Origin of the sequence: Microcoleus sp. T3_A4 (assembly GCF_036700465.1) — a bacterium.
Lineage (GTDB): Bacteria > Cyanobacteriota > Cyanobacteriia > Cyanobacteriales > Microcoleaceae > Microcoleus.
Map to the genome: position 1 here is coordinate 1 of NZ_JAUBOY010000049.1, position 51,399 is coordinate 51,399.

The 51,399-nt window shown below is 46.2% G+C and carries 44 protein-coding genes and 2 pseudogenes; 16 read left to right on the forward strand and 30 right to left on the reverse strand.

Features of this window, described 5'->3' with window-relative positions:
* The first annotated feature begins 139 nt into the window (after positions 1 to 139).
* From QUA07_RS23770 to QUA07_RS23785, 4 genes are all read left to right on the forward strand, one after another.
* On the forward strand, positions 140 to 496 hold the full coding sequence (locus QUA07_RS23770) for a hypothetical protein (RefSeq protein WP_333329978.1): 357 nt from the start codon (positions 140 to 142) through the stop codon (positions 494 to 496).
* The gene (locus QUA07_RS23775; RefSeq protein WP_333329981.1) at positions 493 to 996 is read left to right on the forward strand and encodes a helix-turn-helix domain-containing protein; all 504 of its coding nucleotides are present in this window, start codon (positions 493 to 495) and stop codon (positions 994 to 996) included. Before QUA07_RS23770 ends, QUA07_RS23775 begins: the two co-directional genes overlap by 4 nt.
* Complete coding sequence (locus QUA07_RS23780) at positions 993 to 1,553, forward strand: IS630 family transposase (RefSeq protein ID WP_333329983.1); 561 nt, start codon at positions 993 to 995, stop codon at positions 1,551 to 1,553. The genes QUA07_RS23775 and QUA07_RS23780 overlap by 4 nt, the downstream gene beginning before the upstream one ends.
* Before the next feature lie 132 nt (positions 1,554 to 1,685).
* Complete coding sequence (locus tag QUA07_RS23785) at positions 1,686 to 2,666, forward strand: NB-ARC domain-containing protein (RefSeq protein WP_333330061.1); 981 nt, start codon at positions 1,686 to 1,688, stop codon at positions 2,664 to 2,666.
* Positions 2,667 to 2,726: 60 nt separating this feature from the next.
* Here QUA07_RS23785 and QUA07_RS23790 read toward each other — a convergent pair whose 3' ends face one another.
* The 8 genes and pseudogenes from QUA07_RS23790 to QUA07_RS23825 all read right to left on the reverse strand — a co-directional run bounded on the left by QUA07_RS23790 (position 2,727) and on the right by QUA07_RS23825 (position 8,799).
* Positions 2,727 to 3,305 (reverse strand): Uma2 family endonuclease, encoded by a 579-nt coding sequence (locus QUA07_RS23790; RefSeq protein ID WP_333329986.1) that lies wholly within the window; start codon positions 3,303 to 3,305, stop codon positions 2,727 to 2,729.
* 229 nt (positions 3,306 to 3,534) lie between these two features.
* A pseudogene (locus QUA07_RS23795) lies at positions 3,535 to 3,726 on the reverse strand (photosystem II q(b) protein); the annotation flags it as partial.
* 24 nt (positions 3,727 to 3,750) lie between these two features.
* Positions 3,751 to 4,527 (reverse strand): DUF6816 family protein, encoded by a 777-nt coding sequence (locus tag QUA07_RS23800; protein WP_333329989.1) that lies wholly within the window; start codon positions 4,525 to 4,527, stop codon positions 3,751 to 3,753.
* A gap of 245 nt (positions 4,528 to 4,772) precedes the next feature.
* Positions 4,773 to 5,177: a ChuX/HutX family heme-like substrate-binding protein gene (locus tag QUA07_RS23805; protein WP_333057403.1), complete on the reverse strand. Its 405-nt coding sequence runs from the start codon at positions 5,175 to 5,177 to the stop codon at positions 4,773 to 4,775.
* A gap of 115 nt (positions 5,178 to 5,292) precedes the next feature.
* Positions 5,293 to 6,246 (reverse strand): PhoH family protein, encoded by a 954-nt coding sequence (locus tag QUA07_RS23810; RefSeq protein WP_333329992.1) that lies wholly within the window; start codon positions 6,244 to 6,246, stop codon positions 5,293 to 5,295.
* Positions 6,247 to 6,623: 377 nt separating this feature from the next.
* Positions 6,624 to 7,160 carry a KH domain-containing protein gene (locus QUA07_RS23815; protein WP_333069122.1) on the reverse strand — a complete coding sequence of 179 codons (537 nt, stop codon included), beginning with the start codon at positions 7,158 to 7,160 and terminating at the stop codon, positions 6,624 to 6,626.
* On the reverse strand, positions 7,099 to 7,383 hold the full coding sequence (gene rpsP / locus QUA07_RS23820; RefSeq protein ID WP_333085027.1) for a 30S ribosomal protein S16: 285 nt from the start codon (positions 7,381 to 7,383) through the stop codon (positions 7,099 to 7,101). Before rpsP ends, QUA07_RS23815 begins: the two co-directional genes overlap by 62 nt.
* Positions 7,384 to 7,464: 81 nt before the next feature.
* A complete protein-coding gene (locus tag QUA07_RS23825) occupies positions 7,465 to 8,799 on the reverse strand; it encodes a D-alanyl-D-alanine carboxypeptidase (protein WP_333329996.1) in 1,335 nt (444 codons plus the stop codon).
* Positions 8,800 to 9,164: 365 nt separating this feature from the next.
* Here QUA07_RS23825 and plsX point away from each other — a divergent pair, with 365 nt between their 5' ends.
* The 7 genes from plsX to QUA07_RS23860 all read left to right on the forward strand — a co-directional run bounded on the left by plsX (position 9,165) and on the right by QUA07_RS23860 (position 16,159).
* A complete protein-coding gene (plsX, locus tag QUA07_RS23830) occupies positions 9,165 to 10,214 on the forward strand; it encodes a phosphate acyltransferase PlsX (protein WP_333330064.1) in 1,050 nt (349 codons plus the stop codon).
* 164 nt (positions 10,215 to 10,378) lie between these two features.
* Complete coding sequence (locus QUA07_RS23835) at positions 10,379 to 11,380, forward strand: beta-ketoacyl-ACP synthase III (protein WP_333329999.1); 1,002 nt, start codon at positions 10,379 to 10,381, stop codon at positions 11,378 to 11,380.
* Positions 11,381 to 11,782: 402 nt separating this feature from the next.
* On the forward strand, positions 11,783 to 12,664 hold the full coding sequence (fabD, locus tag QUA07_RS23840) for an ACP S-malonyltransferase (protein WP_015175203.1): 882 nt from the start codon (positions 11,783 to 11,785) through the stop codon (positions 12,662 to 12,664).
* 244 nt (positions 12,665 to 12,908) lie between these two features.
* A complete protein-coding gene (locus QUA07_RS23845; RefSeq protein ID WP_333330002.1) occupies positions 12,909 to 13,622 on the forward strand; it encodes a PspA/IM30 family protein in 714 nt (237 codons plus the stop codon).
* Between the two features lie 10 nt (positions 13,623 to 13,632).
* Positions 13,633 to 14,577 carry a phosphate ABC transporter substrate-binding protein gene (locus QUA07_RS23850; RefSeq protein WP_333330005.1) on the forward strand — a complete coding sequence of 315 codons (945 nt, stop codon included), beginning with the start codon at positions 13,633 to 13,635 and terminating at the stop codon, positions 14,575 to 14,577.
* A gap of 255 nt (positions 14,578 to 14,832) precedes the next feature.
* Positions 14,833 to 15,471 (forward strand): lysophospholipid acyltransferase family protein, encoded by a 639-nt coding sequence (locus tag QUA07_RS23855; protein WP_333213637.1) that lies wholly within the window; start codon positions 14,833 to 14,835, stop codon positions 15,469 to 15,471.
* A 154-nt stretch (positions 15,472 to 15,625) separates the two neighbouring features.
* Complete coding sequence (locus tag QUA07_RS23860; protein ID WP_333330007.1) at positions 15,626 to 16,159, forward strand: hypothetical protein; 534 nt, start codon at positions 15,626 to 15,628, stop codon at positions 16,157 to 16,159.
* A gap of 266 nt (positions 16,160 to 16,425) precedes the next feature.
* Here the strand turns inward: QUA07_RS23860 and QUA07_RS23865 are convergent, their stop codons facing one another.
* The 11 genes from QUA07_RS23865 to QUA07_RS23915 all read right to left on the reverse strand — a co-directional run bounded on the left by QUA07_RS23865 (position 16,426) and on the right by QUA07_RS23915 (position 28,533).
* A complete protein-coding gene (locus QUA07_RS23865; protein WP_333330010.1) occupies positions 16,426 to 16,971 on the reverse strand; it encodes a GAF domain-containing protein in 546 nt (181 codons plus the stop codon).
* Between the two features lie 175 nt (positions 16,972 to 17,146).
* Complete coding sequence (locus QUA07_RS23870) at positions 17,147 to 17,737, reverse strand: YdcF family protein (RefSeq protein WP_333330013.1); 591 nt, start codon at positions 17,735 to 17,737, stop codon at positions 17,147 to 17,149.
* A 727-nt stretch (positions 17,738 to 18,464) separates the two neighbouring features.
* Positions 18,465 to 19,295 (reverse strand): GUN4 domain-containing protein, encoded by an 831-nt coding sequence (locus QUA07_RS23875; RefSeq protein WP_333330015.1) that lies wholly within the window; start codon positions 19,293 to 19,295, stop codon positions 18,465 to 18,467.
* Positions 19,296 to 19,445: 150 nt separating this feature from the next.
* Entirely contained in the window at positions 19,446 to 20,588 is a 1,143-nt protein-coding gene (locus QUA07_RS23880; protein ID WP_333080048.1) for a hybrid sensor histidine kinase/response regulator, read from the reverse strand.
* Positions 20,589 to 20,739: 151 nt separating this feature from the next.
* Positions 20,740 to 23,394 carry a GAF domain-containing protein gene (locus QUA07_RS23885; RefSeq protein ID WP_333330019.1) on the reverse strand — a complete coding sequence of 885 codons (2,655 nt, stop codon included), beginning with the start codon at positions 23,392 to 23,394 and terminating at the stop codon, positions 20,740 to 20,742.
* A 582-nt stretch (positions 23,395 to 23,976) separates the two neighbouring features.
* Positions 23,977 to 25,110: a glycosyltransferase family 1 protein gene (locus QUA07_RS23890; RefSeq protein ID WP_333048207.1), complete on the reverse strand. Its 1,134-nt coding sequence runs from the start codon at positions 25,108 to 25,110 to the stop codon at positions 23,977 to 23,979.
* Positions 25,111 to 25,792: 682 nt separating this feature from the next.
* Positions 25,793 to 26,941, reverse strand: a complete 1,149-nt coding sequence (locus tag QUA07_RS23895; protein ID WP_333057384.1) for an NAD-dependent epimerase/dehydratase family protein — start codon at positions 26,939 to 26,941, stop codon at positions 25,793 to 25,795.
* 110 nt (positions 26,942 to 27,051) lie between these two features.
* A complete protein-coding gene (locus QUA07_RS23900) occupies positions 27,052 to 27,642 on the reverse strand; it encodes a chromophore lyase CpcT/CpeT (RefSeq protein WP_333330022.1) in 591 nt (196 codons plus the stop codon).
* Between the two features lie 225 nt (positions 27,643 to 27,867).
* The gene (locus QUA07_RS23905; protein ID WP_332942973.1) at positions 27,868 to 28,080 is read right to left on the reverse strand and encodes a helix-turn-helix domain-containing protein; all 213 of its coding nucleotides are present in this window, start codon (positions 28,078 to 28,080) and stop codon (positions 27,868 to 27,870) included.
* A 17-nt stretch (positions 28,081 to 28,097) separates the two neighbouring features.
* Positions 28,098 to 28,310, reverse strand: a complete 213-nt coding sequence (locus tag QUA07_RS23910; protein ID WP_333330025.1) for a helix-turn-helix transcriptional regulator — start codon at positions 28,308 to 28,310, stop codon at positions 28,098 to 28,100.
* Between the two features lie 10 nt (positions 28,311 to 28,320).
* Positions 28,321 to 28,533, reverse strand: a complete 213-nt coding sequence (locus QUA07_RS23915; RefSeq protein ID WP_333139222.1) for a helix-turn-helix transcriptional regulator — start codon at positions 28,531 to 28,533, stop codon at positions 28,321 to 28,323.
* A 135-nt stretch (positions 28,534 to 28,668) separates the two neighbouring features.
* Between QUA07_RS23915 and QUA07_RS23920 the strand changes: the two genes are divergently transcribed.
* Positions 28,669 to 28,902, forward strand: coding sequence for a hypothetical protein (locus QUA07_RS23920; RefSeq protein WP_333330028.1), 234 nt, complete (start codon positions 28,669 to 28,671; stop codon positions 28,900 to 28,902).
* Between the two features lie 303 nt (positions 28,903 to 29,205).
* On the opposite strand, the gene petL is transcribed toward QUA07_RS23920, so the two are convergent.
* On the reverse strand, positions 29,206 to 29,307 hold the full coding sequence (gene petL / locus QUA07_RS23925) for a cytochrome b6-f complex subunit PetL (RefSeq protein ID WP_006633742.1): 102 nt from the start codon (positions 29,305 to 29,307) through the stop codon (positions 29,206 to 29,208).
* Positions 29,308 to 29,824: 517 nt separating this feature from the next.
* Here petL and aroB point away from each other — a divergent pair.
* Positions 29,825 to 30,919, forward strand: coding sequence for a 3-dehydroquinate synthase (gene aroB / locus QUA07_RS23930; RefSeq protein ID WP_333330031.1), 1,095 nt, complete (start codon positions 29,825 to 29,827; stop codon positions 30,917 to 30,919).
* Between the two features lie 96 nt (positions 30,920 to 31,015).
* Here the strand turns inward: aroB and QUA07_RS23935 are convergent, their stop codons facing one another.
* Complete coding sequence (locus QUA07_RS23935; protein ID WP_333330034.1) at positions 31,016 to 31,786, reverse strand: tetratricopeptide repeat protein; 771 nt, start codon at positions 31,784 to 31,786, stop codon at positions 31,016 to 31,018.
* 191 nt (positions 31,787 to 31,977) lie between these two features.
* Between QUA07_RS23935 and QUA07_RS23940 the strand changes: the two genes are divergently transcribed.
* Positions 31,978 to 32,814, forward strand: coding sequence for a stomatin-like protein (locus QUA07_RS23940; RefSeq protein WP_333080056.1), 837 nt, complete (start codon positions 31,978 to 31,980; stop codon positions 32,812 to 32,814).
* Here QUA07_RS23940 and folP read toward each other — a convergent pair.
* The 6 genes from folP to QUA07_RS23970 form a co-directional block, all read right to left on the reverse strand.
* Positions 32,805 to 33,671, reverse strand: a complete 867-nt coding sequence (folP, locus tag QUA07_RS23945) for a dihydropteroate synthase (protein ID WP_333330038.1) — start codon at positions 33,669 to 33,671, stop codon at positions 32,805 to 32,807. The genes QUA07_RS23940 and folP overlap by 10 nt on opposite strands.
* Positions 33,672 to 33,764: 93 nt before the next feature.
* Complete coding sequence (locus tag QUA07_RS23950; protein ID WP_333330041.1) at positions 33,765 to 34,325, reverse strand: Uma2 family endonuclease; 561 nt, start codon at positions 34,323 to 34,325, stop codon at positions 33,765 to 33,767.
* A gap of 123 nt (positions 34,326 to 34,448) precedes the next feature.
* On the reverse strand, positions 34,449 to 35,174 hold the full coding sequence (gene tpiA / locus QUA07_RS23955; RefSeq protein WP_333075901.1) for a triose-phosphate isomerase: 726 nt from the start codon (positions 35,172 to 35,174) through the stop codon (positions 34,449 to 34,451).
* A 75-nt stretch (positions 35,175 to 35,249) separates the two neighbouring features.
* Positions 35,250 to 35,435: a PCP reductase family protein gene (locus QUA07_RS23960; protein WP_006633749.1), complete on the reverse strand. Its 186-nt coding sequence runs from the start codon at positions 35,433 to 35,435 to the stop codon at positions 35,250 to 35,252.
* A gap of 100 nt (positions 35,436 to 35,535) precedes the next feature.
* Positions 35,536 to 36,501: a hypothetical protein gene (locus tag QUA07_RS23965; protein WP_333330044.1), complete on the reverse strand. Its 966-nt coding sequence runs from the start codon at positions 36,499 to 36,501 to the stop codon at positions 35,536 to 35,538.
* A gap of 330 nt (positions 36,502 to 36,831) precedes the next feature.
* A complete protein-coding gene (locus QUA07_RS23970) occupies positions 36,832 to 37,095 on the reverse strand; it encodes a hypothetical protein (protein WP_333330046.1) in 264 nt (87 codons plus the stop codon).
* Between the two features lie 242 nt (positions 37,096 to 37,337).
* Here QUA07_RS23970 and QUA07_RS23975 point away from each other — a divergent pair, with 242 nt between their 5' ends.
* Complete coding sequence (locus QUA07_RS23975) at positions 37,338 to 38,351, forward strand: PleD family two-component system response regulator (protein ID WP_333330049.1); 1,014 nt, start codon at positions 37,338 to 37,340, stop codon at positions 38,349 to 38,351.
* A 225-nt stretch (positions 38,352 to 38,576) separates the two neighbouring features.
* Positions 38,577 to 44,609 carry a PAS domain S-box protein gene (locus QUA07_RS23980; RefSeq protein WP_445305908.1) on the forward strand — a complete coding sequence of 2,011 codons (6,033 nt, stop codon included), beginning with the start codon at positions 38,577 to 38,579 and terminating at the stop codon, positions 44,607 to 44,609.
* Between the two features lie 316 nt (positions 44,610 to 44,925).
* Here the strand turns inward: QUA07_RS23980 and QUA07_RS23985 are convergent, their stop codons facing one another.
* The 3 genes and pseudogenes from QUA07_RS23985 to QUA07_RS23995 form a co-directional block, all read right to left on the reverse strand.
* Entirely contained in the window at positions 44,926 to 48,786 is a 3,861-nt protein-coding gene (locus QUA07_RS23985) for a GAF domain-containing protein (protein WP_333330057.1), read from the reverse strand.
* Between the two features lie 565 nt (positions 48,787 to 49,351).
* Positions 49,352 to 50,731: a photosystem II reaction center protein CP43 gene (psbC, locus tag QUA07_RS23990; protein WP_333330058.1), complete on the reverse strand. Its 1,380-nt coding sequence runs from the start codon at positions 50,729 to 50,731 to the stop codon at positions 49,352 to 49,354.
* Positions 50,732 to 50,886: 155 nt separating this feature from the next.
* Positions 50,887 to 51,399: pseudogene (locus tag QUA07_RS23995) on the reverse strand (photosystem II D2 protein (photosystem q(a) protein)); the annotation flags it as partial.

Sequence of the window (51,399 nt, forward strand, 5' to 3'; positions counted from 1 at the left end):
GGCTCCGAGTTAACAATTTTTCTTAATTTTACATCATCTTGCATTTGTCTCACATTTATTTGAAATTACTATATTTAGTTTTCCAGGTGTTATAAAGTGTGATATAGTGTGATGACCAAAACTCAACCCCCTTTTAGGTATGGACATCCAAGAGGTTTTACAATGGACTGACGAGCAAGTATTTGTGAAGACGGGAAAACATATTGATTCATTACAAAGCTCTATCTTAAAAGAAGTTTGGGATGGGGGGAAATATCATAAGATAGCTAAAAAGTGCAATCGTAGTGAAGATCATATTAAACAAGTTTCTAGGAAATTATGGAAAATGCTCTCTGACATATTGGGAGAAGATATTAAACAATCTAATGTTCGCTCTATTTTAGAAAGCAAAGCAGTATCTAGTATTTACAATTTTGGTAACTCTTCACAGATTGTTATACCAATTTTATGTGAAGTTGCATATAATAGAGAGATAGCTTTTATGGTGCGTTTATGAGTCGTAGTTTAAAAATTACAATTGAAGAAAATGCAGAGTTTTTAGAAAAACAACTAAAAAATACTCGTACTGCCAGCCAAAGAGAACGAATACAAGTATTATGGTGGTTAAAAACAGGGCAAGTACAGGAGCATCAAGAATTAGCGCATCGTTTGGGTAGAGACAAATCTACGATAACCCGCTGGTTACAAAAGTATCGGCGGGGTGGATTATCGGAATTATTGTTGGTGAAAAAAGCCCCCGGACAAGTACCACACATGACTCTGGAGGCATTAGCCGGGCTCAAAGAACGTTTAGAAAAAGGAGCCGCCTTCAAAAGCTACGGAGAAATTGTGGAATGGCTCAAAAAAGAGTATAGTCTAGAACTGACTTATGCAACAGTTTATGCTTGGGTGCATTATCGCCTCCAAGCAAAACTGAAAGTGCCACGTCCGCAAAGTGCTTTACAGGACATAAAAGCAGTGGAACTTTTTAAAAAAACATCGTCCCAGCAGTCTTGACGTTTCAAAAAATCTTTGGTAAGGGTAAACGACTACGATATTTGTGTGAAGATGAAACCCGGTTGGGATTAAAAACATTGACAGGAAAATTAATTACAGCCAGGGGGGTAAAACCAGTTGCTCCCATACTGTGGAAGCGTGAAAATTTTTGGTTGTATGGGGTAGTCGAACCATTGAGTGGCTGGCATTTTTGCCAAGAATATGCCCATCTTAATGGAGAAGATTTCCAGCAATTTATTGACGCTCTTTCTCTACAATTGGGTGAAGATATTGCCCTGATTCAAATGGATCGAGCGAGTGCTCATATCACTAATGAACTATCATGGCCCGAAAATTTAATTCCAGTCTGTCAGCCCTCACATAGTCCAGAACTTAATCCAATTGAACGGGTCTGGGAATATATCAAACAGCAACTTCTTGGAGAGGTTTTTACAACACTTGGGCAACTACGAGAGCGCTTGCAACAAGTTCTTGAAAAAATCACTCCTGAGGAAATCTGTTCGTTGTCATCTTACAATTTTATTCTTGAAGCCCTATTCTATGCAGCTTCATATTAAATTGGTATTAATAGTAAAATTAATAGAACTAATATCAATATCTGTGGAGAAAAACGGCAAGATGCAGAAGAGGCCAAGCAGCGATCGCCCTTTCCCCCTGAATCTCCCCAAAATCAAGCCCGATCGCCCATAATCGATTTAACAGACGCACCCGAACTCCGTTACTTTTACGATCGCACCTCAGAACTCTCCACCCTCAAACAATGGATATTACAAGCCCACACGCGCTTGATTACCATCTACGGCTTAAGCGGAATTGGCAAAAGCGATCTCGCCCTCAAACTCATCGAACAAACTCAAAGCGAATTTGATTATATTATTTGGTTAAGTCTCGCTGATACACCCACACTTTCAACCGTCCAAACCGAACTCAAGCAATTTTTTGGGCGATCGCCACAACCCCCATTACCCACAATCATCGATTATTTTCGATCTTCTCGCTGTTTAGTAATCCTTGATGACGTAGAAAATATTTTTAAAAGCAGTCAATTAGCAGGTCAATATTTAGCAGGCTATGAAGACTATGGCAAATTTTTCAAACAAATTGCCACATCCTCTCATCAGAGTTGTTTAATTATCCTCAGTTGGGAAAAACCCAGAGAAATTACTGCTTTAGAAGCAGTAAACCTCTCGACGCAAACCTTAAACCTCAAAGGTTTAGGAGAACAAGCTGCAGAAATTCTCAGAGAAAAAGAATTAGCAGATGAGGAAAAATGGTCAGACTTGATCGACCTTTATCAAGGACATCCTTCCTGGCTAAATATCATCGCTGCTACAATTTTGGAATTATTTAACGGTAGCGTTTCCCTATTTTTAGCAGATGGAACAGCAGATTTATTTTTAGGTGACTTAGAACCCCTTTTAGAATCTCATCTAGAGCGTTTATCAGACTCAGAAAAAAAGGCGTTATACTGGTTAGCCAGTCAAAATGAAGCTGTAGATATTTCGCGACAACCTGCTGATAGTGAATTATCCCAATCAGAATTTTGGCAAACCATACAATCTTTAGCCAGACGCAGCTTAGTGGAAAAAATGTTAGTAGGAGCGCGATCGATGTTTTTTCTCAATCCCGTATTCAAAGCATACATTCAGTGCAAGTTAAATATTGTATAAGCTATGGGTAATTTCACCCGATCGCAACGCAATTAAACCAAAGAATTACTCTTTTCTATTCTACAACGATCGCATAAAAGAATTCACCGCATCATATTGGTCGGCCATCCGCGAATAAAACTCGATCGATCGCAAATCCAACTCCGGCAACAATTCGCTCTTACTGACCAACTCATATCCCGTAGAGCGCAAACAATGAACCGAAATTACCCCATCCTCCCAAAACCAAACCTCCTGCACACCCACCCGACGATAGATTTCCAGCGTATCAATTCCACCACTCGTCACTGTTATTTCGATCGCCAAATCTGGAACTGACTTGCGCGTACCCAAACAATAAGACTCATCTGGTTCCTTCCGTGCGCCCAATTCCTTTATCCCGATGGTTGTACTACCACGCGCATAAAAACGAATGTCTTTCGTCCGCATATAACTTTCTAAAAGTTGACCTAAAGTTTTTTTAGGTTCTTCATGTTCTTCAGATAAAGGAGCCATAATTTCTAAACACCCATCCAAATAAGTTAAACGCGCCCCAGTGTCCGCCAAATCAGCATCCAATTTTTCCAGAGTCTCCCATGTCACGTTTGACAGGAAAGCCGCACCTGTACCCAATCCTGCTTTAGAAATTGCGACAACCATCTGACTTACCTTTTACGATCGCTCTTCCATAATATACGACTTCAAAAACTTACAGTCTATCGTCATACTAAATCCGGCTGTAATATTCTATTCTTTAGCCCGCGAAGGCGGACTTCGCTTGTGTAGTAGCGGTTTCAACCGCCGAGTCTGATTGTTACCAAAAATATTTTTCCCCAAAAAAAAGCGCCTTTATTTCTAGGAGCGCTCTTTGTCAATCAAAAGCTAAAACTTAGCCATTGATAGAAGGAGCAACCATTACTACGGGAGTTGTTTCACCAGCAGCCAAATCAAGCGGGAAGTTGTGAGCATTGCGCTCGTGCATCACTTACATACCCAAGTTAGTGCGGTTAATCACATCAGCCCAAGTATTGATCGCACGACCTTGAGAGTCGATAATCGATTGGTTGAAGTTGAAGTTGCTAGGTCGATCGAGATGACAGCTTAATTATGCCCGCACCAACTCCAACCGATATCGATACAAAGCCACAGGATGCCCCCCAGCCGCAAAATAATCCGGGTCTTGCGGCGACAAATAAATCGCTGTCACCTGATCCGCCTCAATTCTTTTACTCGCAGAATCGCCATTTTCTCCACATCCAACCACTTGATAAGCCGTTGTAGTTTCCACCTCGTTTAAATAAATATCAGACTCTCCCCGAAAAATCTGCTGAGAAATCTCTGTAGACACAAACTCGCGAGGATTCGGCGTCTCAGTGTCGCGACTGGTAACAATCGAAATTAATTGGCGTTCCCCTTTCAAAACAGTAATTTGGCGGTTGGGATTGGTCGGATCGACTTTCACCGAAACTACGCCATCATCGCCTAAATAAGCCGTGGCAATATTCAAACCGTTAAAAGTGCGATCGGCTACAATTTTTTGAGCCTTTTTAAATGTATAATTAGAAATTAACCCAATATTTTTTTCCGGTTGAAATCGCACTTTAAATAATACCGGCTGCTGCAAATACTGGCGGTTGCTTTCAAACCCTGGCGTGACAATATTTGGCGCTAAAGGAGCGGCTAAATCTACCAAAGTGCTAGCAACATTCCAATTCCCCGCCATCCAGTCGGGATATACCAAATCTCCCTTAGCTACAGCGATAGGAGGCTTGCTTTCCCAATTGGGAAAACTTGATATGCGATCGCCCAAAACCCCCGCCCTCGCAACGCCACCCCACAGCAGTACCGCCAAAACCAGACAAAAACTCCAAATTACCTTCATACCCAATTACATTCAAACAACTAATTTTCTGTCTCTCTTTCTCTTATTTATCTCTTCTCTGCGCCCTCTGCGGTTCATTAATTCAAAAATCAGACACCAAATCAGTTAAACATCATATTTTATACCATTTTCATAAACAGGCAAGATGCCTGTTGCACAAAAATAAATGTTCTGCTTGTGGGGAGTAGGGGTTGGGCATCCTGCCCGCCCCCAATATGCAATTTAAAGGTGGAAAAACCTATCTTTTAAAGAGCCTCAACAGGTGCAGGTTCCCAAACCTCCCCGTATTTTTCCTTCAACTCGTGCCAATTTTCCACCTGTCCTGGTTCGTATTCCCCCGGCTTTCCCCACTGCAAAAACGCGCTCAAAGCAGCCTCATTTTGTTCGTCCAGAAAACGGATTGCATAAGTAGTGAAATTTCCTCTTTTCGCCTCACCCGTTTCAAACTTCACCTGTTTTATTTTGTCCATATTCAAGTGGAACTCAAATATTTCGGCGTGCATATTGGCATACTTTCCCTTCGGCAACTCCGCATAAAACAGCTTGTGAATTGAACCGCGCACTTCCAGCACAGCCGCGCTGCTAGTCACGATTAAACGCAGCGTGCCCAATTGTTCGCAAGCTTCCAAGAATTCTTTCAGATTAGGCATAATTTAATTGGGGAATTGGGAATTGGGCATGGGGAATTGGGCATGGGGCATTGGGCATTGATTATTAGTAATTAAAAACAACAATAACTAACAACCAACAACTAATGACTACTGACTATCTTTCGTGGAGTTCGTAAGCAGCGACAATCCGCTGCACTAGAGGATGTCGCACCACATCCGCCTGAGAGAATTCGCAGAAAGCAATGCCCTCAACGTTGCGTAGAATATTTTGGGCGACTGACAATCCCGACTGTTGGTTTGGCGGCAAATCTGTTTGAGTGATATCCCCCGTTACTACCATTCTCGATCGAAAGCCCAGACGAGTCAACACCATTTTCATCTGAGCCGGCGTCGTATTTTGAGCTTCGTCCAAAATTACGAAAGCATTGCTGAGAGTGCGCCCCCGCATATAAGCTAAAGGAGCTACTTCGATCAAGCCTCTTTCCATTAAATCGGCCATTTTTTCAGGGTCGATCATTTCTTGCAGGGCGTCGTAAAGCGGGCGCAAATATGGATCGACTTTTTGCTGCAAATCTCCCGGCAAAAACCCTAATTTTTCGCCAGCTTCCACGGCTGGCCTGGTTAAAATCAGCCGTTCATACTGCTTGCTCAACAGCGCTTGCACGGCGAAAATAGCTGCTAGAAATGTTTTGCCAGTACCAGCAGGGCCAATGCAAAATGTCAGGTCGTGGGTGCGTACTGCTTGGACGTATTGCCGCTGCTTGAAGGTTTTGGCTCTAATTTCTTCGCCGCGGCGGGTTCTGGCGAGAACGTCTCGCTGCAAGTCTTGTAAATCGCCTTGGCGGTTGGTATCCAAAGCTTGGCGCGCCGTCTGGATTTCAACTCCGGTAATATTTTTGCCGGATTTCCAATAGTCGGAGAGCGATCGCACTAATTTATGACACAATTCTACTTGACTTTTTGTGCCAGAAATCAGCAGTTCTTGCCCTCGCATTACCACGTTAGCACCGGTTTGCTTAGAGATCATTTTCAGGTTTTCTTCTTGATTACCGGCCAGCGACATTGCGCTTTGGGTGCTCGGTAACTCTATTATTAGTTTTTCATTCATGCCAACATAAGCTCCTCCAAATAAGCAATTAAAAGTTAACAACTAAACGTTCAACCTGTCGTCACTATTTGCGAACAAAAAGACGCCAGTTACTAGGTTTTACCTAGTATCTAAGGCGTCTTTTAGATTTAGCTCCCAAATGAGTTTGGTGCTTGAGGCACAAATCAAATCTCCCTTCTATTAAGTCAGGCAATTTTAGATTTTAGATGGGAAATTTTAGATTTTAGATTAACCTGATGCCGCTGACATTTGAAATTTAAAATTTTACATTTGTTTCCGATCGCAAAACCGGCAATTTCAAACCAAACGGGGCTTGTAATACAAAGTCTACAACAGGCAATCTAAAATCTAAAATTCTTTCTTGGCTCTGCAGTTAGTTAATAACCGGGAGTATTTCGGCTCGTTCTAAACGTAGGTGTGTTAGTACGGCGAGGTTGTTCTCTCGGAGTTCTGCTAGCTAAGGGACTCGGCGACGGAGGTGGCGTCCGGGGTCGGAAGTCGCCTCGCGGCTCCCGCGAGCCACGATCTGGGCGGTCGCGATCTGGGCGGTCGCGATCCGGGCGATCGCGATCGCCCCTGGGCGGGCCAGATCCACGATCGCCTGCTTCACCATCGTATATATCTAAGTAGAGGGACTGACCCGCCGTCTGCGCCACCGCTTCGAGCGTAGTTCTAATTGCCTGAATATTACGTCCGCCCCTACCGTAAACCCGGCCTTTGTCCGGATCTTCAAAAGCAAGCCTAACCCAGACCCGCGATTGGCGCGGGTGCAGTTCGCAATCAACCCGCAAAGAGCCTGGGGTCTCTAAAAAAGGCCCAATTAAAAACTTAACCAGTCCAGCATAGTTGGGACTAGCTGACTGTTGCTGTGCTGGATTCAACGTTGGCTCCGGCTCCGACTTGTTCAAATACATGGGCTTTTCTCAGGATGTCACGCACAGTGTCAGTTGGCTGAGCGCCGTCTTGCAGGCGCTTGACAATCGCTGGAACATCCAGCCTGGTTTCGTTATTTCTGGGGTTGTAATAGCCGAGCTCTTCTAGGGGACGGCCGTCGCGGCGAGTAGAACTGTTCATCGCTACAATCCGGTAGCTGGTCTCGCGTTTTTTCCCGTATCTCTTCAATCGCAGTTTGATCATCTTCTTGCACAATAGTCTTGTTCCAATTCTAAGCTATTTTGTCAGTGCTCCTTCCCCGAACCCCAACTCAACCCCTATTTCTTAACCTCCGACCAAAATATCGCTACGATTTGCTGCCCCCAAGGCAGGTCTGGCGCCGTCAATGTGCGGTGTAATTGCTACTGGCAAAATCGATGCAGTTCCCCACTGCTGCACCAATTTTTGCAAAAATATATCTTGCTGCTCTCTCAAAGAGTCCCAATCGGTGCCGCGATTAATAATTGCAAACCACACTAAACCCCGATCGCGCGTGGGTATAGCTCCAGCCAAAGCAATCACCGTGTCCAAAGTACCAGTTTTCACCACAGCCGATCGCGGAATGTGTCGGTATTCCAAAGTTCCTTTATCGCGCCCGGACACCGGAAACAAGTCAGCAATCGTCAGCCCAGTCGTCTGAAGGTTGCGGGCGATCGCCTGCATCATCCCACAAGCCGCCCTCGGAGACATCCGATTTTCCACTCCCAATCCCGAACCGTTAACTAATTGAAGTTCCTCCTCCGGCACCCCCGCAGCCCAAGTCGCTTGCTGCTGCACTATTTTTGCCCCGCCCAAATCGTCGGCCAGCATCTGAGCTATTTCATTATCACTGTGGACGTTCATCTGCTTGAGAATTTCGGCTAAAGGGAGCGATCTGCGCTTCAGCAGCAAACGCCCCGAAGTCAGAAATTTCTCAGCAATGACGTTGCCGGCCACCGTTACTTGCGGCTTTCTAGTTCCTGGAGCCATCTTAGAATACATTGCCACCACGTCCGCAGGCCAATTGCTACCCTCAAGAGCTTGCCGCAGTATCTCCCCCGCCACCAAAGGATCGGACTGATAATTCATGCGGAAATTGCCTGTCACCACCAAATTCCCCGCCACACGATTGATACCCATTTGATTGAGAGCATTGCCCACGGCGATCGCCTCCTCCCACACAAACAGCGGATCGCCCCCGCCGCTGACCACCAAATCTCCCTGCAACACCCCATTCCTAATCGGCCCAGTTCCCCGGAACCGCGTTTCAAACTGATAATCCGGGCCCCAAGTCTCCAGCGACGCCAGAGAAGTTGCAATCTTAGTCAGCGAAGCCCCAGGCATCAGCGTCTTCCCCTGCTGACTTACCAGTGGCACCATTCCCGCTTGCACCCAAATTCCCTGATTTCCATCAATCAGGTTTTTGTCTTTCAACTCTTTTAAATATTCCCGCACCGTCGCTTCTGCAGGCAAGTCGGGATTTGCCGCATTTATTCCCCCAAAAGCCAAATCTTCGGTCACCACTAACCCGGGCATCCCTCCCCGCCAAGCCAGCACTGACGCAGCATTAGGTGCGGCACTGCCTACCCCAGCCATGTCCAGCCACAGAGACATCATCCCTGAGCTAAATAAATCCAGCATTTTTTACTCCTAAAGTCAATCGATTTTAGATATTAGATTTTAGATTTGAGATTTCAGATTGAAGAAAGCGCTCCCACTGATAAATCCGGGGGCAAGTGATGAGGATGGGGAGCTTTTTTTTCGCTCCACGGATGAATCCGGCGTTCCCGGACTAAAGTGCTTGCGGTCATGTAAACTATTTCATTGATTTTTTCAATATGCCGTCAAAAATAGTAAAGTAGTGACAAAACAAGTTCTATCAGAGTAGTCGGAAATAAGAATTGTCCGATCGCCCTAGCGAGCGGATTTTAGTTCTTTATTCAGACTTGTGGATTCACGCTCCTGACTTCCTGGTAGAATTTTTAGTGTTTCTCAAACATTGGTCAATGGGATCGACACGCGCAAGAATTGCGATAGACGCTATGGGTGGGGATCATGCCCCCGCCGAAGTTGTAGCTGGAGCGCTTAAGGCACAAGAAGAATTAGGCGTAGAGATTTTGCTGGTGGGCGACCCGCAGCAAATAGAAGACTCGCTCCGGCAACAAGACGCGATCGGCCGCGTCTGTACAGGTCAGCTAGAAATCGTTCCTTCTGAAGGAACGGTGGAAATGCACGAAGAACCTTTGAGTGCCCTCAAACGCAAGCCCAACGCTTCGATTAACGTAGCGATGAACTTGGTAAAGCAGCAGCAAGCTGATGCTGTGGTGTCCGCCGGTCACTCCGGCGCGGCAATGGCTGCTGCCCTGCTCAGGTTGGGCCGGCTCCCCGGCATCGATCGCCCTGCGATCGGTGCGGTTTTGCCGACAATGATACCGGGCAGCTCTGTACTCATTCTCGATGTTGGCGCTAATGTGGACTGCCGCCCCAAATTTTTGGAGCAGTTCGCTCTTATGGGAACTATTTACAGCCAGTGCGTTCTCGGCGTCGCCGAACCTAAAATCGGCCTGCTCAACATTGGCGAAGAACCTTCTAAAGGCAACGACGCCGCAGTGCGAACTCACCAGTTATTGGTGGACAACCCGAACATTCCTTTTGTGGGCAATGCCGAAGGCCGCGACGTGCTGTCGGGGAAATTCGACGTGATTGTCTGCGACGGGTTTGTCGGCAACGTGTTGTTGAAGTTTGCCGAAGCGGTGGGCGAAGTCGTCGTGCAAGTGCTGAAGGAAGAATTAGTCAAAGGACTCCAACATCAAATTAACGATCCTCTGCTGCAAAAAAGCTTGCAAGGATTTAAGCAGCGGGTAGACCACGTTGAACACGGCGGCGGTTTGCTATTAGGCGTTGCTGGAGTTTGCATTATCAGCCACGGTTCGTCTCAAGCTGGCTCGATTTTTAATGCCATTCGTTTGGCGAAGGAGGCTATTGACAACCAAGTGCTGGAGCGGATTCGATCGTCCAATCACCAAAGCGCTCTGGAACAAGAAGCTGTGAATTAGAGGCAGTAAGTAGGAATTAAAAATTAAAAATGTAAAATTAAAAATGTCAGCTTAAACCCACTGTTTTGCTTAAAAAAAAGTAATTTCAGCAGTTTAAAAAATAATTTTAATTGATAGTTTTTAATTTTTAATTTCTCGATCGAACAGCGAGTAAATGGAGAGGAATGTTGCAGCAATCAGGGTTCGGCATTGCCGTCACAGGTAGCGGTTCTTGTACACCGCAGGTTTCGCTGGATAATAACGGTTTGAGTCAGATAGTAGAAACTTCTGACGAGTGGATTGGCGCGCGGACGGGCATTCGAGCGCGCAGGCTGGCGGACGATCGCACTTCTTTGTGCGATTTAGCCACAGAGGCATCTCAAAAGGCGATCGCCATGGCAGAAATTTCGCCGACAGATATCGATTTGATTATTTTGGCGACTTCCAGTCCTGACGATTTGTTTGGCACTGCCAGTAAAATTCAATATCAGTTGGGCGCGACAAAAGCTGTGGCTTTTGATTTGACAGCAGCTTGTTCGGGCTTTGTTTTTGGTTTAGTTACAGCCTCACAGTTCATTCGGACAGGGGTGTATCAAAATGTTTTGCTGATCGGAGCGGATATTTTGTCTCGCTGGGTGAATTGGTCGGATCGGGGTACTTGCATTCTATTTGGAGACGGTGCAGGTGCGGTGGTATTACAAGCTTCAGAAGTCGATCGCTTTTTGGGATTTGAAATTCGCAGCGACGGCACACAAAATTCGTCTCTCAATTTGGCTTACAAAGCCGAGTCAAAAGAATTAATTGAGGGCGTAAGCGTCGCAGTGGGTGGATTTCATCCCATCACAATGAATGGTCAAGAAATCTATCGCTTTGCCGTGAGAAAAGTGCCGGAAGTCATAGAAAAAGCTATGTTTCGGGCAAATATTAGCGCTGCTGAAATTGACTGGCTGTTGTTGCACCAAGCCAATCAGCGGATTCTTGATGCAGTTGCCCAAAGGCTAAAAATTCCCCCCGAAAAAGTAATTAGCAATTTGGCGAATTACGGCAATACCTCAGCGGCTTCAATTCCCCTTGCCTTAGACGAAGCCGTGCGTCTGGGTAAAGTTAAAGCGGGCGATACTATTGCTGCTGCTGGTTTCGGTGCAGGTTTGACTTGGGGGGCTGCGATTTTTCAATGGGGAAGGTAAGATTTGGCGGCCGGCTGTAAACTTGCTCCGGTTATTGTCGGGAGTTCGATCGAGTAAAATACAAATCCTTTAACACGCCATACATAGGGCAAGGTTCGCAGCAGTGCACCAGCCGGACAGCAGTTATTGACAAGGGCGTGCTGAAATGGAACATCCTCTATTCTTCGATCGACTTTCCCCGGTTTGAAGGTTGAAAATTGTGCTACGCCTATTAATCCAATTAAAGTAGCAAAAAAAAATAAACCTGGTAAAAATCGCAGTTAGATGTTATAATTATGAGTCGCGAGTAGAGAGTTCGTTAACCGAAAGATAGCGGATACCAGCGAGCGAACTTAGAAGCGGGAAAGAAAGAATTTTTGCAATCACCAATTAGCAACCACCAATTAGCAGATTACCGGAAAAATGACTAAAACAGCATGGGTATTTCCCGGACAAGGTTCCCAGGCGATCGGGATGGGTGCAGACTTATTAAACTTGCCAACAGCCAAAGCCAAATTTGAGCTCGCTAAAGAAATTTTAGGCTGGTCTGTCCCGGAAGTTTGCCAAAAAGAAGAAGCAAAACTATCTCGGACTCTCTACACTCAGCCTTGCTTGTTCGTAGTAGAAAGTATTTTGGCCGACTTAGTGCGAGAAAAAAGCGATCGACCAGCGGTAGTTGCCGGTCACAGTTTAGGAGAATATGTTGCCCTCTACGCAGCAGGCGTCTTTGACTTTGAAACCGGATTGCGCTTAGTCAAACGCCGCGCTGAACTCATGGACACCGCCTCCGGCGGGCAAATGGTGGCTTTGATTGGGTTCGACAGGCAGGAACTAGAATTGCAAATTCAATACAGCCGAGACGTAGTGCTGGCAAACGACAACAGCGAAGCACAAGTCGTGATTTCTGGAACGCCCGCAGCAGTAGAAGATTTGCTTGCCAAAATCAAAGTCAAACGCGCCGTTAAATTGAATGTTTCCGGTGCGTTTCACTCTCCCCTGATGGCATCAGTGGCGGCAGAATTTCAACTAGCCTTAAAGTCGGCAAGATTTTCCGATGCTAAAATGCTGGTGCTCTCGAACGCAGAACCCTCAGCCACTACCAGCGCAGCCACTTTAAAGCAGCGGTTGACTCAGCAGATGACCAAAGGCGTGCGCTGGCGAGAAATTTCGCTGCAACTGCCGCAACAAGGAATCGATCGAGTAGTGGAAATTGGCCCCGGCAAAGTTCTCACAGGTTTGATCAAACGGACTTGTCCCGATTTAGCATTGGTAAATGTTAGCAGTTTTGCAGATTTGCCCGCTTAATCTATTTTTAGCCTGTTATTAAACGGCAGGTTATAAAATTGAGAGTTAATCGATCCGAAGATTGCCCAAATAACGAATCGCAAAACAGGCAAATCCGAATATTGCCTGTTTTGCAAATTGGGGATAGACGATCCAGACAGTTAGAAAATATTAATCAAAAATCTAGAAATCGATCGACCTGACGGGGCGATCGACAAATCCTGATGTAGACTAGGCGTAAAAACCAAGCTGATCGGGTATTTATATGAAAAAAGTCCTTTACTGGTTGATGGGCGACAAGGCAGGCAGAACCATCGTAGGTGCGTGGAACTGGATGTGGGGACTGCCCGTAGAATCCGGCGGCCAGGTGGCGGTGGCGGTAGCCGAAGAGTCACTGCGATCGATGCAAGAATCAGTGCAAAAGCTAGCAGCAGCAGTCTCCACCCAAGTTGCAGCCTACCAGCGCGCTAAAACGAAATATGAAGAAAAAGTTAGGGAAATGCAAACCGTAGAGCGCCAAGCCATCACAGCCCAGCGCAACGGCAACGAAGAAGCAGCCCGCTTGGCAATGTCGAAAGTAATTCAGACAGAACAAATCCTGCCACAGTTAGAAGCCCAAGTAAAACAAGCCGAACAGTACGTCAACGCTTCCAAAGACAAGCTAAATCGAGAACGGATGAAACTGGAAGCCTACAAAACCGATATGCAAAATATGAAAGATATGGCCGAGATTAACGAAGCCCTCGGAGCCATATCCAAAGTCAACAACGACCTCAGTATCGATTCAGCTCGATCGCAATTTGAGCAAGCCAAAAACGCCGTCCACGGCCGCAACCTCGAACAGCAAGCTTTAGCAGAAATATCTGATAACCCCCAAGAAAGACTTCAGGCCGAATTAGAAAATATGACCTTAGACGATGAAGTTAATCGCAGGCTACAAATGTTAGACGACTCCAACAACAAAGAACTTCCCAGCTAAGGACAATTTTATGGCGAAGAGTGGGCCTCCCCCCATAGTTTTTATCCTGTTATTTCTCTTGCTAGCCGGTGGTGGCTGGTTCTTTTTTCTCAACAAACCAGCATCGCAAGATGTTAGTAACAATCCCCCCACACCTACACCCGCAGGCGATGTCGTCCCACTTCCCGTCGCGCCAGTAGTGGGCGGTGCTTCTTCGCCTGTTGCGGCTACTTCCTTTGCGCTTCCAGCTTCCGTGCCTCCGGGTACGGCGGTGAGAATTGACGGTTCCACCAGCATGGTGACAATCAATCAGAACCTCAAGAACGGCTTTCAAGGGAGGTTTGCTGGCACTACAGTCGATGCCAAAGCAAATGGTTCTGCAAAGGGAATTCAGGATTTGGTGGCAGGAACAGCCGATATTGCAGCGGTATCGCGACCTTTGACGGCTCAAGAACAAAGTCAGGGTTTGGCTGCTGTGCCCGTTGCCCTAGATACGATCGCCCTTGTAGTTGGCATTAACAACCCCTTCAAAGGAGGTTTAACCTCGGCTCAAGTTCAAGATATCTTTAAGGGAAATACTCAAGACTGGTCGAAAGTCGGCGGCCCGGCGGGTCCGATTAAAGTAATTAACAGACCGGCAGTTAGTGGCACTCACCAAACGTTTAAAGAACAAGTGCTCGGAGGTGGCGAGTTTGGCACGACGGCAAATATTACCACGCTCGATCGAGATGCGACAACTCCTCTGCTGCAAGCTTTAGGCAACAACGGCATTGGCTATGCGACTTTCGCTCAAGTAGTCAATCAGAGAACGGTGCGCGTTGTTCCCGTCAACGGTGCGACGACGGATGCGGGTAACTATCCTTACAAGCGGCAATTGTACTACGCCTACAAAAATCCTCCCAGCCAAACAGTTAAGGATTTCTTGGGCTACGCCACTTCTTCGGAAGGACAGAAAGCTATGCTGACCGGAAATTGAGCCTTTGCAAAGAATTCGCCAGAATAAATTCGGGCGCTACACAAGCTTGCAAAGCGGTGTCAACCGCCGAATCATCTAACAGCACGACATGCATAAACACGGATACACTGATGATAGTCAACTTAGCCAATTAGCTAAACAGTCCGATCGCTGGGCCTATCCGTGTATCCGTGTCAAAATCCGTGTAGTGCTACTTTTTTGATTGCTGAACTGATAGGCTAATATTCGATGTAATTTAAAATTTAAGGTTTTTCTGTGAGCAAAAGTCGCGAACCAGTCGAAAGTTTACTTCTCTACTATTTATTTAAATGGTCAATTGTCAGCCCGATGCTGCACCTGTACTTTCGAGGCCGCATCTACGGTGCAGAAAATGTTCCGACAGAAGGGCCTGTGGTGGTAGTCAGCAATCACGCCAGCGATTTTGACCCGCCGATTTTGTCTAATTGCATGAGGAGGCCCGTCGCATTTATGGCAAAGGAAGAGTTATTTAAAGTTCCTATTTTGAAGCAGGCAATTACGCTTTACGGTGCTTATCCAGTCAAGCGGGAAAGTGCCGATCGCAGTGCAATTCGCTCGGCTATCAACTCTTTGGAAAATGGCTGGGCGACGGGTGTATTTTTGCAGGGAACTCGCACGCCAGACGGCAGAATTACTGAACCGAAATTAGGTGCTGCGCTGATAGCTGCTAAGGCTAAAGCGCCGCTGTTACCTGTTAGTTTGTGGGGAACTCACGCCATTTCGTCCAAAGGTTCGGGAATGCCGCGTCCGGTGCCGCTGACGGTGCGAATTGGCAAGCTAATTGAAGCGCCCGGTTCGTCGGATCGCGAGGAGTTGCAAGCGTTGACTCAAAGATGTGCGATCGAGATTAATGCGATGCACGATTTGGGGCGCTAATTTTATAACTTTTGTTGCTGTTTTTCAGGTTATATCTACAGATAGATGAATACTGAAGATAAACCTCGAAAAATATCAATATAAGTGATTGAAAACAAGCGCAATAATTAGGCTTGAATTTGAGTTTAATTTGACAGGAGATAAGAAGAAAGACATGGTAACAAGCAATCAAACCCGCGCGTTGGGATTGTTTTCTAACCGCGAAGATGCCGAGCAAGCTCTGACAGAATTGAAATCTTCCGGGTTTCCAATGGATAAAGTTTCGGTTGTTGCTAGGGAGGCAGGTGAGTCTGTAGGCGATACTCAAACGATCGCTCAGGTAGGCGATAAAAATCTAGACACAGGAGCAGGAGTGGTAGCAGACACTCTGACAAATAGTGCTTTAGCCACCGTGCTAGTGGGTCTCGGAAGTTTAGCTATTCCCGGAATCGGGCCGATGATTGCAGCGGGCACTTTGGGCGCCTCACTGGTGGCTAGCGTAGCAAGCACTGGCGTCTCGGCGGCGGCTTTCGGTGGGGTGGTGAAGGCCTTGACTGACTTGGGAATTCCCGAAGAAACAGCTAGAACTTACACCGACCGCCTGCACGCGGGCGATTATTTGGTAGTAGTAGATGGCGCTGAGGATGATATTAGTCGGGCTCAAGGGGTTTTCAGCAGTCGGGGCATTCAAAATTGGGGCGTTTTTTAAACAAGAATTGTGCACCAAGTCTATCCCTAGGGTGATGCACACCTCACCATTAGTGAGAACAATCAGCTCAAATTTAGTACCCGACTTTTGTTTGAAAATTAGTGCCTCAATCCCCCCTAACTTAAAAAGGGGGGAACCGGAAACAGTCTATCGTCTGCCGGGAAGGGCATTGAAATTCGGCTAAAACCCCGACCTAGACGTGGTTTTAGTCTTAAGTTGACATTCATTCATTGCCCACCCGCTGCCTACAGGTAAATTATTGATTTTTATCGCTCATCTTTTGATGCTGAGGCGGTGACATAAGCGACAGCTAAAGGGGAAATTTTTTCTGTAACTGCTGCGATAACTTGGCGATCGAAGTCAGTCCAAACTCTGGGGCGATCGAACATACAAGGCTGCAAAACCCCCCACAATAAGCCGTCAGCACAAAGGTGAGCGTGAATCAAAGCTCGATGCCCGAACTCTTTTGCCTCAAAATCTTTGTTGACAACTTCAGGATTTGCTGTTTCAACATCCTCAACAAAAATCGACGGTTCAGTTCGCAAAGCTGCTGCAAACAAAGGGTCTTCTTCCCCTAAAGATTCGGGTTCTTTTTTCCATTCCGCGTCCCCAATCTCTGGAAAGTTGGAGTTGCGACGCCAGCAGTAAGGTACTCTGCCCCTTTGCGTTTCAGGATGGCGGAGGTAGAGAAAGACCCGATCGCAATTTAACACCTCGCCTAAAGCCGGCACCAAAGCGGAAAAAACATCATCCGGCGTTTTGGTGTCACTCAAAATTTTATCCAGAACTGGTGGCAGAATTTGGTCGGTCATTAATTTTAGCTTTTGAAGTTCATCTACTAATTTTAAACTACTCCTCCTTTTCTCTTCTGTTCTTTTACGCATTTGTCATCAGCATCTTCGCGTTTCCTTAAATCGCTATAGGAGAGAAGTTTTAAAACCAGAGGGAATGGAAAAAAACTAAAACTTGCTTAATCCTTCCCTTTGTTTATTCAATTCTGGCTTGGCTAAAGTTAGCACCCGTATAACCGGTTGTCAGCCAAAGAATAGCCCTAGCGCCGTCGCGAATAGCTTTTTCCACCGGTTCGGGGGTTCGCCCAGACGGAACTGCCACAGGCTTAAAGCTAATGCCTCGACTGCCGAGTACGATTTCGCCGATAATCTGAGCTCGCCGCATATGATCGTCAGAAGTGATCAGATACACGCTCTCAATCCCTTGAGCTTTCAATTCATCTACCAGGGTGGTAAAATTTGTTACCGTATCTACCGCTCTGTAGTCTAAGTGCAGGCGATCGGACTCAATTCCCGCTTCTGAAAACACCCATTCCGCGAACTCCGGATTGCTCCCAGACGACACCCAAATCGGCAATTCAGGATGATCCCGAGCAAATTTGGCGGCAAACACCTCTCGCTCCGTAGCCCCACCTAGAACTAACAAAGCTTGGGGTCTCTGAAATTCGCTCTTAACCTGCTGATAGCCAAACCAACACGCCATCAAAAGCCCTACGACGAACCAAAAACTGCGTGAAGTGTTCAAACGCTTGTAACGCTGCGTGTTTGAATTGATTCTTAACCACATCTAAACCTATAAAAATTTTATGTAACTCACAAAGGAACCATAGCAAAAAATACCGCACGTATAGCCCACTAACAGGAATTAAAAATTAAAATTTAAAAAAGGGTCGGGGGATCATAGGATTTTAGATTTTAGATTTTAGATTTTAGATTTTAGATTTTAGATTTTAGATTGACTCTACGCTTGGGGTTGGGCTTCAACAGGCGATTTTAGATTTTAGATTTCAGATTTTATAGCAACCGCCTTGGCGGTTGGTATACTTGTCTGTGGGCGAATTCCTTAGCGGATATGCAAAAAAGAGGGGCAAAACTTAGGCTTACCCCTCCTGCTTTTAATTTTTCTTGATTTTTAACGGGACTGGCCGGGTTCGAACCGGCGGCCTAGCGCTTCAGATTTGTGTGAGTTTCCCCACTCTCTGGACTATACCTTCACCATATGCTTGCAGCTTTTAGGTGGTGACCGTCTAGTCTCTAAACCTTCCTGATTTCAATATAGGCGATCGCATAATCGCCCTGAACTCAGGCTTGGCTTGGTATTGCCTTAGAGTCATAGGAACCCACGAACTCTTTAGGTTTCACCAAATTTGACCACATTCACTCCTAGAGTTTCCTCGCAGGGTGCCCGATTCTTCAGGAGGCGCTTGCTCTATCCATCTGAGCCACAGCCCCAGTTGCTAAACCGTTTTGATTATAGCAGTTAATGTCGATTTTGAATTTTTTATTTTGGATGATCACCGATCGCCAGTTGCCAGTTTCGCAGCGATGCGGGCAAAGTTTTCTGCTGCGGTGAGTTTACCAGCACCGTAACAGGCGCGCTGTCTCCATGCGGTGACGGGGAGATGTCCAGGGGGAGCATCTTCGTTGAAGGAGAGCTCGCTGTAATATTTCCAATTTTCCTTGACTCGCCAGCCGACTTGATCGCAAAATTCAGTATAATTTGCCTCGGTACTTTCCCAAATCTGCTGCTGCACGCTCAACCCGAACCGCCCGCTGCTGTATTGTTGCCAAAGTTGGTCGATCGTGCGAAGGTCTGTAGGAGGAAAACTGTCAATATCGGCTGCACTCAGCCAGCCTTCGTCTTCCCTGACAGCGATTTGCAGCAAGATTTCCCAAGTGTGTTCATCAGCTTTGCGCCATTTTCCAGTTTCTAATAGCTTTGTCAGTTGGCGGTAGTCCATCCCCACTTCCGAGATAGCCGGAGTTGTCGCAGGTATAGCGCCGATTTTGTCTTCTAGTCGCAGTAGAGTGCTGACAATCAGTTCGGGGTTTAGTTGTTCGAGGCGGTACAGAACCCATTCTAACTGAGATTGCAGGTATGTGCGGGCGATCGCACCTTGCTGCAATTCCCCATGCAACTCATCAAATTTAGCTGACCAATTTTGTTGAGTGCGGGCCAATTCCCACATTTGTTTTGCCCACTGCAATCTAACTTGTTCTTTTTTTAAATAAGTTTTGGAAGGCTTAGCACGTTGCGGGTAGGGAGTCACATCCCAGCCGCAAATCGAGCAAAACTCTGCTTTTTCTTCTATGTATTCAGCACCGCACACTGGACAGTTAGACATATTGCCATAAATTCGGTTGCCAAGTAATTATATGACATCGGGTAAATTAACCATAATTCGATTAGCTATGCACTTTGCAGCCTACAATTACAGTTTATCTGTAGTAATGTGCACTTTTCGCACCCGAAAGTTAGAGTTAATTATACCGCTCTAACAAGGCAAGCGAATAGTAAACAAACTGCCTTTGCCCAACTCGGATTTTACCTCGATCGTGCCGCGGTGAGCTTCGACTATTTGGCGGCAGAGGTGTAGTCCCAAACCTGTACTGGACTTCTTATGAGTTCCCGAGCTAAACCTTTCAAATAACTTTGCTTGTTCGGTGGGAGAAATGCCGGCACCGGTGTCTTTGATGTCTATGATTACCCATGCCAGTGGTTGGTTTTTGAAGCTAGTATAAGCAGGTGAATTGGCAGCTTTTAAGCTGACATCTATTGAACCGTTGTCGGTGAATTTAATCGCATTTCCGATTAAATTTGTCAGCAAGCGGTGCAGTTCCAGACGATCGCCTGGATACTTCGCAATCGGTGCACTTTCTGCACTTTCTGTCAAGTCTAAATTTACGGATAAACCTTTAGCATCGGCTAGGGGAGCTAGTTCTTCAGCTACCTCAGTAATAAGCTGGCGCAAGTCCACGGCAGCGAAACTTAGGGATTTGCGGCCTGCTTCGTAGCGGTAGACTTCCAGCAACATATTTACCATCGCGATCAGGTTTTTGTTGCTGCGAACCATCGTCCCGAAAGCGTCGCGCATGGGAAGGGAAATTTCTCCCAAAGCTCCCTGCTGCATTAAAGTTAGCATTCGATCGGCGGCTACGAGGGGCGTCCGCAAGTCGTGAGCGAGTCGGGAGACAAAATCTTCGCGCTGCAGGGCGATCGAATTGCGCTCGTCTACGCTGTGTTTAAGCCGCAGGAGCGATCGAACCCTAGCCAGCAGTTCATCCATTTCGACTGGTTTGCGGATAAAATCGTCTGCTCCCATGTCCAATCCCTGGACTACGCTGGCACTGTCGTGAGCCGTGATCAGCAAAATCGGAATAAAGGGCAATTCCTTATTTTGTCGGATTCGTTTAGTGACTTCGTAACCATCCATTCCCGGCATCATCACGTCTAGCAGTACCAAATCCGGGGCTGCCTTGTCAATTTGACTCAAGGCAGAAAAGCCGTTTTCCGCCGTACTAATTTCGTAACCTTCTTCTTCTAGGATTGTCTGAACCAACAAAACATTATCTGGTGCGTCGTCTACCACCAGAATCCGATCGGCTTTTGTGGCATTCGGAACAGATAAATAACTCATTTAATTGCTAGCCTGGAAATAAATTCTAAACTTTAATATGCCATCCGATTTATGATTTCACATTTTTACACTTGTTAACTCTGTCATAAGGAATATCTCACAACTTTATCAAATCTTTTTACTTTGGAACCCTCGGATGTAATATAATCTACTACTTGGTTGTCATCGTATGCACACCGTCCCAATCATCGGGCGGGGGTACTTCCAAATAGCTCAGGGATCGATCGAGGTGAACTTCCACAGGTCTATCGCTGGGTCGCATTGCTAAAGCAGCTTCAAAATAACTAATAGCTTTCTGAAAATTTCTAGCAATATAAGCATCCCTACCGTTACTGTAAAGTTCCAAAAACCGAAAGGTTTCCCCATCCATGGGTTCAGAACTATTTTGCAGCAACTCGTAAATACCCACTGGCTGATTTTTGCCCTTAACCCGCACCTTGTCTAACTCTCGCACCCAAATTCCTTCTCGACACAAACTGTATGTAAATTCGCTCAAAATTATATCGCATCCGTACTCCTTTGTAAGCTGTTCCAATCGCGAACTCAAATTCACCGCATCCCCGATTACCGTGTAATCCATTCGCTTTTGAGAACCAATATTTCCCGAAACCACCTCTCCGGAACTAATTCCAATTCCGAAGCGAAATGGATCTTCGCCGGGGCGAGAATCATTAAACTCTTTCAAACGCCGGCGCATATCTAAAGCCGACTGCACCGCCATCCAACCGTGACTTTCCGGGGGATTCAGCGGCAGGGGCGCGCCGAAAACCGCCATTAAAGCATCACCGATAAACTTGTCTAAAGTGCCTTCGTAGTGGAAAACGGCCTCCACCATCGTCTCAAAATATTCGTTCAGCAGGGATACCACATCCGACGCTCCCAAATTTTCAGTCAACGTGGTGTAGCCGCGAATGTCAGAAAATAAAATAGTCACTTCTTTGCGTTCGCCCACCATCAGGGCGCCTTCACCCAAGGCCATCACTTTATCTACGACTCCAGGAGTCAGATAGCGGTACATCGTATTTTTCATCCGCTTTTCGCGACTGATGTCTTCGAGTACCACTAAACCGCCGCGCACGCCGCCCTCTGGATTGATCAGCGGGTTGACAGTCAAATTCAAACTACGTTCAATTACTTTAATTCGAGAGGCGGGGATGGGCAGCGGACAATAAGGGTGATACAGGGCAGAATTTCGCAGCGCAAATAGAGATTGGGCATTAGCTAATTCTGCCAGCGCTACTTCCTCAGTCCACGCGCGGTTTTCGCCCCAAGCGTAATATAAATTAGGGTCAGTGCGATCGGGCACGGCCAAAATATAACTTTCTTCTTCTTCTTCTTTTTTTTGGGAATTTAGCGTTTTTTCTACCAACAGTCCCACAGTTAAACTTTGTTCGGGAACGTAATGTCGGGCAGCATTTTTGAGACTGTCTTCTAGCCGAAATTGCAAATTGTCGATCGGCACAACTTCCCAAACATAGCGATTCACCAGTTTATCTTCCCAAATCTGGGGATTGTGTTTGCTTTTAGCTTGATTTACCGGACAGCCCAACAATTCCAGCGCTGCTTCGTTAATCGTTACAACTCGCCCCTGTAAATCGGTGGAAATTACTGCATCTGAAAGACTTTGCAGCATATCTTTTTGATACTGCTTTTCCACCATCACGTTTTGAAACAGTTGAGAATTTTGCAGCGCCATTCCCGCTTGGGAATTAAACGCTCGCAAAAACTCTTCGTCGGAAGGGGTGAAACTACCTTGGTTCTTATTAATTAGCTGAGTTACCCCGATCAGCTCACCTTTGGCGTTATGCACGGGCATACACAAGACAGTCCGAGTGCGGTATCCCGTTTGCTGGTCTGTAGATGGGTCAAAGCGGGGATCGTCGTAAGCATCTGTAATATTTAGAGGTTGACCAGTCGAAGCCACGTAGCCAGCAATTCCCCTATTCGCAGGAATACGAATTTCCATCATCGTTTTGCCGTCGGCCTTGGCGACTTTTGTCCAGAGTTCGTTGGTTTCCCGATTTAACAAAAATAGCGTGCTGCGATCGGCTTGCATCAAGTCGCGAGCTTGATCCATCACAGAGCGCAAAGTTGTTTCCAGGTCAAGACTTTGACCCAAAGTCGTGGTGGCTCTCAAAAGTGCGGCAACCCCTCGCTGGTTGCGGGCCACGACGTAGAAAGACTGACAGCTTTCGAGAATAATCCCGATCGAATCTGCAAAAGCCTGGAACTGCTGTTCGTCTTCCTCGTTAAAGGGGGCATCGCCAGCTTTATTTAACAGTCTGACCACCGCTACGGGTTCATGTTGGCTCTTGCTGCTAAAAATTGGCATACAGAGGATGGTCTCGATCTGATAGCCCGGTGGTTCGTCTACTTCGGTATTAAAATACTCGTGCGATCGAGCTTCGGCGACATTAATCGATTTTCCGGTTGTTGCTACGTAGCCTAAAATGCCTGCATCCATCGGCAAGCGAACTTCTACATCCTCGCCCGTCAGTGGATCGACTGTTTTGTGCCACAGTTGATTTTTGTTGGAGTCAACCAAAAAAATTGTTGTCCGGTCTGCTTGCAAAATTTGACCAATTTTGACAGTGAAGGCATCTAACAGTTGCTCTAAGAGGCTTTCGAGTGCTTCATTGTTAATCAGGTCCATCGCCCGGATAAATTGCTGAAATTCAGCCGTGATAAAGTCCAGCAGGCACACTAATTCAGGAACTGGCAGGCTCTTAACACGGGAGGTCAATGCCCCCATAAAATTGACTTGAGTCAGTGTAGCCAGAACGCTACCAGTATTGGAGAATGTCATGATTAACTGCTTGCTCAGAGGGGTAGACTGACCGCAGGTCGATCTGCGCGAGATTCGGCGGCGGTGCAAACTCTTGAATTTGTTTGCAAGCGCATCGGCACTCGCTTGTCGCTTTGATGAATCGTGAGTTCAAAAGTGGCGCACGCAACTTCAGTTTGCTTGTTATGTATGCTCGATCGATCTTTTTTACAACCTCGATACTGATGAGGGTTCGTCAATTCAAGCTGAACTTAAGTTCGCAAAACTGCTAGCCTGAAAATTAGGTGACAGGCTTTAGTTCGATCGAGAGTGCAATGTGGATTGGACGCCCTGTGCTCTGCCCCAGCGCGCGGTGTGACTGTTTTAGCGCACTCGGCGACCGTATCCGGTCAGGTAAAGGGCGCTATGAAAGCAGCGCGCAAGGCCTTCCTACAGAGCTTACTCATAGTTTAATGGTAAATGCAACAGCAGGATAACGACGGTAATTTATACAGCAAAAAAGTTCGATCAATCTTTGAAAACATCCCTATTCAATACCAACTGACGATCGAACAGCGAAGCTAAGCTGGCGGTGATGTTTAAAGGTGCTACCGATCCTGACATTTAGGCCGCTCTGGGCACAGACTGGGCAAACACCACTGATTGATAGTAGCGCTGCAGTTGTGCGGCGGCGGCTGCCCAACCCCAGCGTTCGGCTTCTCGGCGAGCGTTATGGCGCAGGGTTTCCCGTTCTTCGGGATTCGCAAACAGACGCTTAGTGGCTGCGAGTGCTCCTTCTTCGTCGGCTGGGTCAAATAAATATCCGTTAACACCGTCGGTGACGATATCGGGAATTCCGCCACTGCGCGCCGCCACTACGGGCGTCCCTGCAGCCATTGCTTCTAGGAGCACTAAGCCCAGGGTTTCGGTGCGGGAGGGAAAAATGAAGGCGTCGGCAGATGCGTAAGCTCTTGCGAGTTCTTGCCCCTTGAGGTAGCCGACAAAATTGGTGGGTGTGCCGGCAAAATATTGTTCAAGGGTTTGCCGATGCGGGCCGTCTCCCACTAAGGCGAGGCGGGCATCGGGAATTGCTGCGAGGACTGGTTTGATGCGTTCGATTTCTTTTTCTGCACCGAGGCGGCCGACGTACAGCAGCAGGGGACTGTCTGGGTTATTTTCAGAAAGGCGCGATCGCATTTCTCGACTTGCCAATTCCGGGACAAACATTTCAGTATCTACGCCCCGCTGCCATAAATCTACCCGATCGATCCCGTGGTTTCTGAGTTCTTCCACCATTGCTGTAGAAGTACACAGATTCAATTCTGCTTGGTTGTGAGCACCTTTGAGCAATTCCCACAATAAAGGTTCGAGGACTCCAAAACCGTAATGGTGCAAATATTTCGGCAAATGCGTGTGGTAAGAAGCCAAAATCGGAATGTTGAACTTTTTCCCGTAATATATACCGCCCAATCCCAAAATAGCGGGATTGACAACATGAATAATATCCGGTTTAAACTGCTCTAATTGGCGACCGACAGCGGGAGAAGGAAGTGCCATTTTCAATTCCGGGTACATCGGCAAAGGCAAGCCCTCCACACCGTAAACTCGTGCGCCTTTGTATTCTTTAATTCCGTAATCTGGAGAAAATATCAGAACTTGTTCGCCCGATCGCTGCAAGTGATCTACAGTGTGAATCAAGCGCGTCACAATGCCGTCTATTTTCGGCAAAAATGTTTCCGTGAAAAGAGCAATTTTCATAAAAATAAGTTACTTAGGGAGCCGATAATCATAGCTTGGGGCAAACGGCATCGGTAACAGGATACACTGTGTCGGGGGGAGTAAGTCATGGCGTGCGATCGGCTGCTTTTCTACACTTCTTCTGTCAGTTGCACTACCGCTAATTCCGAGCGAGAGGTTTTTGAGATCAAATGCCAATTCCCTGAATGCCAATTGATACAATTATCCCACCTAAAAGCCATCCCACACTTTCTGTCAAGCAATTAATTCTGTAAATTTCCTGTGCTATCCCGGCAATTTATCTCGATTTTTAAGTGGCAGATAAGCCTTTGCTAACTCGCCACTAATTTAGATCACTCGGCGTTACAGCAGCCCATTCCCCTATTAAATAATAAGCCAAAACTGCCCTCGCTGAAAATCCAGGCATAACCACCCAAAGCAACAGAATGAGAATTCGACTTTTCACGGGGTTTCTTCCCAAACAAGCCAGCGGTAAAAACCTGATGCCATTTTTTAATTAACCGCAGAGGACACAGAGGACACAGAGAAAGAGATAAAAAAGATAGATTATCGTAATATACAGCAAACTCCATTCAGAACTTGCGAACCCTTTTCCTCTCTTCCCTTCTTTTCTCTTACTGCGCGCCCTTCGCGCCTTCGCGGTTCGTTAAAAAGCTCTTTCCCCGCAGATAGAAGCCAGAACTTACTTCCAAGAAACCTTCGGCAAAATCTGATTTTTATCGACACGGTGCTGATATTTTGTAGCAAAATTCAGCAGAGAATCGAGCAGGGAATCTGAGAGATAGTGCGGTTGCAAACCCAGGTCTAGCAAATTGGTGTTTTTGGCATTGAAATAATGTTCTTCTTTCTCGACTCTGGGATTTTCGATGTTGTTGATTTCTACTTTTAATCCCATTGCCATGCCTGCTTTTTGCACCAAGGAGGCTAAATCGCCGACGCTGAATTGTTCGGTGAATTGGTTGAAGACGCGGAATTGTCCGGCTTCGGCGGGGTTGGCTAGAGCCAATTCCACGCACCGCACGGTATCCCGAATGTCTAAGAAGCTGCGGGTTTGTCCGCCACTGCCATAAACCGTCAAAGGATGACCGATCGCAGCTTGGATGCAAAATCTGTTCAATGCTGTCCCGAATACTCCGTCGTAGTCCAAACGGTTGATCAACAGTTCGTCCATGCCGGTTTCATCTGTGAGCACGCCGTAGACTACGCCCTGATTTAAGTCGGTGGCTCTTAAACCCCAGATTTTGCAAGCAAAATGGATGTTGTGGGAGTCGTGGACTTTTGACAGGTGGTAGAAACTGCCTGGTTGTTTGGGATAGGGTAGTGTATCCTTGCGGCCGTTGTGTTCGATCGTAATGTAGCCTTCTTCAATGTCAATATTCGGCGTGCCGTATTCGCCCATTGTCCCCAATTTCACTAGGTGACAGTCGGGGAAGTCTTCGCGGATGGCGTACAGCAGGTTGAGTGTCCCGACGACGTTATTGACTTGAGTGAGGACTGCGTGTTCGCGATCGATCATTGAGAAAGGTGCCGAACGCTGTTCGCCGAAATGGACGATCGCCTCTGGTGCAAATTTTCTCATGCTTTTGCTGAGAAAATCGTAGTTGGTGATGTCACCGACGAACAAGTCGATCGACTTGCCCGTTAAATCTTGCCATCGCTGGAGTCGTTGCTGAATCGGTGCGATGGGAGTGAGGGTGTCGCTGCACAGTTCCAGATCCCAGTGCCGCCGCACGAAGCTGTCGAGGATGCCAACTTCGTAACCTTTGTTAGAAAGGTAGAGTGCGGTTGCCCAACCGCAATAGCCATCGCCACCAATAACCAGGACTTTCATAAATCAACGGTGAATCTTGCTTGCCAATACTGGGTTAATGTACCAGGTATTGGTGCATTCTGAACCTTTAATCAAGCGTGTTCGCCCAGGAGAGACTCTGTTTTTTTGGATTAAACCGGAATTTCGTCGGCGAAACTGGCCCGGCGGGTGAATTCAAAAGGGCCGGCCTGGGCTCCCCAGACATGGGCGTCGGTTTCTGGGTCACGTCCGCGATCATGGCTAATAAATTTGTCTTGGTCTATCTCAAATTCGCTGTCTAAATAGGTTTTTTTGCCCTTTCTGACCACCATGCAGCCTTTTCCGGGTTCGACAGACCCTTTGAAGCTGTTGCCCGTCCACTGCGTAATAAAGGTGCAGCCGGGAAGTAGAGTCAGTTGTGCTTTTTTGATTTCTTGCAGCCGTTGCGGGTCGCGGGCAGCGCCGTAGAATTGTTCTTCGTTTTCTATGGCATAATTTTCGATGTCGATTCGATCGTCCACCGGGACTAATTTCAAAACTCGGACTCGGTACGGTACATTCAGTTCAATATCGTAGGCTTGTTCTAGGTACAAGCTGATCCCATCCAGAACTTCGACGGGTAAAGGCCTCATGCAGACGCGGATGTGGGCGAAGAATGGCGGATTTTCAAAGGCTTGGGCTTGGTTGCTGAAATCGGCGGCCATCCAGCGGGCGAGGGTGACGATATCTGTGGAATGAGTCATTTCGATTTTAGATTTGGGATTTTCGATTTTAGATTGGGGATCTAGTAAAAATTATTTTAGGGGAAAGCGGGCGATCGGCTATAGAAGGTAGTTATATGCTTTACGAACCAGTAAAGAAAAGGTGGCGATCAGTACGGCATTTATCAACGTATCCCATTAGCGAGATCGTCCTTTTCTTCTACCAGCGCTGGAATTTTTAGTCGAACTCGCCCCATTGGTGCGCCCTCAATCTTCCAAAATCTCGACCAAATCTTCCATCGTCACGTCGAAAGCACGGGCAATTTTGTAGACAGCAGAAAGATCGACTGTGTTTAAAGCATCCCGCCTCCCGTAGCTTTTTACCGTGTTGTAGTTGACTCCGGATCGATCGGCAACTTCTTTGAACGTCCAACCTCTTTGCTCAGCTAGTTCTCGAATCCGCAGTCTAACGTAGCCCATTAGTGCGAGCGCCCTTACTATTCCAAAAACTCAACCAAATCTTCAATCATTACATCAAAAGCAAGGGCGATTTTCTGAACGGCGCTCAGATCGACCATACTCATCCCATCATCGCGTCTAGCGTACCCTTTAACCGTGTTGTAATTAACCCCAGAGCGCTCGGCCACGTCTTGCAGCGTCCAGCCCTTTTCTTCTGCCAACTCTCGAATCTTTAGTCGAACTCGCCCCATTGGTGCGCCCTCAATCTTCCAAAATCTCGACCAAATCTTCCATTGTCACGTCGAAGGCGCGGGCAATTTTGTAGACAGCAGAAAGATCGGCTGTATTCAAAGCATCGCGCTGAACGTAGCTTCTGACAGTGTTGTAATTAACTCCGGATCGATCGGCAACTTGCTTTAGTGTCCAACCCTTTTGCTCAGCTAGTTCTCGAATCCGCAGTCTAACGTATCCCATGTTTTAACTTGACATTGATGCGTATGCAACATATGATATCTATGTACACTGAAAACGATCGCCCTCAGAGCCTGGAAAACTTAAGGGCGATCGCTTTTTCTACCACACCCCACGAACGTGGGGAAGGATTACCCTATGATACCAACATCGAAGCCCAAATTAAACACTCATCCCTGGTGTATCGTGCGGCAATTACCAAATATGCAGCGATTGGTGGTTGCTCGGTTCCACCGCCGGGGCGATGCGGAGGGATACATACAGATTTTACAGCGGTTGTTGCCGACGGCTAAACACGCGATTGTTTTTGATACGACAGGGGCTGAGAAATTGGCACAAGTGCGATCTACTCAATTAGAACGAATCGTGTAATTAATCAGGAGCGATCAAATTTTATAACAAGTGCGATCGCTCCTTCATTCTCAAGGCGAATAATTGGGGAATCGAGGGATTTTAGATTTTAGATTTTAAATTTTAGATTTTCCATTGAAGCATTAACTAAATTACTTTCTATCAAGTATTAAAGTAGGGAGTTATAGGATCTAGTCCTATAAAACAAAGCATTTGCGCCGTCAATCTACAGATTTAATCAGAGATTTTTGGCGCAAATACTTTGTCGAGGTGATACTTTTGCCAGAGATTAAATACTCTGGTTCAGACATCTAAATTAGCAAATTAGATGAGTTTGACAGCCCGCAGACCAAACATCAGCACTGTTGCCAAGCCAATCATGCCGCCAAAAATCCCAAAATAAGTTATTGCTCCGCTAAGAGTCATGGCAATTTCTCCAAAACAATCAATAAAAAGACATTTGACACTCCCCACCTATTAAGGCTGGGGATTCTTGGTTCACTGATACACCTTAAAACTCTCTATCCTTTCGGCACTACTTAAACCAAAAACCCGGTCAATAGAACTAAGTTTCGAGTCTAATTTAGAGGAGTCCCAGCGGGCTTATCTCCGCAAGCTTTAGAGGATTGCTCCCCTTGTTTCCGTATGCCCTACGGTACAACTTGAATATCAAGTATTTGATTTTGCCCTTTAACGGGTGCTCATTGGCTACCCTAGCTCTGTTTATCGTGGTGATCGCCATCCACTACGCATTACTACTTCCTATCCTGTCAAGTGGGGACACCCCAGATTTATATTGTCTTGTGATAGCGGTTTTTCAGCCTGTGCTATCTCTAGTATGCCATACTAGAGCGACACTATATCGACATTAATCCGTCGAAGTGACGGGGTTTTCAACCCAATTTTCTGATAATCTAAAATCTAATATCTAAATTAGATAAATATGCAATCGATAATTAAAGTTGACTTGGGGCCACAATCTTACAATGTTTGCGTGCGATCGGGCGGCTTAGACGAACTCGGCAGTATGATGGGCGATCTAAGTTTGGGCAAAAAAGTGCTGCTGGTGTCGAATCAGTCGATTTTTCGGCAGTACGGCGAAAGAGCAACCGCAGCCCTCGAATCAGCAGGTTTGGAAGTCAGTAGCTGCATTTTACCACCGGGAGAGCAGTACAAAACTTTAAATTCGGTACAGAAAATTTACGGTGCGGCTTTGGAAAACCGCTTAGAACGTTCCTCGACAATGGTGGCTTTGGGCGGCGGGGTGGTTGGCGATATGACGGGTTTTGCTGCGGCGACGTGGCTGCGGGGAATTAATGTCGTACAAGTTCCGACTTCGCTGTTGGCCATGGTTGATGCTTCTATTGGTGGCAAAACGGGGGTAAATCATCCTTTAGGGAAGAATTTAATCGGGGCTTTTCACCAGCCGCGTTTGGTGTTAATTGACCCGGATGTACTCAAAACTCTGCCCGCGAGGGAGTTTCGTTCGGCGATGGCGGAAGTGATTAAGTACGGGGTGATTTGGGATGTTGAATTGTTTGAAAAGTTGGAAAAGTGCAAGCGTTTGGATCAAATGCGCTATGTGAAGGCGGATTTGTTGGCAGAAATTTTGAGCAGGTCTTGCCAAGCTAAGGCTGAGGTGGTAAGCAAAGACGAGAAGGAATCGGGTTTGCGGGCGATTTTGAATTACGGACACACCATCGGTCATGCTGTGGAAAGTTTGACCAATTACAAGGTGATCAATCACGGGGAAGGAGTAGCAATCGGCATGGCTGCGTCAAGCCGATTGGCTGTGGAGTTGGGAATGTGGGATGCTGAGTGCGATCGCCGTCAGTCTGCTTTGATTGAAAAAGCGGGTTTACCTGCCAAATTGCCTGCAGGTGTGGATGTTGAGGAAATTTTGCATACTTTGCAACTCGATAAAAAAGTGCAGGATGGCAAGGTGCGGTTTGTGTTGCCGGTGCGCTTGGGTGAGGCTGCTGTGAGCGATCGGGTGGATGGAGATTTGATTATACAAGTTTTGAAGGAAATGCTTTAGATTCTCGTTTTTGGGTGTGTTTAACCGCCGCTGAACGCTGATTCACGCCGATCGCCAAAGATGTTTTTTCTTTCAATCGGCGATCGGCGGTTGAGTTTAGGACTCGCTGGATCGCGAATTAATTTCCTCCAAAATTTTATCTACTCTGTTAGCAGCTTGAGTTCTACCTTGCTTGATAAATAACTCCTTAGCTTTTTTGAGACTGGCTACCGCCTCCGCTTGGTTTTCCTTGTCTCCTAGCTGGTACAAACCGACTCCTAAATTGTTTAAAGCATCGGGATATCGATCGTTAATTTTAACGGCTTGTCTCCACTGAACAATTGCCTCTGGCAACTGGCCTTGACTTGCCATTGCCACGCCTAAATCGTTGTGAGCTTTGGCGTGCTGTGGGTTGACTTCAATTGCTTTTTGGAATAGAACGATCGCATCGCTCATTTTATCTTGCCCCGACAGCATAGTTCCCAACTTGTAATAAGCATCCGCTTCTTTGGGATAGCGAGCGATTAGTTGCCGGTACAAAGCTTCGGCATTGACAGCATTTCCTTGACCGTAAAGGTCGTTGGCAGTTCTCAAACCCATCGTGTAGCCTTTACCTACAACTTGGCACTTTTTCTCGGAGTTGCCTTCCTGCTTGCAAATCCTTAGTTCGTCTCCCTTCATCTCGTAGGACAGAACTTCCCGAACAGCAGGGGTGCGGCGCGGGGGCTGCAAGTTCTGCGATTGCAAGTTTTGGGAGAGTTGCAGGGCGATTGTCTCAGCTTGTGCCGGTTGGGCCGCTGCGACATTGCAGATTCCTGCACCCAACAAAAGGCTTGGGGCAATCCACCTCAAAGGTTTGAGCCAGGGAAACTCTCGATCGTTTTTCATGTCTTTTGTGGAAACGTGTTGTTGATATGCTGGGTTTCACTAGCGCCGTAAGAGTCGGAGCCGATGGGGCCCACCCGATGAAATAGTTAGTTATTAACAGTCGAGATATTTTAGCACTGCGGGGCCGAGTTTGAGTTAAATTAGAGTAGAATTCCGATCGATTCTCAGTCAACCTTAGCAGGAAAATAGAAATGGGGCAGTCTATTCTTACCATGCTCTTTGCGCTCATCCTCGGCTACGCTGTTAACTCAAGCGTCAAAATAGTCAGCGGTGGCGACGAAGCTTTAGTGGAACGTTTGGGTCAATACAAGCGCACCCTCAAGCCAGGATTCCACTTTATCAGTCCCCTGGTCGAAAAAGTCGTCTGCGTGGACACAAGCCGTGAAAGAGTTTTAGACATTAAACCTCAGTCAGCAATCACGGGAGATAATGTGGCTCTCGAAGTCGATGCCGTTGTGTATTGGCGGGTTGTGAATTTACAGAAAGCTTATTATGGAATAGATCAAATTGAAAATGCGATCGCCAACTTAGTTTTAACGACGTTTCGCGCTGAAATTGGTCGATTGCCCATGCAAGACATCTTGGGTTCCCGAGATGACATGAATAAAAAGTTACTCAAAAAGTTGGACGAAGCTACTGAAACTTGGGGTGTCAAAGTAATTCGGGTGGAAATTCAAAGCATTACACCTCCGAAAAGGGTGCAAGAAGCTATGGAATTGGAGCGCGCCACCAAGAGCGAGTGGCAAGCAATGGTTAATAAGGCGATCGGCACTAAGGAGTATATGAGGCTCTTAGTTGAAGCTTTAGACTCCCATCCCAATAGCAAGCAAGTTTTGAATTACTTAGTAACTGAAAAATACTTAGAGGCTCAACAAAAATTGGGCGAAAGCGACAATGCCAAAATTCTGTTTATGGACCCGAGGAGCATGACCGAAGCCCTGGGCGAGCTGATGGGTTCTATGCCCGATGTGATTCATTCTGAGGGCGGAGAAATGAAAGTTATCGATACTCCGACTTCTCAAGACTGATTCCTGAAGATAGCGTCGGCAACCAGACAAACATCGTGCATTTCTCTGACATCGTGAACTCGCAAGATATCTGCCAAATTTGCGATCGCACCTGTACAAGCCGCCGCTGTCCCCCAAACTCTTTGTTTCGCTTCTGGCTGATTCAAAATGTGACCTATGAAGCTTTTTCGCGATACTCCGACTAAAATCGGACAGTTTAAAACACGGAATTTTCGCAACTCTCGCAGAATTTCTAAGTTTTGACTGTAATTCTTAGCAAAACCAATACCAGGGTCGAGAATTATTTGAGATTTGTCAATCCCCGCAGCAACTGCTGCCGCAATTCGACTCTCGAAAAATTCCCCAATTTCTCCCATTAAATCCAGATAATCTGTGAGTTGTTGCATCGTCTGGGGAGTACCCCGAATGTGCATCAAAATTATTGGCACTTTTAACTGAGCAACGGTTGACAGCATTTCCGCATCAAAAGTAGCTCCCGAAATATCGTTAATTATATCCGCTCCCGCCTCAACCGCAGCTTTAGCAACCTGCGATCTGGTAGTATCGACCGAAATAGGAACTGAGCCAAAAATATCGGCTTTTTGTCGCAGTATTTGTACTACAGGTATAACGCGATCGATCTCCTCTGCTAAGGATATTTCCGCTGCACCTGGCCGAGTAGATTGACCGCCAATATCAATAATATCAACTCCAGATTTTACCATATTTTCAGCTTGCGCTAAAGCAGATTCTATGGTATAGAAATCTCCGCCGTCACTAAAACTGTCAGGGGTTACGTTCACAACGCCCATCAAATAAGTTCGTTTTTCCCACTCAAAAACTTTATTTCTAATTGTAATTTTTTTGTTATTTATCATATCACCTAATCACTCGGCGATTGAAATCGCTTCTTGTAAAACGAAATTCATCTTTAAAATACGCAAGAATAAAGCAGAAGCGCCATTCTTAATTCAACCAAAACTTAACCAGCTAAAAACAGTGTCAACTGTCAATTCTAATTCAATTTTATCAATTATTGGCAACAGATATGCACCTTTGTACAGTTCTACTTTTTGTCCTGGAAATACTGCCAAAATACTCTCTTCTTCTGGATCTAGCAACCACCCCAACTCAGTGCCGTTTCGCGAACAGTGGAGTAAGTTACTCAGCACTTTTGTTTGGCTTTGGTTTGGAGAGAGAATTTCTATCGACCAGTCGGGATTAATGTCAAAGCGGTTAGCAATTCTACCCGACGGCAAACAAGGAATTCTTTCCCATCGGAATACTGCTACATCTGGCATGATTGATGCGCCGCCAAAAGTGCAGCGCAACTCGGGAAAAGCATTGGCAATTTTCCGAGTTTTCGCTACTTGATTGATAGTCTTGCAGAGTTCACCTTGAAGTACGCTGTGTTCACCTTGAGGCATGGGCTTCTGAATGATTTGTCCCTCAAGAAATTCTGAGGCCGGTTCAGTTTCAGGAAGTTTGAGGAACTCGTCTAAGGCTGGCTTGGGTTTAACGATCGCAGTCATAGGTTAATTCTCCCGATCCGAGAAACACTGAACGGCACATCACAATTGTAGGCGATAGCTGTTTAATTCCCGCTGCCCTTGTTCCAATTACCAGTTAACACTTACCAATTAGCAATTACCTAATTACTGATAATTGACAATTCGAGCAAAACTCGCAGCTTCCAAACTAGCACCGCCTACCAGAACCCCGTCAATCTCAGGCATCGCCATAACTTCATCAATATTCTCCGGTTTAACAGAGCCGCCGTACTGAATTGGCACGCCCGGATTAGTCAATTTACTGCGAATCAAACCAATAACTCGGTTAGCTTCCTTCGTTTCGCAAGTATCGCCAGTGCCGATCGCCCAAATCGGCTCGTAAGCAATTACCAACTTATTTTGGTCAACATCAACTAGATCTTTTTCCAACTGAGAAAAAATGTGAGATTCAGTTTCCCCTGCATCTCGCTGCTGCTTGGTTTCCCCAACGCACAGAATCGGAATTAAATCGTATTTCTGAGCCGCTTTTAGCCGCAAATTCACCGTTTCGTCAGTTTCCCCAAAATATTGGCGTCGCTCGCTGTGGCCGATGATGACATAACGGACACCAAGTTCACTCAGCATTGGCCCGGAAATTTCCCCAGTAAAAGCTCCCGACTCTTGCCAGTGGACGTTCTGAGCACCGAGTCTGATCCGGCTGCCGTGCAAATTTTTCGAGAGGACAGCCAAGGAAGTGAAGGGAACGCAAAGCACGACTTCCCGTTCCTCTGGGGTTTCCGTCAGGCAGGACATGAATCCTTGAAGAAACTCTAGGGATTCAGTCCTAGTTTTGTACATTTTCCAGTTGCCAGCAATAACTATTTTCCGCACGGGTGACTCAGTAGCTCTGTGAACATCAAAATCAGGCAAATTATAGTGTAAAGCTTTAGGGTACCTTTCGAGCCCTTATTGCCCAAACTCAATGCGAGCTTGCTCAACTAAGTCAACGGTGACGACTTCGGTTTCGGCTTCGCGGGCCAACTGCTCGATGCGGACGCGGGCTTGTCCCCGGACAAAGTAGGGAATATTTTTCAGCTTCGCCTTGGCTTCTGGCGTCCATTTTAAATCATCGGAAAATTCGGAATCGGGCATGGCGTTTTGAGCGATCGACTACAAGCCTTCATGGATCTGGCTTTGATGGAAAGCCTTGATTTCTTAAATTTACCACGAGTTGCGATCGCCCCACACCTTCTCACTCTGCCTTAAATTTGTTGCCTAAAATAGCCGACGCCTCTTGTAAAAGCTGATTCTGCTCTTGTCGAATGGTTTCCAACCTTGTCAAAATATTAGCAAGTCGTTCTTGAGACTCTAAACTGTTTGATTCAACTCCCCTCAATTGTAAACCTGAATTATTTTTGTCTTCGGTATTCTTTGAAACCAATGAGTTTACAGCCACTCTACCGACATTACTTACAGATTTAGAGCCGACACTCAAAACTCTTTGCATAAATTTTACAGGGCTTTGCAGAATAAATAACCATCCTCCAGCAAACAAGCTACTTAAACCCTGAAAAAAACCCAATGTAATGAATATAAATAGTAGTATCAGTGCTAAAGATATCAGCGGATGACTCACAAGCCAAAAAATTACAGGATTAGAATCAATCCACTCTTTAACAGTAGTATTGATAGCACTTTGAAGGGCATCTGAAGCGGTATCGCTCATATTTGTCGCCTTGTTAAGGCTATCTTCTAATGAAGCCTTAGCCTTTTCGGTAGCTTGATTTACACTCTCTACAGCTTGGCTAGTGCTTTGATTCAGAGTATTGATCGCAGAGTTAGTAGTTTGATTAATAGTTTCTTTAGCACTTGCCGCAGAGTGAGAAACAGCATCAACAGCTTTGTTGGTACTTTCACTGACGCGACTAACTGCTTGATTGGCGACTTCCGATATAGAAATCCTCGCTGTTTCGGTTTTCTCTGCTACAGTACCTAAAGCATTATTCGTACCTTGATTAACAGTATTAACGGCAGAATTCGTAGTTTGAGTGAGAGCTTCTTTTGCCTGATACGCAGTTTCAGATAGAGAATATTTAGCTTGTGCTGTTGCTTCTGAAACAGAATTAACTGCTTTTCCGACTTGTTCCGTCCAAACTTCTTTCGTTTTTTGAAAGCTTTGAGAAAAATCTTGAGAAAAATCAGGGAGTGCTACTTCCATAGTCAGGGATCTCTATCAAGTTAATTTACTGTTTTCCAGTGATTATAGTATATAGCAATTCTTGCAGGAGTCATAATTTTTTTACCCTCCCCAACCCTCCCCGAACTCGCGGGGAGTCCGTAAGAAATTCACAAATGATGCGAGAATTGCTATAGTATTAGCTTCCATGCCCCCATGCTTTGAAAGATAGTGCCAACGCTTTGACGATGTGTTCCAGACTCAAGCCCAAAGACAGGAGTTTATACACTATCTGGGGGGATTATTGGGAGAAAGAAGAGAAACAACCTATCGGAGAACGCGCAAAAGGCTGTAAAAATTTCTTAACAAAGCTTACGCCTTTTGGCCGTCAGAGCTTCCTGGTGCGGACAAACGCTCAACTAAGGGCGAAGCTATACGCGATAATGTGACCATCAGATGTATTTCCCAAAAATAGCTCGGACGATCGCTCAAAGATGAGGTTGGAATTTGATGCACCTGAAAAAGGCTGAATTTAGTTGAGAAATATAGCATATTATTCCAGTGGTGATCGCCAGATAACTGGCGATCGTTCGTCAAAGCTCGCTCGACGTTGTAAAAACTGTTTAATGCCCCCAAAAATAATTACATATTTACAAAAATTAGCGCAAGTTACCAGACTTTATATCCCCAAAAAAAAGCGAGAACTTTTAAGTAAACTGTGGCTGTTGGTTAAACAAACCCGACGCTGCCTAGGATTTTGTTGCGGCAGCTTAGATGGTGTATAATTTATGACATATTAGCCAATTTTTTACTTTCCATCCCAAGCTCAAAATATGCTAGGCTAGAATATTTCCAAAGCTTGAGATACACGATGACATATGTATCAATCATTAGAAGAGTCAGCCATTTCGACTAACCCATCTACGGAATCGTCCTCTCTAATTCTGATTGTGGATGACGATGCCTTGATGCGTTTGCAACTTCGACTGTATTTACAGAAGGAAAAATACCGAGTGGCTGAAGCTAATGATGGGTTGACAGGGCTAGCAGCTTATGAGGAAGTACATCCAGACCTCATCCTGCTAGATGCAGTGATGCCCACTATGGATGGTTTTGCTTGTTGTCAAAAATTATCTGAAGTGCCTGAGAGCGATCGCCCACCTATTTTGATGATTACTAGCTTGGAAGACAAAGAATCTGTCGATCGAGCGTTTGCAGCAGGAGCGGCTGACTATATCACTAAGCCGATTCACTGGGCTGTTCTGGGACAGAGAGTGCGACGGTTGATTCAGCAATTCCACTTGCAACAGCAACAAACCCTACTTTACAAACAGCTAGAAGCCGCCAATCGGCAATTAAAATACCTCGCGTCAATTGACGGCTTGACTCAGATTGCCAATCGCCGTCAGTTTGACCAACAGCTAGAGGAGGAGTGGCGACGCATGACGAGGCAGCAAACTCCTTTGTCACTGATTTTGTGTGATATCGATTTATTCAAGCCTTACAACGATACTTATGGACACCAAGCAGGGGATGTATGTTTACAGCAAGTTGCCGCAGCTCTCAATCGCAGTATTAATCGAGCTGGAGATTTAGTCGCACGTTATGGAGGTGAAGAATTTGTAGTGATTTTGCCCGAAACAGAGCTTGAGGGAGCCGTCCAAATCGTTAAAAAAATTCAGGCTTGCATCCAAGCTTTAGCAATAGTTCATAAGAGTTCTCCGAATCATTGCATTACGCTCAGCTTCGGTATTACCAGTGTGATTCCTACCCAAGAGAGCCGGCCAGAAACTTTAATTACTGCTGCCGATGCAGCACTTTATCAAGCCAAAGACAAAGGTCGTAATACTTTTTGCACCAAGATTCATACAGTTAATGAATTCACCCGTTAAATCATAAGGGTAAAAACTATGCCTCTCGAAATTTGGAATAATTATTTTTTAAAAGTTTAGCGAAATATCAAGTCCTGCATGAGTAAGCCTTGATATTAGTATTAAAGCCTCAATAATCGGTTGTGCGACATTCATGAAAACTGTCAGGGATAGAACGAGAGTGTGTCTACGACAATTTTTTACCAAAATCAGTTTATATTCAGCAAGTAGCGATTCTAGAAGTTTATGGAAGGAGCTAGCTCAGTGCGTGATCAAAGATGGTTTGGTGCGATCGCCCTTCTCACTGGTGCGGGTTTTCTGGGCAACTATTTCAGTGTGTCTCTTTTATTTGGGGTTGATTTTCTCTTTGGCAGTATTGCGGTACTGATTATTACTTACTATTTCGGCTGGGGCTGGGGAGGCTTGGCTGGTCTAATAGCAGGCAGCTATACTTATGTCCTTTGGCATCATCCATACGCCACGATTATTTTGGTAATTGAGGCTCTGTTTGTAGGGTTTCTTTGCAAGAAGCGCAAACATCCGAACCTCCTTTTATTCGATGGGATTTACTGGTTCTTAATTGGAATGCCCCTCGTTTGGCTTTTCTACGGTCAAATGATGCACATGGACGCGAATCAAGCCATCCTCGTTATGTGCAAACAAGCAGCCAACGGCATTTTTAATGCCTTAGTTGCCAGCTTAATCATTTCGTATGCGCCGAGAAATCGGTGGGTTATTCATTCAAAACATCTCGCCCTCTCTTTACAACAAACTATTTTTCATCTGTTGGTTGCTTTTGTCTTTATTCCAGGACTGCTCCTATTAGTGATTGATGGTAGATCCTTTCTTGGTCAAATCCAGACAACGGTGCAAACGGAGTTACAAACAAACGCAAAAAGTCTCACGAGCGCAATATCTAGATGGCATCAGCGACATCTCTTAGCTTTGAATACATTAGCTGAGAAATCGCTCATACCTGAAGCCGCAACTGCTGCTAATACAGCGATTAAATCATCCGAGCAGCTAGAACAAAACATTAGCCTGATCGAGCAGTTGTTGCCAGATTTTGACAAAATTTATGCGACCGATTCATCGGGAAAGATTTTAGCTACTTCTTCTCCTTTTAATCAAAGCCGTCGGCGGTTGATCGAAGAAAGCAGGGAACATAAATCTCTCATTACCCAGGCTCAAAAGCGATCAAAACCTTGGATGACTTCTATCCACAAAGATTTATTAATGGACGAAACTCATGTAGGATTGAATGTACCCCTGCAAGTTCAAGGTCGTTTTCTTGGGGTAATCCACGGTTCATTAGGATTGACCAAGATCAAATCTCTCTACATTTTCCAGAGTAACGATCGGCAATTAGGCATTACATTGCTCGATGAAAACAACCGAGTCATTGCGAGTAATCAATCCGACCAAAAGCTTTTGATTAGGGTTCAGGATTCAAAGAACGGCAGCACTCGCACCTTAGAGGGAACCTTGCAGCAGTGGCTTCCTAGCAATGGCAAAAATCCGATGATCCGTTGGAAAAACTCTCTGTATATACAGGAATTTACAATTAGCTCCGATCTGGACTGGAGATTACGCTTAGAAATTCCAGCCTCTCCCTATGTAGAAAATTTACAAAATCGCTACAAGGCTGACTTGATTATTCTACTCGTCATCACCATGTTGGCATTTTTGTTTGCAACGCTGGTTAGCGAACGACTGGTCAAGCCATTATCCTATTTAGCTGGTGCGACTGCTGACTTACCCAACAAGCTTTCAGAAGGAACATTTGAATGGAAACATAGCTCTGTTACTGAAATCAATGAGCTTGCTCGCAATTTTCAATTGATGGCGATCGCACTCAATCAAAGGTTTAGGGAGATTAAACAGGCTAACGCCACATTAGAAGAGCGGGTTCAAGAACGAACGCAAAAATTATCCAGAATCAATCGCTCTCTCAAAGGTGAAATTCAGAGACGTAAACAAGCCGAAGCTGAATTAAGAACAAGAGAGGCGGCGATACGATCTTTATATGAAGTTACTTCTACCCAAAATCTCAATTTTGAGCAGCGCATCCAAGCGTTGATTGACATGGGATGTGAGAATTTAGGGCTGGAAAGTGGCATTTTAGCTCGCGTGCAAAATAATCTTTATGAGGTAATGGTTGCGCGATCGCCCGATCGAGTCCTTAAACCAGGTGATGCCCTTGATATTAAGCAAACTCTGTGCTGTGAAGCTTTAGACACAAATGAACCCCTAACCATCCAATATACAGGCACCTCAAAATGGCGTTACCATCCTGCCTATCTTGCCTTTGGCATGGAAGCTTATATTGGAACACGAGTTTTAGTTGCAGGCAAAGTTTACAGTACCCTCAGCTTTTCTAGCAAATCTCCCCGTGCAGACAGCTTTAAATCTGCCCATGTGGAATTACTGAAGCTGATGGCTCAATGGATAGGTAGTGAAATTGAACGGCATGAGGCAGAAGTCGCTCTGCAAGCGAGTGAAGAGCGGTGGGAACTCGCCCTACGTGGTAGTAATGATGGGGTATGGGATTGGAACGTCAACACCAATGAAGTATTCTTCTCGGCTCGCTGGAAAGAGATGTTGGGCTACGAAGACCATGAAATCCCTAATCACCTGGATGAATGGAGCAAGCGGGTGCATCCCAATGATCTCGATTGGGTGATGCAAGTAATTCAAGATCACTTTGAGGGCAAAACTCCCTTTTATATTACAGAACATCGATTGCTTTGCAAGGATGGGAGCTACAAATGGATTTTAGCTCGAGGGCAAGCGCTTTTGGATGAAGCAGGCAAAGTTGTCCGTATGACTGGTTCTCACAGCGATACTACCGATCGCAAAAAGTTGGAGCAGGAAATTCAAGCCAGAGAGCAATTATTGAATGCTTTCTTTAACGGAGCTTCCCTAGCAGGGGTGGGGCTGTGTATCCACGATCGGCAGTTTAAATTTTTACAAATCAATGAGGCACTAGCTGAATTTAATGGCCACTCTGTGGAGGCTCACTTAGGTAAGACAACCGATGATATTTTGGGAGAATTTGCTGCTGGTGTAAATCAACTATTACAAAAGGTTTTAGCAACTGGAAAACCTTCGATCAATTTGGAAATTAGCACAGCATTATCCAGTCCAACGGGTGTCAAGCGCCACTGGCTCGTTTCTCACTTTCCCATTTTCAAGGATGCAGAGCAGCCTGTAGCAGTGGGTTGCATTCTAATTGAAATTAGCGATCGCAAACGCGCCGAAGCAGAACTGCAACAAATGAGTGCCGCGCTAGAAAATGCCGTAGCAGGCATCTCTCGACTCGATACTCAAGGACGCTATCTGTTTGTTAACGCAACTTATGCCGCCATCACGGGATATCAGCCGGAGGAAATGCTAGGGATGGACTGGCAAAGAACCGTTGCTCCTGAAGATGTTGAGAGAATGGTAGCTGCTTATCAACAGATGTTGAGAGAGGGCAGAGTTGAGGTTGAGGCTAGGGGGATGCGAAAAGATGGCTCCAGCTTCTATAAACAATTGGTGATGGTTTCTGCTTATGACGAGCAAAATGTCTTTGTGGGGCATCACTGCTTTATGAAGGATATTACCGATCGCAAGCAGGCAGAAGAAGCACTACAGCGACAGTTGCAAAAAGCCCTACTGCTGAAGCAAATTACCCAAGAAATTCGGCAAAGCCTCAATGCTCAGCAGATATTTGAAACGGCTGCTATTCAGATTGGGCAAACTTTTGGGGCCAGTCGCTGCTTAATTCGCACTTACCTGGACAATCCACAGCCTCAGTTTCCTGTCGTTGCAGAGTATCTAACACCCGGAGCAGCCCCCAGCAGGGAGCATGACATTCTGGCCGCGAGTCCTGCTTATACAAAACAGTTGATGGCTCAAGATGAAGCGATCGCCTCCCCGGATGTCTATTGCGATTCATTACTCTCCTCTGCTGATTCAATTTTTACCAGACTCAAATTGAGATCGACATTAGTAGTGCGAACTTCTTATCAAGGAGAGCCGAATGGTGCCATTTGTTTGCACCAGTGCGATCGTTACCGTCATTGGACTCCCGATCAAGTGGATCTGCTAGAATCCGTCGCGACTCAAGTAGGAATTGCCCTCGCTCAAGCCAAATTACTAGAGCAAGAAACTCGACAACGAGAAGAATTAACTCTGAAAAACTGTGCCCTGGAGCAAACTAGACGAGAAGCCGAAGCTGCGAACCGAGCCAAAAGTGAGTTTCTGGCGATGATGAGCCATGAAATTCGCACTCCCATGAATGCGGTTATTGGCATGACGGGACTACTGCTAGATACAGAACTCAAGGCTCAACAGCGAGACTTTATCGAGACGATTCGCAATAGTGGGGATACGCTTCTGAGTATCATCAACGACATCCTTGACTTCTCCAAAATTGAGTCGGGCAAGCTGGAGCTAGAAAAGCATCCCTTGAGCTTGAGAGATTGCATAGAAGGTGCGATCGATCAACTTGCAGTTAAAGCAGATGAGAAGGATATTGAGTTGGGCTACCTGATCCACCCTAAGACTCCTAATTTCATTTTGGGTGATGTCACCCGTCTGCGTCAGATTCTAGTTAACTTGCTCAACAATGCGATTAAGTTTACTGAAACTGGGGAAGTTACCATTTCCGTGGAAGCCTGTCTAGTTGATTCTGACAAAACGATTTCTGAGCCAGGGAACTTGTCAGAAAGCTTGTATGAAATCCAGTTTGCCATTCAAGACACAGGCATTGGTATTCCAGCCAACCGGCTCGATCGACTGTTTAAGTCTTTTAGTCAAGTAGATGCTTCGACGACTCGGCAGTATGGAGGGACAGGTTTAGGTCTGGCGATTAGTAAGCGACTTAGTGAAATGATGAACGGCATGATGTGGGTTGAGACCAGAGGTCACGTCGGAGGAACCCCTTCACCCAAATGGCTAGCCACTAATTCTCATCGAGTCACAATGGGTTCTACCTTCTACTTCACAATTGTGGCTTCCTCTGTGGCTACTGAGTTAGCGGAACCGATGGAAATGGTACCAGAACTATCTGGCAAGCGTTTATTAATCGTGGATGACCAGCCCACTAACCGACAAATTCTGACGTTGCAAGCAGAGACTTGGGGGATGCAGAGTCGGGCTGCCCAATCGGCTGTGGAAGCGCTCAATTGGCTTGAGACTGGAGAAACCTTTGATGTGGCTATTTTAGATATGCAAATGCCACAAATGGACGGCCTCACACTCGCCTCAGCCATCCACCAGCATCCTAAGTGCCACCGTTTACCCCTAGTATTACTGACTTCAATGGGCTACCCAGAAGCGAGTTCTTCAGCCCTCTCCACCCACTTTGCGGCTTGTTTAAGCAAACCCATCAAACAATCCCAGCTCTATCAAATACTGATCCATGTGCTACAAGGTCAACCGAAAAAAGTTCAACAACAGCTTCCTAGATCTGTCCAGGATGATATGAAACTGGCCCAGACACTCCCACTGCGAATTCTGTTAGCAGAAGATCATCTGGTGAATCAGAAGGTGGCACTGCTGCTGTTAGAGCGTTTGGGATACCGGGCCGATGTTGCTGCCAATGGATTAGAAGTCTTGGAAGCCCTGAATCGCCAGCCTTATGATGTGGTGTTGATGGATGTACAAATGCCAGAGATGGATGGACTAGAAGCCAGCCGTCGTATTTGCCAGGAGTGGCCCGCTCATGCTCGTCCCAGAATTATTGCCATGACGGCGAATGCCATGCAGGGCGATCGCCAGGTTTGTCTTGATGCTGGCATGAATGACTATATGAGTAAACCGATTCGAGTAGAGGCTCTCACGCAAGCGCTGAGTCAGTGTCCACCCAACCCGGAACCGCAGCAGGCCCACAACGAGGAATCAGATAGCAACAAGCCAGAAATTGATAAGCCAGCGGTTAACCTCACAGAACTGCAAGCCTTCTGTAGCAGCATCGATCAAGATTCAACCCAGATTTTGAGCTTGCTGGCGAACTGCTATTTTGAGGAATCTCTAAAGTTGCTACAAGCTATGAAATTAGCGATCGCCCAAGCGGATACTCAAACCCTAAAGCGAGTGGCTCATACCCTCAAAGGCAGTAGTGCGAATCTAAGCGCGGCTCCTCTCGCCCAGCTTTGTAGCAGGTTAGAAGCCATGAGTACCTCTGGTGAACTAGATCAAGCCTCAACCCTTTTGGATAAAATCGAGGTTGAGTACGATCGTGTCAAGAATACTCTCCAACAAGAACTACAAAAGAGCGAAACTAATCTCTGAAAGTCAATTAAATACATCTTTTGGTATCAGGACTTAGGCAACTGTCACACCCGATGCCGCAAGGCGGCTATGCGATGGCATACGCATGATCAAGCCTGATTTCAAATCTGTTAGCATCGGAATTATTATTCATATATCTCTTCTCTGCATCTGCGTGAATCTGCGTCAATCCCTTGTCATCTGCGGTTCATAAATTCTCTTTTTTTTACCGCAGAGGAGGGCAGATTAACACAGATTAACGCAGATTAATTATATCCATTATGATTGCTATGTCCCTGATTGTTGAGTGTTGAGTGTTGGCGGGATTTTACAATCTCTAATGAGTAATGACTGCTGGCTGCTGTCGAAGCGGAATCTCGATCACAAACTCAGTACCCTTCCCTAATTCTGAATTGCATTTTAAAATGCCACCGTGTTTTTCTACTACAATTTGGTAACTAATTGACAGTCCCAATCCAGTACCTTTTCCCACTGCTTTAGTCGTGAAAAAAGGGTCAAATATGCGTTTTCTCATAGATTCCGAAATTCCCGTACCGTTATCAGAAATCCGAATCAGCGCGCTAGGAATAGTACCATTAAGTTGACCGACAGCAGTAGAAATTTTAATTTGAGGAACTACAGATTTACCAGCGAGCAACTTGTGCGATTCCAAAGCATCGATCGCATTTCCAATTACATTCATAAATACCTGATTCAACTGTCCCGCATAACACTCAACTCGATGCAAAATGCCGTATTCTTTCACTAGCACAATGTTGGCACTGTCCGCATTAGATTTCAGCCTGTGCTGTAAAATTAACAGCGTGCTGTCAATGCCCTCGTGAATATCAACCGCCTTCATTTGACTTTCGTCAAGACGGGAGAAATTCCTTAAAGACAAAACTATTTGACGGATGCGATCGGCTCCCACCTTCATTGAAGATAGCAATTTGGGCAAATCTTCTAGCAGAAATTCCAAGTCAATATCTTCACTCAATTTGTCTATTTCAGGACTATAAGCGGGATATTGCTGCTGGTAAAGTTCCAGCAAACTTAGTAAGCTAGCAGTATATTCACTAGCGTGATTGAGATTGCCGTAAATAAAATTAACCGGATTGTTAATCTCGTGAGCAATCCCGGCTACCAGTTGCCCCAAACCAGACATTTTTTCAGTTTGAATCAATTGAGCTTGAGTGTGCTGCAAATCCTTTAAACTTTGAGCGATTTGTTCTGCTTGGCGTCTGGTTTGAGCCAGCAAATCGGCTTGTTGGATAGCTACGCCTAATTGATTAGCAATCTGAGCTAAAAATTTAACTTCTGAACTTTCCCAACAGCGGGGCCCAGAATGTTGATACGCTGTCAGCAAACCCCAAAGTTTTTGTCCTACAAAAATCGGCGCTATCGCATAAGCCTTCACCTGAAATTGCTCTAAAATACCGACCACACACTCCGAGTGGCAAACTTGATAGATATCGTCAATGGCTAGAGTTTCATTATTGGCATATCTGCCGCCTCGATTTTCCTGCAAATAAGTATCTTGCCAAACTGTACTGATACCTTCCCCTACCAATTTTATCCAGCCATCTTTCACACACTCGGCTACATAATAGCCACTCCAATCAGGATTAAATTGATAAACAGCTATTCTATCAACTTGCATAAACTGACAAACTTCTTGAGTAGCCGTCTTAAAAATTGCGTCGATATCGAGAGACTCCCGAATCTTGGCTACCACTTCAAACAGTATCCGCTGTTGCTCGGCTACCCACTGTAAATAAACTGACTGCTGCCGCGTTTTAGCCAACAAATCTGCTTGTTCTAATCCTACACTCAACTGAATTCCCACTTGCCTAGCAAACTGAATTTCCGAAGTGTTCCAATGGCGCAAACCGCTGCACTGGTGCACGCACAGCAAACCCCAAAGTTCGCTGCCATTCATCAGCGGCATAATCACCTGAGCTCTAATTTGAAATTGAGCTAAAAGAGCAGCATGGCACTCGGAAAGTCCAGCATTCTCGACATCTGGTAGCACTTGAATCTGTCCCTGACTGTATTTTTTCGCATAGTTTTCGCTAAAGAAATGATCGCGAACTTTTACATCCATTGCCGAAGAAAAACCAGGCAAAACATCTTCGGTAATAAATTCGCCTTCATTAAAGTTTAAACTAGGATCGAAGCGATAAATACCAACTCTATCGGCTTTTAATATCCGCCGCAATTCTGTAGTTGTAGTCCGAAAAATTGTATCTAAATCGAGAGATTGTCTAATCTTAGCAACTACCTCAAACAGTATTCGCTCCTGCTCTGCTGACCGCTGCAACTCAACTGCTTGCTGCTGAGTTTGAGCGAGCAAATCTGCTTGTTCTAGGGCGATACTGAGCTGAGCGGAAATTTGGGTAGCAAACTTAATTTCGGAAGATTCCCAGTTGCGGGGAGCCGAACATTGGTGTACGCACAGCAACCCCCAAAGGTCGTTGCCTTTCATAATCGGTGCAACTAAAGTAGCTTTGACTTGAAATTGCTCCAATAGTTGCTCATAGCAATCTTGCAGTCCGGCCTGTCTGATGTCGGACATGGCGTGAACTCGCCCCTGAGAGTAAAGATTGGCGTAGTTTTCTCCAAAGCAGCGATCGTGTACTTTGACTGCCATTGCTGACACAAAATCTGGCAAAACATCTTCGGCAACGAATTGGCCGTCGTTAAATTCCGACGCGGGTTCGAAGCGGTAAACCGCAACTCGATCGGCATTTAAAGCCCGTCGCACTTCCTCGGACATCGTGCTAAAAATCTTGTTCAAGTCGAGGGATTTCCGCATTTTTGCCACCACTTCAAACAGCACTCGCTGCTGTTGGGTCAACTGCTGTAGTTGAGCGGTGCGCTTTTGAACTTGATTTTCTAAATTTGTGTTAAGTTCCTCTATTTGTTGATCGAGTTGGTAGTGGTTAATAGCATTAGAAAAGTGGGTGCCAAAAATTTGCATCAATTCAATTTCTTCAGCCTTCCAGTCGCGAATTTGGGCAGTTTTTGACTCTTTCCACGCTTCAAAAGATATCCGAGATTGGGCAAGCCGCCCGTCGCTATCAAACTGTCTAGCCCAGAGAGTTTCGGTGTCAAATTCTTCTCGAAAAATGGTCAAGTAACCGAATATGTGCTGGCGGGTTGTGAGTGGTACGATTAAAATGCTGCGAATTTTGGTCGATCGAAATGCAGGTTGTAGGCTTCTCAAACTGCTAATTTGGTACAAGTCGGGAATTGCCCAAACCTGTTGCTCGCCGGATTTAAAATATTCGTGCCAGACGCTGTATTGCTCAACCTGCGGGTATTTTGCGGAAATTCCCATCTTCGGCCCTAAGCCACAAGTGTAGACTGTGAGTTCGCCAGTGGAGTTATCCGAATAGGGAACTCGATTCGTAACCTTGCTGCTGTCGGAAATGAATGGCGTGGCGAAAATGCACAGCCTGCCGCCGGCGGCGTCTAGTGCTGCTACCGATTCTACCAAAGCCGTTTGGAGTTCAATCGCCGGCTGGGAGTTAAGGGCAGCAGCCACGCGGTTGACGGCAGCTTCCCCTTGAGCTTTCGCCCTCGCTTCGGCGAGGAGGGTTGATTGGGCTATGGCGACGCCGAGCTGATCTGCCACCATCTGAACGCCTTGGAGTTCGTTTTCTCCCACACTCCGGGACTCGGAGTGGTGAGATACCAACAATCCCCACAATTCTTCGCCGTGAAAAATTGGTACTACCAAGCAAGCCTTGACGCCCAGTGCAGTCAAGTATTCAGCGTGGCAGGGGTCAACCGCACGAAAGCGCATTTGGTCGTCGGGCAGCAGTTGGCCGGAAACCGCCTCGCGGCGCGGACTTTGGCCTAGCTGCCCGGAATCTATATCGACGATTGATCGCACCTGTACTTGCGCGAACAGTTCGCGGGCGTGAGGGGGAATATCGTCTGCTGGAAAATGCAGACCCAATAGGGATGGCAAGCGGTTGCCGTTAATTGATTCGGCAATCACTTCACCGCTACCGTCGCTATGAAATTTGTAGATTTTTACTCTGTCTGTTCCCAAGAAGGATTGAACTTCTGCTGCTGTTGCGCTCAGAATTTCCGGTAGTTCTAGAGAGCGACGAATGCGGTTGGCGATGCGTTCGAGCAAATTTGCTCGATCGAACCTCACCTTGAGATTTTCGATCTTCAATGAGTCCATTATTAATCTTTTGCTTTCCTAGCAATAATAGTAAGCGGCCCAAAAGTTTTGTGCCTGTTAAAAAAATCGGCAAGCACAGCCATTTAATAAAATATAAATATCCTGAGGGCGATCGTCGATTAGTTTTGCACCTGTAGCGATCTACCTTAAAATTGCAACTTTCCATTGCAACTTTCCATTTGTGTGGGATTAAAACTTTGGTACTTTAAATATAAACTTTGTAGAGCCTGCCTTGCAAGCTCGGTACCCCAAAAGATTAAAATTGTCAAGTTTCAAGACTTGTAGAGTCATTCACCGCCAGCAATGAAGGTCGCACCGAAATATCTCAGTCCTGGATGCAAAAGCTGGCTGAGGAACGAGCTGACGGAAAGAAACAGCATAATTCAACAGGTTAACTCAGAAACCCGGTTTCTAGGTCTAGGATTGTATCTGCTGCTAGGGGATCGGAGAACAGTCGATCAACAATCCGCAGCTTTTTCAGATATTTTTAGATCAAAAAAAGCTCCTGCCGTTAAGCAGGAGCCTTTTTCAACTAGACAATCAAATCAGAAATAAATTCGATCGATTAGTCTAAGTCTGGCATAGCCAGCACTGGTTCATTTTCGCGATCGATACCCTTCTCAAAGCCAGCGACAGCAGCGCGAGCGCGACCAGCGTGCCACAAGTGGCCGACCAAGAAGAAGAAACCCATCACAAAGTGGAAACAGGACAGCCAAGAACGAGGAGAAGTGAAGTTAAACGAGTTAACTTCAGTCGCCACACCGCCCACAGAGTTCAAAGAACCCAAAGGAGCGTGAGTCATGTACTCAGCAGCGCGGCGAGCTTGCCAAGGCTGAATGTCATTCTTGATTTTGTTCAAGTCCAAACCGTTAGTACCGCGCAAGGGTTCCAACCAAGGGCCTTGGAAATCCCAGAAACGCATCGTTTCACCGCCGAAAATGATTTCGCCAGTAGGAGAGCGCATCAGGTATTTACCCAGACCGGTGGGGCCTTGTGCAGAACCGACGTTAGCACCCAAGCGTTGGTCGCGGATCAGGAAGGTCAAAGCTTGCGCTTGAGAAGCTTCCGGGCCCGTCGGGCCGTAGAATTCGCTGGGGTAAGCAGTGTTGTTGAACCAGACAAAGCAGCAAGCGATGAATCCCATCAGGGACAAAGCACCCAAGCTGTAAGACAGGTAAGCTTCGCCAGACCAAATTAAGGCGCGGCGAGCCCAGCCGAAAGGCTTGGTCAAAATGTGCCAAACACCGCCAGCGATACAAATCAGGCCCAGCCAGATGTGACCGCCGATGATGTCTTCCATGTTGTTGACGCTGACAATCCAGCCTTCGCCACCAAAAGGAGAGCGCACCAAGTAGCCAAAAATCACAGCCGGATTCAGAGTGGGGTTCGTGATAATACGCACGTCGCCGCCGCCCGGAGCCCAAGTGTCATAGACACCGCCGAAGAACATGGCCTTAGCTACCAGCAGCAAGCAACCGCCACCCAACAAAATTAGGTGATAGCCGATGATGTTGGTCATCTGGTTCTTATCTTTCCAGTCGTACCCGAAGAAAGAAGAGTATTCTTCGAGAACTTCCGGGCCGCGAACGGCGTGATAAATGCCGCCCAAACCGAGAACTGCAGATGAAATCAAGTGAAGAACGCCGACTACGAAGAACGGGAAGATATCAGTGACTTCACCGCCGGGGCCTACGCCCCAACCCAAAGTAGCGATGTGGGGCATCAAGATTAAGCCCTGTTCGTACATGGGCTTTTCTGGGATAAAGTGAGCGACTTCAAACAAAGTCATTGCACCGGCCCAGAACACGATCAAACCAGAGTGAGCGACGTGGGCGCCCAGCAGTTTGCCGGAGAGATTGATCAAACGAGCGTTGCCAGACCACCAAGCGAACCCGGAGGATTCTTGGTCGCGACCGCTTGCGTAGGAATTAGAGAGCGTTACCACCCGGTAGAACCTCCAACGATTTTAGATTTTGGATTTTGGGTTTTTTGTTCCCTAGTAGGGCACGGGAGTACCGCGCCTGCGCCGGGGAATAGGGATTTGGATTTCAGATTAAGTTAAAAAAATAAAATTAATCTGAAATCCAAATCCTGATTTTTTTAAAGTGCGTTACCGCGAGGCAGAACTTCTTCAGGGAAGATGAAGTTTTCGTGGGGTTGGTCTGTCGGAGCCATCCAAGCACGAATGCCTTCGTTAAGCAGAATGTTCTTAGTGTAGAACGTTTCAAACTCAGGATCTTCAGCAGCGCGTAATTCTTGTGATACAAAGTCATAGGCGCGCAGGTTTAATGCTAAACCGACAATGCCAATGGAGCTCATCCACAAGCCTGTGACAGGTACGAACAGCATGAAGAAGTGCAACCAGCGCTTGTTGGAGAAGGCAATTCCGAAGATTTGCGACCAAAAGCGGTTGGCTGTCACCATCGAGTAGGTTTCTTCTGACTGAGTTGGGTTGAAGGCGCGGAAGGTGTTTGAGCCTTCGCCGTCTTCAAACAATGTGTTTTCTACGGTTGCACCGTGGATGGCGCACAACAGGGCACCGCCCAAGATGCCTGCAACGCCCATCATGTGGAAGGGGTTGAGCGTCCAGTTGTGGAAGCCTTGCAGGAATAG

Bases quoted from the DNA above. Each gene is read 5' to 3' on its own strand.
- rpsP (WP_333085027.1), bottom strand. From the start codon at position 7,383: ATGATCAAACTGCGATTGAAGAGATACGGGAAAAAACGCGAGACCAGC.
- QUA07_RS23905 (WP_332942973.1), bottom strand. From the start codon at position 28,080: ATGGGCTACGTTAGACTGCGGATTCGAGAACTAGCTGAGCAAAGAGGT.
- QUA07_RS23810 (WP_333329992.1), bottom strand. From the start codon at position 6,246: ATGAATGAAAAACTAATAATAGAGTTACCGAGCACCCAAAGCGCAATG.
- QUA07_RS23960 (WP_006633749.1), bottom strand. From the start codon at position 35,435: ATGCCCGATTCCGAATTTTCCGATGATTTAAAATGGACGCCAGAAGCC.
- folP (WP_333330038.1), bottom strand. From the start codon at position 33,671: ATGATAAATAACAAAAAAATTACAATTAGAAATAAAGTTTTTGAGTGG.
- QUA07_RS23770 (WP_333329978.1), top strand. From the start codon at position 140: ATGGACATCCAAGAGGTTTTACAATGGACTGACGAGCAAGTATTTGTG.
- aroB (WP_333330031.1), top strand. From the start codon at position 29,825: ATGCAATCGATAATTAAAGTTGACTTGGGGCCACAATCTTACAATGTT.
- QUA07_RS23895 (WP_333057384.1), bottom strand. From the start codon at position 26,941: ATGAAAGTCCTGGTTATTGGTGGCGATGGCTATTGCGGTTGGGCAACC.
- QUA07_RS23915 (WP_333139222.1), bottom strand. From the start codon at position 28,533: ATGGGATACGTTAGACTGCGGATTCGAGAACTAGCTGAGCAAAAGGGT.
- QUA07_RS23850 (WP_333330005.1), top strand. From the start codon at position 13,633: ATGGCGAAGAGTGGGCCTCCCCCCATAGTTTTTATCCTGTTATTTCTC.
- QUA07_RS23985 (WP_333330057.1), bottom strand. From the start codon at position 48,786: ATGGACTCATTGAAGATCGAAAATCTCAAGGTGAGGTTCGATCGAGCA.
- QUA07_RS23800 (WP_333329989.1), bottom strand. From the start codon at position 4,527: ATGAAGGTAATTTGGAGTTTTTGTCTGGTTTTGGCGGTACTGCTGTGG.
- QUA07_RS23870 (WP_333330013.1), bottom strand. From the start codon at position 17,737: ATGTGGTTAAGAATCAATTCAAACACGCAGCGTTACAAGCGTTTGAAC.
- QUA07_RS23775 (WP_333329981.1), top strand. From the start codon at position 493: ATGAGTCGTAGTTTAAAAATTACAATTGAAGAAAATGCAGAGTTTTTA.
- QUA07_RS23860 (WP_333330007.1), top strand. From the start codon at position 15,626: ATGGTAACAAGCAATCAAACCCGCGCGTTGGGATTGTTTTCTAACCGC.
- QUA07_RS23965 (WP_333330044.1), bottom strand. From the start codon at position 36,501: ATGGAAGTAGCACTCCCTGATTTTTCTCAAGATTTTTCTCAAAGCTTT.
- QUA07_RS23805 (WP_333057403.1), bottom strand. From the start codon at position 5,177: ATGCCTAATCTGAAAGAATTCTTGGAAGCTTGCGAACAATTGGGCACG.
- QUA07_RS23865 (WP_333330010.1), bottom strand. From the start codon at position 16,971: ATGACCGACCAAATTCTGCCACCAGTTCTGGATAAAATTTTGAGTGAC.
- QUA07_RS23940 (WP_333080056.1), top strand. From the start codon at position 31,978: ATGGGGCAGTCTATTCTTACCATGCTCTTTGCGCTCATCCTCGGCTAC.
- QUA07_RS23845 (WP_333330002.1), top strand. From the start codon at position 12,909: ATGAAAAAAGTCCTTTACTGGTTGATGGGCGACAAGGCAGGCAGAACC.
- QUA07_RS23950 (WP_333330041.1), bottom strand. From the start codon at position 34,325: ATGACTGCGATCGTTAAACCCAAGCCAGCCTTAGACGAGTTCCTCAAA.
- fabD (WP_015175203.1), top strand. From the start codon at position 11,783: ATGACTAAAACAGCATGGGTATTTCCCGGACAAGGTTCCCAGGCGATC.
- QUA07_RS23880 (WP_333080048.1), bottom strand. From the start codon at position 20,588: ATGAGTTATTTATCTGTTCCGAATGCCACAAAAGCCGATCGGATTCTG.
- QUA07_RS23980 (WP_445305908.1), top strand. From the start codon at position 38,577: ATGGAAGGAGCTAGCTCAGTGCGTGATCAAAGATGGTTTGGTGCGATC.
- QUA07_RS23935 (WP_333330034.1), bottom strand. From the start codon at position 31,786: ATGAAAAACGATCGAGAGTTTCCCTGGCTCAAACCTTTGAGGTGGATT.
- QUA07_RS23815 (WP_333069122.1), bottom strand. From the start codon at position 7,160: ATGTATTTGAACAAGTCGGAGCCGGAGCCAACGTTGAATCCAGCACAG.
- QUA07_RS23910 (WP_333330025.1), bottom strand. From the start codon at position 28,310: ATGGGGCGAGTTCGACTAAAGATTCGAGAGTTGGCAGAAGAAAAGGGC.
- QUA07_RS23900 (WP_333330022.1), bottom strand. From the start codon at position 27,642: ATGACTCATTCCACAGATATCGTCACCCTCGCCCGCTGGATGGCCGCC.
- QUA07_RS23875 (WP_333330015.1), bottom strand. From the start codon at position 19,295: ATGTCTAACTGTCCAGTGTGCGGTGCTGAATACATAGAAGAAAAAGCA.
- QUA07_RS23975 (WP_333330049.1), top strand. From the start codon at position 37,338: ATGTATCAATCATTAGAAGAGTCAGCCATTTCGACTAACCCATCTACG.
- QUA07_RS23835 (WP_333329999.1), top strand. From the start codon at position 10,379: ATGTTGCAGCAATCAGGGTTCGGCATTGCCGTCACAGGTAGCGGTTCT.
- QUA07_RS23920 (WP_333330028.1), top strand. From the start codon at position 28,669: ATGATACCAACATCGAAGCCCAAATTAAACACTCATCCCTGGTGTATC.
- QUA07_RS23885 (WP_333330019.1), bottom strand. From the start codon at position 23,394: ATGACATTCTCCAATACTGGTAGCGTTCTGGCTACACTGACTCAAGTC.
- QUA07_RS23890 (WP_333048207.1), bottom strand. From the start codon at position 25,110: ATGAAAATTGCTCTTTTCACGGAAACATTTTTGCCGAAAATAGACGGC.
- petL (WP_006633742.1), bottom strand. From the start codon at position 29,307: ATGACTCTTAGCGGAGCAATAACTTATTTTGGGATTTTTGGCGGCATG.
- plsX (WP_333330064.1), top strand. From the start codon at position 9,165: ATGGGATCGACACGCGCAAGAATTGCGATAGACGCTATGGGTGGGGAT.
- QUA07_RS23790 (WP_333329986.1), bottom strand. From the start codon at position 3,305: ATGGTTGTCGCAATTTCTAAAGCAGGATTGGGTACAGGTGCGGCTTTC.
- QUA07_RS23825 (WP_333329996.1), bottom strand. From the start codon at position 8,799: ATGCTGGATTTATTTAGCTCAGGGATGATGTCTCTGTGGCTGGACATG.